Here is a 55,223-nt window from a genome sequence, read left to right as displayed (position 1 = left end):
AGCATGTACCCATCAAAGAAGGGAATAAAAAAAGGGACCCATACTGAAAACAAGCGGCAGGGAAGCCTGCCGCTTGTTTTATTCGGAAGAACGGGATTCACTCTACATACCTCAACTGCGATACCCACCCCGGTTCCCCATCAACCGGCCGTTCACCGGCCGGTTTTTTCCCTCAAAATATCTCCGGGGAAAGGTCATCTGGTGGAAGAATCCTGCAGATAGACTTCCCCGTTTTTGTACATCATCTGCTCCGGATAGCGCAGGTCGGTCACCGAATCCTGGATTTCCTGTGAAGGAGCTGCGGTGGCCTTGGATACGAAATACACCATCAGGGTATTGACGATCACCCCGAAGATTCCGGCTCCGGTGTCGATCACTCCAAACAAGGTGAAACCGGTGTTTTTGGAGATCAGGATATATCCGAGGGTGACCGCCAGGCCCGAGAGCATCCCGGTAATCGCTCCCGCGGTGTTGGCCCGTTTCCACCAGACACCGAGGACCAGGACCGGGAAAAAGGTTCCCGCCGCCAGGGAAAACGCCCACGCCACGATTTGCGTGATCACCCCGGGGGGATCCAGCGCCACCAGACCGGCAGCCACCGTGGCAACGGCGATGGAGATCCGGGCGACGTTCAGACGTTTTTTCTCATCCGCGGTCTTATTGATGAGACGGTAATAGATGTCATGTGCGAAGGAAGAGGAGATGGCGATCAACAATCCGCCGGCAGTGGAGAGAGCGGCGGCCATCGCTCCCGCGGCGACGAGGCCGATGACGAAAATCCCCAGATTGGCGATCTCCGGTGTCGCCATGACGACAATGTCATTGCTGATGGTCAGCTCCGGCCATTGCAGGATACCGTCCCCGTTTTTGTCCGCCAGTTGCAATCCCCCGGTATCCACCCACGTTTTCGTCCATGCCGGCAGGCTGTCCAGGGGCTGTCCGGCGATTTGGGTCATCAGGTAAAAACGGGAGAAGGCGGCATAGGCGGGAGCCGACAGGTACAACAAACCGATGAACACAAGCGCCCAGGCTCCGCTCCAGCGGGCCGCCCGCATCGTGGTGACCGTGTAGAAGCGGACAATCACGTGGGGAAGCGCCGCCGTGCCGGCCATCAGACAGAACAGCAGTGCCAGGAATTGCACCTTGTTCTGTTGCTGGAAGGGGGCGAAGTATTCGCTCACCCCCAGCTCCCGGTCGAGTTCACCGAGCTTGGTGACGATCTCTCCGTAAGACATCCAGGGCAGCGGATTGCCCGTCAGTTGAAGGGACATGAATATCACGGGGATCAGATAGGCCGTGATCAGGACGATGTACTGGGCCACCTGGGTCCAGGTGATCCCCTTCATCCCGCCGAAGGTGGCATAAACGGCGATCACCGCCACCCCGATCAAGGTGCCGATCGTGGTGTTGATCTCGAACAAACGGCCGATCACCACACCCGACCCGGACAGCTGACCGATAATATAGACAAAGCTGACGATCATCGTCCCGACAGCTGCGATCAGCCGGGCCGTGTGGCTGTCAAAACGGTCCCCGATAAACTCGGGAACGGTGTACCGGCCCGATTTCCTTAACTGGGGCGCCAAAAGGAAGGTCAGAAGGAGATATCCCCCGGTCCAGCCCATGATGTAGGCCAGTCCGTCATATCCGAGCACCATCACCGTTCCCGCCATTCCGATGAAGGAAGCGGCACTCATCCAGTCAGCGGCGATGGCCATGCCGTTCCAGACAGGCGGAACCCCGCGGGAGGCAACGTAAAAGTCCGAGGTTTGTCTGGACCGGTTGTATACGGCGATCCCGATGTAGAGGGCGAAGGATGCCAGAATCAAGGCCAGCGATACGAAAAATTGGGTGTCCATGTCATTCCTCCCGTCTTATTGATCCAGCGTTTTGCCCACACTGATGCGCCGGTTGGTTTCCTCATCCACCCCGAACTCCCGGTCCAGTCGATCACTGATTACCGCATTGACAAACAGGAGAATGACAAAAATGGAAGCAGCTCCCTGCGCCCCCATGAAATAATGAAACGGCATCCCGTTCATTGTGAACCCACTCAGGAATTCCGCAAACATCACCACGCCAAAAGAAGCCAAAAAGCCGATGAACAGAAAAAGAAAGGTATACCGGACCTTTTTACGAAAATACAAATCGGCCACGGATTTGTCGATTTTCTTCACACACAACACCCACCTTTTCCGTGAAATTTAACGGAGACTGAAGATAAATCGGACCGTTTCCATGAAATCCAGGGGCACCATCACGATCTGCACGATCATGTATCCGAACAAGGTCAAAAACGGAATGGTCAGCATCCACGGCTTCCGGTAACGGAAAGTCGCGTACAGACAGCCGATGGTCACCGCCAGGAAAACAAACAACATCGAAGCTCCCCCTTCCCCTGAGCACGATTATACGGAATGCAAACAATTATGTAAAGATACGAAAAATTTGACCACTTTCAGTCCGTATGATATGAAGAGCTGGTTTCCGCAAAAGAAGACGAATCACTTACCGGCGGCCCAAAAAAACGACTCCCCCTTTCGGGGAGTTCTTGTGATTGTTTTCAAGCTGTTTGCTTATTTTCATTCCATTCCGCTCGAATCGAGACAGAAGAGTTCGTCAACGTAATGAGTGTGACAAACAACGCCATCAATAAACAAAACAGCGTTAAACCCAACAGTCCCAACGTATAAAGTGTATTAAAAGCAAGGATGTTCATCAACAGAAGACCTGCAAGGGTCACAAGACCCAACCAGGCCAGCCCGGATGACGGCCTAGAAAAAGTCAATCGCCTCCCCTGTTCCACTACCGTGATCAACACCATGAAGCTTACGTTGACGCCCATCCCGATCCATACAGGATGGATGTTAAGGAAAAATTCATCTGGCGACCAGTTACCCCAGTAATACCACAAGAGCCCCGAGGAAAACCCACCCGTCATCGAAATAAGGACACCTCTTTTACTGACGAGCGGCCAGAACAGCGCACCCAAAACCGGGGCAAACGTTGCCGAGTTACGGACAGTCCATGCTAAAATGTTCCACCATGCGGACTGCTCCGTCCTCAGTGTCCCGAAGAAAATCATCAGCCCGGTTAGAAGCAGTAATGACCACTTGGTGTACCGGATAAGTTGTTCATTCGTCGCTTTGGGGTTAAGAGCGCTCCCGACATCACGCCCCAAACTCGTGGAACCGGAAAATTGACAGGGAGCTCCCCAACTGAGTGCACACGACCAAATACCGAGAAAAAACAGACCGGCGAGCGGGGCCGGCAGCACTTGCATGATGTACTCCGAAATCCCCAGCAACCCTGCCCCGGCATCGGGTACAACAATTGCTGCGGACATCCCGAACAGAACACCGAGAACGATAAACGGAATTCCCATAACGACGGCCATTTTCAACCCCTTTTGTCCTTCTTTCACCGTACGGCAAGACAATGCCATTTGTAAGGCGGCTTGTGCCAGTAAAACGTTAACCAGAAATGTTCCAAACCAAGCCACAATTACTTGTAAGCCGACACTGTCCCAACTGAACATGGCCGGTTGTGTTACTGCCAACTGCTTCAAACCGTCAATACCGGGATTAATGAAAAACGCCACCGTCCCCACGATAAACATAAGGGCAAACATGAGCATATTCACACTTTGGGTAAACGCCACTGACCACATACCGCCTGCCTGAAGGTACACAAATAACAGCAAGGCGGTAATCGCGATCGCGAATGGCAAAGGGATGCCAGTAAAGACATGGATGCCGGAAGCAAACGCGATCGCTGTCGCCACCGACCACATCGGGAACGCAAAAGCGGTGATCGCCCCGCCTAACAGTTTGGCCTCCCGACCGTAGCGATCCCCGATCAGCCCTGAAATCGTCACCAACATCCGGTCGCGAAAAGGTCCAAGTAACACAAATGCGATAATTAAAACCTGAATGGTTTCAGCTACGCCGTACCAGGCGGCCGACATGCCCTGTACGTAGGATAATTCCAATATAGCGATATAGGTCGATCCCGAAAAAAGTCCAGTAATACAAACCGCTACATTCAGTGGAGAAAATTGGCGCCCGCCGATAAAGAAATCCTCACCCCGCGCCGCTTTACGTCTGGCAATATTGCCGGCTACTATTAAAAGCGCCGTATACACGGCTGCCAATCCCAATAACCATCCTCCATAAGCATTCATACATTTCGCCTCTCCTTTACATCTTCTTCGTCTGAAATATGCCAGTTCAGTTGTACGTCGATTCCCGCATCAACCAATAAGTTATACATGGGGCAACGCTTTTGGACTTCCGCCTGCAGATTGTCCAATCGCTCATTCGTCTCCTCCGTCACGAACGTAATATTATTCACCACTTTCTGGAAGTGGGGCAATACATCTGCGATGCCAAGCAGACCGCGCCGGTCTACAGTACCATACGATTCGATGACGACGTCTTTAAATAGGAATTGTTGTTCTTTAGCAACCATTTCAATGACCACTAATAAACAACCGTTAAACGCTCCAATGACATATTCCAGCGGTGTCGGTCCTTCGTTTGTCCCACCCAGCTTTTCCGGTTCATCAACCAGAAAGGTAAAATCCCGAACATATTGACGTGTTTTCATCTTTCCCAACCAGGAAGAACTTGCCTTTACCTTTCTGAGTTGGTTTTCAGATGTTTTGTTCACTAATAACCACCTTTTTTCATAAGTTTAGTTGGGATACAATCGTCAAAAAACCTCTTCCAACAAGGAAGAGGTTTGGTGAACATGCCGCTCTTCCTTATCTTCCAAACTGGAACAGTCTGCTGGAATTGGCACCGTTCTTATTTTTGGAAAAATAAGAGGTTGCCGCGGGATCATCGGACCAGGTTCCTCCCCCGACTCTCGATAAGGAATTGTAATATGCAGTTTTAAATTGGCTTTATCTTAGCTTAAGGCAAAAATACTGTCAAGTAATAAGGCTGTTGTTCGAAAAATCATTTCTACCCTGTCCACCTGCCTGAAGCTGTGCAATAAAAATACGTGTCCGAGCGGTACAAGCCGGACACGTATTTACAATTATCCGAAAACAATCGGTGGGCAAAAAGTGGCAAACCCACTTTTTGCACCCAGAACCCATGTGGCGTAAGCGTTAACCGATACTCCCTTCCATCTCGAACTTGATGAGACGGTTCATTTCCACCGCATATTCCATCGGAAGCTCTTTGGTGAAGGGTTCGATGAAGCCCATCACGATCATCTGGGTGGCTTCCTCTTCGCTGAGCCCGCGGCTCATCAGATAGAAGAGCTGCTCTTCCGACACCTTGGACACGGTGGCTTCGTGCTCCAGGGTAACGTCATCGGTTTTGATTTCGTTATAGGGAATCGTATCGGAGGTGGACTGATCGTCCAGGATCAAGGTGTCACACTCCACCTTGGCTTTGGAGCCGTGAGCGTTCTTGCCGAAGCTGGACAGCCCCCGGTAGGTGACCTTCCCGCCTTGTTTGCTGATGGACTTGGAAACAATTGTGGAGGTGCAGTTGGGAGCCAAGGCGGTCACTTTCGCACCCGCGTCCTGATGTTGGCCTTTGCCGGCCACCGCAATCGAGAGGACGTCGGCTTTGGCTCCTTCCCCCTTCATGATCACCGCGGGATATTTCATGGTCAGCTTGGAGCCGATATTACCGTCCACCCACTCCATGTGGGCCCCTTTTTCGGCGACGGCCCGTTTGGTCACCAAGTTGTAGACGTTGGGAGCCCAGTTCTGGATGGTGGTGTAACGGCAACGGGCGTGATCCTTCACGATGATTTCCACGACCGCGCTGTGGAGCGAATCCGTGCTGTAAATCGGCGCCGTGCAACCTTCCACGTAGTGGACGAAGGATTCTTCGTCGGCGATAATGAGTGTCCGTTCAAACTGCCCCATGTTCTGGGAGTTGATGCGGAAGTAGGCTTGCAGCGGGACTTCGCATTTCACGCCTTTCGGCACGTAAATAAAGCTTCCGCCGCTCCAGACGGCGCTGTTGAGTGCAGCAAATTTATTGTCGCTGGGAGGAACCACGGTGCCGAAATACTCCTTCACCAGTTCGGGATACTCTTTCACCGCGGTGTCGGTGTCACAGAAAATAACCCCTTGCTCCTCCAGCTCCTTCTGCATGTTGTGGTAAACCACTTCGGATTCGTACTGGGCGGAAACCCCCGCCAAAAACTTCTGCTCGGCCTCCGGGATCCCCAGGCGGTCGAAGGTGCGCTTGATCTCCTCGGGGACTTCGTCCCAGGAGCGCCCCTGCCGCTCCGAAGGTTTGACGTAATAGGTGATATCGTCAAAGTTCAGGTCATCCAGTTTGCCGGGGAGAATGGAGAACCATTTGGAATTCCGGGAGTTGGGCATCGGCATCTTGTAAAACTGATCCAGAGCTTTCAGACGGAACTCCAGCATCCAATCCGGTTCTTCCTTCATCCGGGAAATTTCTTCGACGACTTCCCGGGTCAGCCCCCGCTTCGACCGGAAAACCGATACGTCTTTATCATGAAAACCGTACTGGTATTCCGAAGAAATGTCGGGCAAATTCTTGGCCACTTCTCATCCCTCCTGTTGAGGTGGAATCAGCTCTTTTGAACCGATTCCTTCGCCCCTTTTTCCAGGGCTTTCCAAGCCAGTGTGGCGCATTTGATCCGCGCCGGAAACTTGGCGACGCCCTGAAGGGCTTCAATATCTTCCAGCGGGAATTCGTCCGGGTCGACGTCTTCGCCCTGCATCATCCTGGAGAACAGATCCACCAGGCGCAAGGCTTCATCGACCTCGAGCCCTTTGACGGCTTCCGTCATCATCGACGCGGAAGCCAGACTGATGGAACATCCTTCGCCGAGAAACTTGGCTTCTTCGATCTTGCCCTCTTCCACCCGCATCTGAACGGAGATCTTGTCACCGCAGGTCGGGTTATTCAGATCAACGGTGACCGTACCGTCTTCGATCCGGCCCCGGTTTCTGGGTTTTTGGTAATGGTCCATAATCACCCGGCGATAAAGATCATCCAAGGACATTGCCGAAATACTCCTTCGTCTTTTGTAACCCCTTCATCAGGCGGTCGATATCCGCCTCGGAATTGTAGAGGTGAAAGCTCGCGCGGGCCGTCGCAGAAACGCCCAGCCAACGCATCAAGGGCTGGCAGCAGTGGTGACCGGCCCGGACCGCGATCCCTTCCGCATCCAGGACCGTGGCCACATCGTGGGGATGGACGCCTTCGATGTTGAACGTGACCAGCCCCGTCCGGTCCGTGGTCGGACCGTATACGGTGAGGCCCTCGACCTCTTTCATCTTTTCCACGGCATAGGCGGCCAAACGCCGGTCATGAGCGTCCACCTCATCCATGCCCACGGACTCCAGGTAATCGACGGCCGCCCCGAGGCCGATCGCCCCGGCGATATTGGGGGTCCCCCCCTCAAACTTCCAGGGGAGTTCCTTCCAGGTGGACTCATACAGGTCCACATGGTCAATCATCTCACCCCCGAACTCGAAGGGCTCCATCTCTTCGAGGAGGGATTCTTTGCCGTACAGAACCCCGATCCCCGTGGGCCCCATCATTTTATGCCCGGAAAAAGCAAGGAAGTCACAATCCAAGTCCCGGACGTCCACTTTCATGTGAGGGACGCTCTGCGCCCCGTCCACCACCAGTACCCCCTGGTGCCGGTGAACCAGTCTCGCCAGCTCTTTGATGGGGAAAATGGTTCCCAACACGTTGGACACGTGTGCGATGGCCACCAGCTTGGTCCGTTCAGTGATCGTCTCTTCCGCTTTTTTCAGATCGAGGGTTCCGTCCGGCTCCAGGGGAAAGTACTTCAGTTGGGCCCCGGTCGCCCGGGCCACCTGCTGCCACGGAATCAGGTTGCTGTGGTGTTCCGAAGGGGAAATCACGATTTCGTCCCCTTCTTTCAGACGGGGCCGGGCGTAACTGGAGGCAATGATATTAAGGGCTGTCGTGGTCCCCCGTGTATAAACAATCTCCTTCACCGAAGCGGCATTGATGAAGCGGCGCACCTTTTCCCGTGCGCCTTCGTACCCGTCGGTCGCCTTGGTCCCGAGGGTGTGCACGCCCCGGTGGACATTGGAGTTGATCTCTTTGTAATAGCTTTCCACCGCCTCGATCACCTGAAACGGTTTTTGGGAGGTGGCGGCGCTGTCAAGATAAACCAGTGGGTTTCCGTTCACTTCCTGGTTCAGGATCGGAAAGTCTTTCGCATAGTGGCTCATCGAACCCTCTCCATCTTACCCCCTGCCTTGCGGCCAGGAGAAAAGTGTCTGCGGGCGCCATCCCGCGTTGGTTTCATCCTTTCGCACACCCTCCGTTTTCCCGGTGTGAAATTCCCTCACCCGGATCGGAGGGTTTATTTCCTATGCGCCGGCTCACGTTGGAATCACTTGTCTGAAGATGGTGAGATCGGGGAAACATCCCACGGTACTTATCCCAGTTTCCTTTCGATGATCCCGCTGATGCGTTCACGCAGGGATTCGAAGGGTATGGTATCCAACACCGGACCGACGAAGCCGAAAATGATCAGACGTTCCGCTTCCCGGCGGGAAAGCCCACGCGACATCAGGTAAAACATCTGAATCGGATCGATCCGGCCGACACTGGCCGCATGTCCCGCCTGAACGTCGTTTTCGTCGATCAGGAGAATCGGGTTGGCATCCCCCCGGGCTTCCCTGCTCAGCATCAACACCTTTTCGGCCTGAACGCCGTTGGCCTGTTTGGCCCCCTTTTCGATTTTGGTGATCCCGTTCAAAATCGACTGGGCCTGATCCTTCATGACGCCGCGGGCTGTGATGTCGCTTTCGGTCCGGGCTCCCCAGTGCCGAACCGTGGACGTAATGTTGGAGCGCAATTCTCCGGATCCCACGGTGATCGACTTAATCCGGGCATTTCCGCCGGTCCCTTTCATGTGGACCGTGTTATCGGAGATCGTGCGGCCGAAGTTCAGGTCACCCACGATCCATTCCAGGTCGGCGTCCCGGCCCGTCACCGTACGGCGGTACGCCACTTCCGTCGTTCCTTCGCCCTGGGTGTGAAGGGAAGCGATGCGCACCCGGGCATTGTCGCCGACAAAGACTTCCACGGCACCGTTGATGACCGCATCACTCTCCCGGTCGGAGACGAAATTGGCAACAACATTGAACTCGCTGCCGGTCTCCGCCACCACCAAAAGGTGGGGGAACGTACCGACCCCGTTGCCGCCGGCCCAGAAAAGGACCTGGAAGGGGACATCGACGGAGACGTTTTTCGGCACGTACAGGAACAGTCCACCGCTGAAAAGGGCGGCGTGCAGGGCGGCGAGTTTGTGCTCATCCGATCGGATGGCATCGGTCATGAAGTATTTTTTCACCAGCTCCTCGTGTTCCCGGGCGGCAGTGGCCAGGTCGGTGAAAATAACCCCTTTGGATTCAAGCGACTCGGCCAGCCGGCGGAACACCGGACTCGAATTTTTCTGCACAAAGACGGAATCCTCATCCTCCGCGGAGATAAACCGGCGGATGTCCTCCGGCATTTCATCGGTTGAGGCAACCGCCTTCTCTTGCCGGACCGGCTCGAAGTTGGTGAAGTTCCAACGGTCGATCCGCGTTTTTTCCAGTTTGGGCAGGTTCAGTCGGCCCGCCTGCTCAAGGGCGTTCAGCCGGCGTTGGAGCAGCCAATCGGGTTCTTGCTGGGACTGGGAAAGTTGGGTGACGGCTTGACGGTCGAAAAGTTGTTCCGTATCGATCATTCGCGACACCCCCGCCTTACGCCTTGCTCTCGACGGTTTCGTCTTCGATTCCCAACTCTTCTTTGACCCAGTCATACCCTTCGGCTTCGAGGCGTTCAGCCAATTCGGGACCGCCGGATTTGACGATCCGACCCTGCATCACCACGTGGACACGGTCGGGCTTGATGTAGTTCAAAAGCCGCTGATAGTGGGTGATGATCAGGAATCCGGTGTTGGGATTGCGCATGGAGTTGACGCCGTCGGCCACCACTTTGAGAGCGTCAATGTCAAGGCCCGAGTCAATTTCGTCCAGGATGGCGATGCGCGGTTCCAACATCATGAGCTGCAGGATTTCGTTCCGCTTTTTCTCCCCGCCGGAAAAACCTTCGTTCAGGTACCGGTTGGCGAAGGATTCATCCATCCCCAGCTGCGCCATCTTTTTGTCCAGTTGCTTCATGAATTTCATGATCGAAACTTCCTTGCCTTCGGGCTGCTTGGCATTCACCGCGCTGCGCAGGAAGTCGGAGTTGGTGACCCCGCTGATCTCGCTCGGATACTGCATGGCGAGAAAAAGGCCTTTTCTGGCACGTTCATCCACTTCCATCTCCAGCAAGTCTTCCCCGTCCAGGAGCACGCTTCCTCCGGTCACCTCATAACGCGGATGACCCATCAAGGCCTGGGCCAGCGTGCTTTTCCCGGTCCCGTTGGGACCCATGATGGCGTGGATTTCACCACCATTGACTTCAAGGTTAACGCCCTTGAGAATTTCTTTATCCTCAATGGAGACGTTCAGGTCTTTTATCTCGAGTTTGGGTGAGATCGACATCTCTGCATTCCTCCATTATCTCTATTCACCATATATATTGAACAAACAGGGCCCAAACGACCCCGTTTGCAGGTGTCAAGGGATATGTTACGATTACGGAAGACCGGCCGGAAGGTATTTAAAGTGATTCTCAACTGATTCTCATTTTATTCTATATTAGTTCCCCGAGGGATTCAAGGGATCCACTCTTTCTGTCTATTTTATGCAGGAACCGATTTCACCCGTCACGTCACCCATATCCGAGGAGGTTGTTCCCATGCGGCTGAAAGACAAACGAGTGGTCTGTCTCGTCGATCATGAATTTGAAGATCTGGAACTCTGGTACCCGGTGATCCGTCTTCGGGAAGAAGGAGCGGAGGTGGTGCTGGCCGGCCCCGAGGGACAGCGTTCCTATCAGGGAAAATTCGGGGTGCCCGCTGTCTCTGACGTGGCCTACGACGTGCTGAAGCCGGAAGACTTTGACGGCGTCCTGGTTCCGGGAGGGTGGGCTCCTGATAAAATCCGCCGATCGCCGAAGGTGCAGGCCTTTGTACGCGACATGGACGAATCCGGAAAACCCATCGGACAGATTTGCCACGCGGGCTGGGTCCTCATTTCCGCCGGCATCCTGAAAGGACGGAAAGTCACATCCACCCCGGGGATCAAAGACGACATGGCCAACGCCGGGGCCGAGTGGGTGGATGAAGCCGTCGTCGTCGACGGAAACCTCGTCTCCAGCCGCCGCCCGCCGGATCTCGCTCCCTACGCAAAAGCGTTCTGCGACCTTTTGGCGAAACGTTGAACGAAAAACCCATCCGCTGTATCGAATGCTATAAACAACGGCCGGGAGGGCGTTGCGCATTCTGCCCCCTTCACCGGAAAAACCGCCACTTATACCGTCCCGTCGGTAACGGGTGGTATGTGAAAACCGGGCCCGAGGAAAACCAGCCCTTCACCGATCGCGAGCCGGCGGATCCACCATACCCATCACCCCGGAAAAAGGGGTGATTTTTTGTATAAAAACAGAACCTCACCGGTACGTTAAAAGGGACACAAAGCTTGGTACAGAGCTGCCAGGACTCTTCGTTTCAACCGAAGAAACGGATCGGGAGGTTGTATCCATTGGCCGACATCGTCTCCGCCAAACTCGTACGGGAAGAGATCATCGACGACTTCAACTGGAGGGTGAACCGGAAAGAGATTGGTATTATATGGAAATATTCCCTCTGGGAATTCACCGATGCAGACGGAAATAAAAACTGGACGGAAAAAAGCCACGGCACCCTTCACCTTTATTTCATCTCCGTGCCTTTGACCGGGGAGGAGCGGAACCTCCCGTCTTGCCCCGACCCGGCGTAAGGAGATTCAACCGGGCCTCGTTCAACCGAACGGGGCCCGGTTTTAATCGATCCATCACCGTATCACATTCAAAGACCCGGGCCGCACCAAAATGGAGAGCGGGGTTTTTCCGATGATTTCTCCGTCGGCATGAACGACCAGGGGCGGATCCGCATCCACTTCCACCGCAAGTCCCCTTCGGATCTTGACCGAAGGATGGTGAACATGGTTCCCTTTAAAAACGGCCGGGAAAATTTTCAACACCTGCCCCCGCGAAAGTTCACTGACGCAACAGATGTCCAACCGGCCGTCATCCGGAAGAGCTCCGGGACAGATTTTCATTCCTCCGCCGTAGTTGGGAATGTTGCCGACGGCGATCAACCAAACCCGGTCATGTTCAAACCGGCTTCCGTCCAGCGTGAGAGAGACACGGGCCGGCCGATATTGTCTCAAGGCCTGGAAAAAGCCCGACAGATAAGCCAGCCGGCCCAACTTCCGGCTGAGAGCCGACCGATTGACCACTTCCGCCACCTGGCCGTCAAAACCGATGCCCGCAAACCCGATCAGGAAACGTTCACCAATGGACGCCGTGTCGATCCGGTGCACCTCATGCTTTAACACCCGTCGCAAAGCGGATCCGGGTGAGGAAGGGATTCCACAGGCGTGAGCAAAGTCGTTTCCCGTCCCGGCCGGTATATAACCCAGGGGCAGACCGGTCCCCACCAAGGCGTTCCCCGTTTCATGCACCGTCCCGTCCCCGCCCAGCGCCACCAAAGCCCGGACCCCGGATTGCCCCGTCGCCGACCGGGCCAGCTCCGTGGCGTGCCCGGCATGTTTCGTGAAATGAACCTGGTGGGGAATCCGATGCCGGGAGAGCAATCTCTGGATCCGGAACCAAACCTCTTCCCCCCGCCCGTTCCCGGACATCGGATTGACAATGAAAACATGCATCACCGGCTCCCCGCCTTTTCTTTTTCCCATTCCCTGTACAGGTGCCGGGTCAGTCGAAGATACAGGTCAGGAAACCAACGGCGGAACCGCATCGCCCAGCTGAGACTGCCCGGGATCACCTTCAGCCGGGGACGCTCCATCAGCCGGATGGCCTCACGGGCCACCGCTTTCGCATCCAGCAACTCACGGGCCAGCAAAGCCGGGAACAGGCGGGAGGGCTCTTTCCCTTGAAAGAAGGAGGTGCGCACCGGCCCCGGGCATAATACTCCCACCTGGACCACCGGGGCGTACTCCAAGTGGAGGGATTCGGAAAACCCCACCAACGCAAACTTTGAACCCACATACGGGGCCAGATTGGGACTTCCGGAGAGGCCTGCCACCGATGCGATATTGATCACCCGTCCTTTCCCCTGCTGTAGAAAGTGGGGAAGAAGAGCCAGGGTCATCCGGACCGTCCCCAGATAATTGGTCTCCATCATGGACCCGTACTCCTCCACCGGAGTATCCAAAGCCCCGCCGAATTTACCGTAGCCGGCGTTGTTAACAAGAACATCCACCCGGCCGAAGCGCCGAATCACCTCCGTCACCAGCTCTTGTACTGCTTCCCCGTTGGTGACGTCACAGGGAAAGCTCTCTCCCGTGCCCCACTCTTCCTTCATCTCCCGCAACGTTTCCGCGTTTCGGGCCACCATCAGGGGGAAATCTCCTCTGCCGGCCAGCTCTCTGGAGATCTCTTTGCCGATCCCTTTGGAGGCACCCGTAACAAGCACGATTCGTGACATGGTCCAAGCTCCTCTTTACGACATGGGAACCTGGGGCAGGATTTTTCCTTCAATCCGTTCAAAAATATCGTCCAGGTCCCGGCCCGTGATCGTCAGACCGTGGTTTTTCAGTCCGACAACCGTCCGGGAAGGGTCCTCCGCTTTGCGGATCTGTTCGGCCACGGCTTCCGCCAACTCAACCGTGCCACAAGGGTAATTGATCTCCGTGGATGGCACTCCCTCCATCCAGGCATGAACATGAACGATGGCCCCCACTTCGGGATGTTCCGTATAAATCATCCAATGTTCGATCGCATCCACCGACGCCCGCTTCGGTTCAATGTGGGGAGGCACGCTGATCTTCATCGCCGGCGCTTCATGGTCAAAGCCTTTAATTAACAACATATCCCGGCCGATTTCGTGCAAATTGGCCTTGTTGACCCCCCGGGCGCTCATCCAGAACCGGTTCCCTTCCTTGCGGGAACTTAAGTTTCCGTAACTGAGCCCCCCGATCCCGTAAAGACGCTGGATATGGCGGTAGTCCTTTGGAGGCAGCAATTCCTGGATCGGAAAGGGGGCGGGCAACAAGTCCAGCTGATCGAGCTTTTTTCCGGCCCGGTGAATGCTCCGTGTCATCTCATCCCCTTCCCATAAGGATTCCGGAAGGTCGGGATGAAAGATATTGTCAATGACCAACCGGGAGGTCGCCAAGGGACGCAAACGTTCAAACACCCGATCGAAATAAGATTCCTGCTTCGGGGTACCGACGATGGGATACCACCCCTGCTCCAGGGTAACAAAATAAGTTTCCGGCTCACTGCCGGATGAATCCAGGTAGATCATCAGATTCCCCAGGGAACGGATCAGGAGGGGATAAGCGGCGGACTGGACGTTGTCGACCGGACGGTCGTTTTCCGCCACCGTCACTACAAAGGTTCCCTTTCCACTCCGTCGAAAATGACGAGGAGAGGCCGGATCGACAAAGTTGAACACCACTTGGACGTCCGGTTTCACTTCTTCATCCCATGCAAATCCGTGGCTCTCCATTTTCCGTCGGATCCCCGACGCAAAAAGCTCCAACCACGAGGCATTTTGACGATGACCCACAAAGGAAAAGGTACTCATCCATTACCACTCCCCGATTAACAGGTTTGTTCTTATATACTTTCCAAATCGTGGTTTTTTATGATCCTCCCTTATGTTTTTTACCGATGACTACCGAATAACGGTTTTCATGAATGTGCATGATATCTTATGTCATTTTGAAAAGAGGAGGCCATCACATGACCGTCGGAACGAAAATCCAGCAAACCATTGCCAGCGCGGAAGGGGTCGCCGCTAATCTGAAAACCTTCGCACTGGATACAGACAACAAGCAGGCGAAACAAATGTACAATCAACTGGCACAAAATATGGACTCCATTGTGCAGCAGTTGAAAAACCGTGAGCAACAAGTGATGTCGGAAGAACCTCAGTACAAGCAACAATAAGAAAGAATCGTCCCCCTTCCTCTGAAGGAAGGGGGATTCATTTATTTACTGTCACCGCTCCCGGTATCCACGTAAATCTCCGGTTCACATTCCCGGGTCGCTGCATACATCACTTGCCGGATCTCTTCAAACCCCTGTTTTTTCAGCTCCCGCTTGAGCCAGTCGCGATCTTTTCCGATTAACTTCAGATTCTGTTTCTGAATTTTTCCATCCACCACCAGGGAAAGCGCCAGACCCCGATAGGGAACGGGAATGTTTAAATCTTTCGGGGTGGCCGGGTATAAGTCATCTCTTGGCAAAACGCTCAAGGACCCGGTAGGCTCCAGGATGGCATACTGAACTTCCCGCAGATCGGGATAGCCTTCGGATCGAATATTCCCCAACAATTCGGTTAATGACAGTTCACACCGTCGAAGGTTTTTCTGGATGATCTTTCCGTGTTTTACCAGGATGGTGGGCTCCCCTAAGATGAATCGTTTACTCCAGCGGTACAGCGTCAATTTGGCATAAAGGAAATGCATCCCGGCCACCAGTGCAATCGCTCCGATGGTTTTCCAATAATCGTTCACCAAGATCGGGTGGGTGGCCAAGGCGGCGATGACCACGATCGCCATCAAATCGTGAGGGGTCACCTGAGCCAGGGTGGATTTTCCCATCAAGCGCAAGGCTGCGATGGAAAGCGTAAAGAGAGTGACCACTTTCAAGACATACAACATCCGTTCATTCACCTTCTGTTATCCCCGCGGTTTAAACACCAAGGCCGCCATGAAACCGAACACAATGGCCGCGGAAATGCCGGCGCTGGTCACTTCAAAAATGCCCGTGATCACCCCGACCAATCCGTGCTGCTCCGCTTCTGCCATCGCCCCGTGAACGAGGGCGTTGCCGAAACTGGTGATCGGAACGGTCGCTCCGGCTCCGGCAAAGTCAATCAACGGTTCGTATAAACCGAACCCGTCCAAAACGGCTCCCGCCACCACCAGCATACTGGTCGTATGGGCCGGGGTGAGCCTCAATCCGTCCAACATCAACTGGCCGATGACACAGATCAACCCGCCCACGACGAATGCCCACAGGTAGATCATGAAGAGACGCCCCCTTCCAAAGCGACGGCATGAGCGATACAGGGAATGCTTTCATTCTGCTGGTAGCTGAGCGGTGACAGCAGGGCCCCGGTGGCGACGATGAGCACTTTTTTCAGCTCCCCTTTCCGCATCCGGTTCAGTACATGTCCGTACGTGACACAGGCCGAACAGGCACAGCCGCTGGCCCCGGCCTGAACCGGCTGATCTTCCCGGTAGATCATGAGCCCGCAATCTCCAAAACGGTCGTTGGGAAGCTTCAGCCCATGTTTTTCCAACAGATCAGCGGCGGTGGTGTGCCCGATTTTCCCCAGATCCCCCGTCAGGATCAAATCATACTCCGGGTTTTTCAGATCCCGGAAATGGGCTTCGATGGTGTCCACCGCGGCCGGGGCCATCGCCGCCCCCATGTTGAAGGGATCCTGAATGCCCATGTCGACCACACGTCCCACTGTGGCAGAAGTCACCCGGATTCCTTCCTCCCGGTTCGTCAGTACCGCCGCCCCCGCTCCTGTCACCGTCCATTGGGCGGTGGGAGGTTTTTGGGAGCCGTACTCGGTCGGGTAACGAAACTGCTTTTCCGCCGCCGCATTGTGGCTGGCCGTACCGACCAGCACCCGCTCGGCATACCCGCTGTCCACCAGAAGAGACCCCAGGGCGAGGCTTTCCATGGAAGAGGAACACGCTCCGAACAGGCCGAGATAGGGTACGGCCAGTGTACGGGCCGCAAAATTGCTGGAGATCACCTGATTCATCAGATCTCCGGCGAGGAAGAACTGGATGTCTTCCTTTCGCATCCCCGCTTTGTCAATCGCCCGTTCACTGGCTTGCTCCAGTAATTTTTTCTCGGCTTTCTCATAACTGTCCTGACCCAGCCACAAATCTTCATGCAGAAGATCAAAATCATCGGCCAACGGCCCCTTCGCTTCAAAAGGCCCTCCCACGGCTGCGGAAGCGGTGATGGAGGGCGGATTGGCAAATACCCAGGTCCGTCCTTGGATCACGTTAAACCCCTCCCAGTCCCTGAAGAAGGATCACCTTGAGGGTCGCGATGACAAAGGCGGCGAACACCCCGAACACAATCACGGATCCGGCCAGTTTGAACATGTTGCCTCCCACCCCGAGGACAAACCCCTCCGAGCGGTGTTCGATTGCCGCCGAAGCGATGGAATTGGCAAACCCCGTCACCGGAATGGCGGTTCCCGCTCCCGCCCACTGAGCGAGGTGGTCGTAAACGCCCAGTCCGGTAAACAGGACCGCCAAAAAAACCAGGGTGGCCACGGTGGGATCTCCCGCTGTCTGTTCGTTGAAGTCCAAGAACTGCATATAAAACTGGGAGATCAACTGACCGATCAAACAGATGGTTCCACCGACGAGAAACGCCCGGATGCAGTTTTGGAAAAGAGGGCGTTGGGGTTCCCGCTTATTTACGAAGTCCTGGTACTCCTGTTGGACCGGACTCAGTTTTTTCTTCTGTTTATTGGACATGTCGTTCCCCTCCGATGGTTTATTTTAAAAGCGGTCGCACATCATAAAGGATGGATGACACTTCCGTGGCACATTGCCGGTACATTTGTTTCGCCTTCTCGTCATCCGTATCCAAGGAAAATGACTGTAAATCGGCTTTGGCCTTCTCCAGCGTGGTCAAGAGCAGTTGACGGGCCGTCGGCTGCGCCACCTGGATGGCATCGTCAAAGAGGTCGATATACAGCTCGCCCATGGTGTTCACCTGAGCCAGAAAGACGTTTTCCGGCGAAACATCCAACTTGGACAACTCGGTGTTCAGCCATCCCCGGTTCAGGCCCATGGTGGCCAAGGGCTCGTCCAGGATGTTTCCGTCGAGGATAACGGTTTGAACGCCCGTTTCCGGTGCGGTTTCCACTCCCAGTTGTTGGGCGGTCAAGGGTTGCTTGTTTGATTTCATCAGGGCATTGATCTCCCCGTTGGCCTCCATCACGGCAAACTCGACGTCAGCCACGTTGAATATCTGTTTTCCGCGGAGTTGTTGCAAAAGGTCTTCCGGCGTATATCGGACTTGCTTCAACTGATCCTCCATGATTTTCCCGTGTTTAATGACGACGGCTTCTTTTCCGTGGAGGAGATCCCGGACCCATTTGCTTTTCAACGAAAGGAAGCTGTAAGCGAGGCCGGTGAGCCCCCACGTCAACCACGCGATCCATGCCAACAGCGGGGGCTGGATCAGGTTGAGAACCAACACGGCTGCCAATACGCCGAACCCCACCAGGTAAACCCGGTCGAAGGGGGTCATCCGTGCCGCCATCTTCCTCCCCAACAGGCGCATCCAAACCGCCATCAAAACCAGAACCCCCACGGAGCGAATGACGGTCATCAGCCAATCCGGCATGAAACATCCTCCTTTTACGATCCTTTGTACTGCGGTTCTTCGAATTCCATCCGTTGGATCCGTTTGTTCAGCCGCTCCAGGGTGGGTTCCAATTTCCGGGCGGATCGTTCAAAGATTTTCCTTGATTTTTCATCCTGAGTGATCTTGGCGTAGTGTTCCATCGTCGATTGGGCACTCTTCAAATCGATCAGGGTTTGCTTGACTTTGGAATACGTCGTCATATTCAACCTCCGGCAACATGATCTGATGAAAAGGAGAAGATCCCGTTATGAACAAACATCATTGGCTCTTCCTCATCCCGGTTCTTTTGCTGACTGCATGTGCTGAACAGGCCCAACCTCCGAAACCTGAGAAACCTCTTCCCATTGCCCAGTCGGAAACACCGGATGTTCAAAACATGAACCAGGCCAAAAAACTGGCCCAACAGGACGGTCGGGTCGATGAAGCCACGGCTGTGATCCTGAAAGACAACCTTTCCATGGGATTAAAGGTCAGTAATTGGGATCGGCTGTTTCTCCGGGATATCCGGAAAACCGTTTTTCATCGGTTAAGGCAAACCTTTCCCCAATACGAAATCCATGTGACAACGGACAGCAAACTGTTTGAGGAATTGAAGCAACTGGAGACGGAACTCCGGAAAAGTCCGCCTTTAAGCCCCGAGTCCGGCATGAAGAAGCTTCAGAAGATCAATGATGATATGAAAGGGTGAGCCAACTCCGGTTCAGTGCCCACATCGCCTTTATGAACCCTCCCTATACCTTTATTGGTTTTTCGTCACTTTTTTATGCTTGTTTCGATAAAAAAAGACAACAGCCGTTCCCTGGGAACGGCTGTTGTCGCGGTGGGAAGCAAAGGGGTATTGTCAACTCCATGATATGGTCGGATACACCCCTTGGTTCGGATGTTTGCCCCACATTCCCCGAAATCACTTCGTCGATTTTTAGCATTTGTTTTATGAAACTTCGGACTGACGGTGGCTGCCTGATCCCGTGATGTTCACATTTGAGCCGGCTCCTTTATGTCGGGTTTTTTCTTCCCGCTTTCCAACAACTCCAGCACAAAGGGCTTGAAGTCAACGATCCGCCAGTGTTTCGGCCGCCGATCCGTCCCCGCAATCACAACCGGAAACACGGAATCGATCCGGTGGAGAGAACCGTGTCCCGCTCCCCCTTTGTGGGTGGGGGAGTGTTTGTCCGCCAACTCGTATCCCGGTCTTGCGTTCACGATCAGAAAGCGGCCCGGATGGGAGTGAAGGGAAGCCTCAAGCCGGGCCAGTGCGTCGGGAAAATCCCCGTAGCTCAGGCGACCTCCCCTTGGTTGAACAGCAAGGTCCAACACGTCCGGATCCCCATCCAGCTGCCAACGCTGTCCGTAAACATCCGTCCATTCGTCTCCCTTTCGGTACCGCATCTCCTTCTCTCCGAGAGCGGCGTTTCTCACATGGATCCACCCTTCTGGATCGGACCAGGCGATGACATCGATCCTTCGGTCCTTCTGCAGGGATTCCGCCAGCCATTCCAGCCGGATGTCTTCCTTTAATGAATAAACAAAGGCCGAGCGCTCATTCACGGCCAACACCACTTCCGTCTTCTCACCGGGGGTCTTCCCCGCTTCCAGAAGCTCAAAATCCCCCAACAGCCGATCCAACGGTACAACCGGATCCTCGTTAGAGGCAAGAACCGGTGTGGAGCCACTGTCGCCGCTGACGATCCATACGGCGTGTTTAAGCGCCTCTTCCCAGCTCCCGAAGGAGTTCATCAATTCCCCGATCTGCCGGTCCAACTTTTTCAGTTCTTTCATCTCCGATTTTCCCGGTCCCTCGGCATGAATGGGTTTATCCAGGTCCGGAAGATAAACGAACATAAAATCGGGAAGGCGGTTTTTCTTTGCGAGAACTTTTGCAGTTTCGACGGAATAGCGGTTGTTCATCCCGAAGGAGGAGGCAACGCTGTCGGGAAGGGACCGCAACCCTTTCAGAGGGTTGGCAAAGGCACCCAAAGCCAGAAAGTCGGGACCTTTGACATTCATCCGTTCCGGCAGGGCTGTCGTCGCGGAGATCCACTTCTGAAAGGTAAGGGTATGATCGGTGTGACCCCGGTAGATCATCCCATTGACGTTCCCCGTTGTAAAACCCCGTTCCCCCAATTCTTCATACAGGGTTTTGGCTTCCCGGTTCAGGTGCTGTTGGTTCAGGTTGCGGGCGGTGTCCATCAGGGCAGGGTTCACGCCGCCCCGGACCACTTCCATCAACCCGGTCCCGTAGTTGACCAACCGTTGTTCTTTCGTATCGTACCAGATTAAACCGGGGACGCCGTGACGATCCGGGTATTCCCCCGTCAAGAGGGATGCATCGATGGAGACCGACATCGTCGGGAACACATTCACCGCTTCTTTCTGATAGATCCCGTTCCGGATCAAAAAAGAAAGAGCGGGAAGCTCCCCCTTCTTCATCCCCTGATCCATCCCCGGCGCCATCAGGGAATCCACCATCAACCAGATCACCGGACGGCCGGAACGGGCTTCCATGCGATGGAAGTCTTTCTCCGGTTGCTTCGGTTTGTTCCACGAATGATTCAGACAGCCCGTGATGACCACCGCCATCAGCGGAAGGATCAGCATCCTGCGCAACAGTTTTCACACGCCCTTTTATCAGGAATGAAATAATAAGGAAATACAGGGGCTTTATTCGGTACCGACAGAAACCATTGTCAGCGCCGGTTCACCCAATCGATGATGGTGTCGATCGCGGAAGGAGATCGTCCTTCATGGATGAAACAGTGATCGGCATCGGCCAGAAGGTGCCACTCCTTCTCCTCCGTCGGCAGCCGGTCGAAAAAGGATTGGACCGTCTCCCAGTTCACCAGAGGATCTTTCGCCCCGCAGATGCAAAGGGTCGGAAGGGTGAGGTTCGGTATGTATCGGAAAGATTCCCGGACATGAATCAGGATTTCATCGATCCAACGAAAAGAGTAGGAGCGAGGAGCCGGATCCCTGAACTCCTGTCCGAATAATCGGGTGAAATAGGAGAACAACCTCGGATACCGGCGGAGCCGGTTGATGATCGGGAGAGGTTGGATATGCAAAAGCGGCAGCACCCGGCTGAAGAACCGGATGCACTTACCGGCGTACGCCGGGAGGTGAAGGTGCAATCCGAAAGCCGGGGCGGACAAAATGAGGGCGCTCACCCCGCGGGGGCGGTTTTGGGCATACCGGGTCGCGATCAATCCACCCAGGCTGTGGCCCATTAAACAAATGCGCCCCAACCCCGTCACTTCCCTGAAATACTGTACCATCTGGTCGAGATCTTCCACATAATCTTCAAACCGGTCCACATGGCCGGACCGTCCCCCGGAATGTCCGAAACCCCTCAGATCAAACATCAGTCCCGCAATCGCGGACCGGGCCAACCGCACCCCCAGGTGGTGGTACTGTTCCAGGCTCTCACCGGCACCGTGAACCATGATCAAGCCCATACGGGGTTGTTCGGGAAGCCAGGCCCGATATCGAAGGGACAACCCCTTGTTCATCACGAGCCGACCTTCTTGAAAGTCAACGGGAACCATGGTTTCCTCCCGGTGTTTTTTCTGCACCGTTTTTTAAGTATTTGCAGATGGTCAGGTTCCCATTCGTTACCTGCACGAGATCCCGGACGCCGCGGATCGGGCCCGATCTCTTGCATGAACTTTCTTCCAGACGGACTGTGTCATGAGCTTTTTACGAAAAATGATCCGCAACAATCGAAGACAACCTGACTACCGGGAGACGTGAGATATAAACCGGAGAGAAATCCGGGATGAGCTCTGATCCCGGTGACCGTCCTGATCCCATAACCCCATTCCGTCCGGCAACCCATGCGATCCCGATGCAACCGCCGTCCAAACCGGGACCCTGAACCCTCTCGGTGCCAACAGAGAAATCACAACACAGCCTGTCCCGTTTATAGCGGGACAGGCTGTAGTTGTGAAAAAGTGAGTCTCAGCATCTACCCAAAACCGCTCCGGCTACAGAGCACCAGTTACTATTTTGGGTAAACGCTTCCCCTTTTCTCGAAACGAACATGAAATCACAACGCTTGTAGGTCTTACCGGTTCAACATTGTGCCGATTTTGATTTTTGCAAAGGGAACCCGTAGGATAGTCAGGGAAAAATTGTTTATGCCTTCATTCGATCAGGGTTCTGCTCTTCCAGACGGCGGATTTCTTCTTTCATCCGCCCGGTCAACATCAGCCAAAACATGCGGAAGTCAGCCCGTAAGGACCAAAAGGGATGGCCGAAGGTGGCGGGCTTGTTTCCTTCCACGAAAAAGTGGCTGTACCAGGCCAGACCGTAGGCGATCACCGGTGCGAGAAGGATGAACCACCAGCGGATCGTCACCGCCAGCAGGAGACAGACCCACACCATCGACGTTCCGACGAAATGCCAGCGACGGGTTGCCGCTTTGCTGTGCTGGGAAACATAAAAGGGCCAGAATTCCTCATAATTTTTAAATTCCATCATGTAACCTCCCGAATGGGTTGAAGTACGGGGGTGAAGCGAACCGAATGGCGACGATCCAATGACTTTACATAAAATGAATGACGAAACCATCACATTCCGAGGAGGAAGCCCGTTGGCGCGTTTTTACCTGGTGAGACATGGTGAGCCCGACTGGGAAATGACCGAAAAGCGATATATGGTGGGAGTGCAACGGGATCTCGTCCCCTTGTCCGCCCGGGGCCTCCTTCAGGCGGAAAAGTCCGCCCGGGATCCCCGACTGGCCGAAGGCGAATGGATTCTCTCCTCTCCCTATACACGGGCCATGCATACCGCGGCCATCATCAGCCGGATCCGGGACCTGCCCCTCCACGTGGAATATGACCTTCATGAATGGCTCCCGGACCGGACCCTCTCCTACGACTCCTATGAAAAATTGAAAAAGCTGCGGGAAGATTTTCGCCGTCATAAGGGAAGGTACCCCGAAGGGAAAGAGCGTCCCTGGGAGACGATTTCCAGTGTGCGGAAACGGGCTCGAGCCGTCCTCTCCCGTTATAGGCACCATGCCTGCGGGATCGTCGTCTGTCATGAAACGGTGATCCAGGCGATCACCGGGTCGGAGGATCCGGTGGACCCGGCGGGAATCGTGGAATGGGAATTCCATTGATCCTCACCGCCGCATGACCGATCATGGGTAGAAAAGCGGAAGGTCGGCCCGTTTTCCGCTTTCCCACTCCTCCCGAAGCAATCCCATCTTGACCGAGTCGTAATAGCGGCCTTCCACGATCCGGGCTTTCCGGATCCGCCCCTCCTCCACCATGCCGCAACGGTCCGCCAGACGGATCATTCTCTCGTTGCCGGACCAGGTGGAAATGCCCAGACGGACCGTGTCCATCGACAGGAACAGGTAGTCGATCCACATCTGGAACGCCTCGGTTCCACAGCCTCTCGACCAACAGCGGGAATCAAAGATGACCAGTCCGATTTCAAACCAACGGGTCACTGGATCCACCCAATACCGGTTGACTGTCCCCTTCAGTTCCCCGTCAATTTCGATGACCAGATGCCGGCGCGGCCTCAAAGTCCCCACCCGATTCAGTTCCTCCCCCCAGCGGCGGTCGAAATCTTCCCGGGGAGGGGCCTCCATGGAATAATAGGGGCCGTTCCAGCGGTGGTGTTCCCGGTCCTCCGACTCAAACTTCCAATACCAGATCGATTCCGGATCCCCGGGTTCCAGGTCCCTCAACACCACCCGGGAGCCCGGAATGCGGATGTGCATGTCTCCCATCACCTCCCTTCAGGAAACTCCCGTATTTTGATTTCCACAAGGGATTCGGCAAACCCTTCCGGCCCGATTCTGCGATATCCGCCAAATCCCTTTTACCACCATCCCTGCGGTCCATGTAAAATACCGCTGAAAACGAAAAACCGCCCTCTGGGGCGGTCCTTTCCGCGCAAACGCTTTTCATCGATGATCCGTCAGCTCCAAGAAACGGTGGATATCCCCTTTCACCAGGTCGACGGCTTCCTGCCAGAATTCCGGTCGGGTGAGGTCGACACCCAAATGTTTGTGTGCCAGATCCTCCACGGTCATGCGGCCGGTATCCCGGAGCAGGCGACATACTTTTCCGCGAAGGAGGGGCCTTCCTTGAGTGCCCGGCTGTACAGTCCGGTGCTGAAGAGGTAACCGAACGTGTAGGGAAAGTTGTAGAACGGAACCCCCGTGATGTAAAAATGGAGTTTCGATGCCCAGAAATAAGGGTGGTATTCCTCCAGCGCCCCGCAGAAGGATTCCTTTTCCGCTTCCAAAATCAGTTCCCGCAGGCGGTCGGCGCTCACCATCCCTTTTTTCCGTTCCTCGTAAAACCGGGTTTCAAACAGGAATCTGGCGTGGATATCCATAAAGAAGGCGACCGCCCGCTGAATTTTCTCTTCCAGAAGGGCCACCTTTTTTTCCTTCGTGGGAGCATGCCGGATCGAAGCGTCCGCCACGATCGATTCGGCAAAGGTGGAGGCGGTTTCGGCGACACTCATGGAGTAGCGCTGCACCATCTGGGGCAGATCGTTCATCACGTGCTGGTGATAGGCATGCCCAAGTTCGTGTGCCAGGGTGGCCACGTTGTCAGTGGAACCGGAGTACGTCATGAAGATCCGGGACTGGTTGCTGACCGCGAAATTGGTGCAGAAACCTCCGGGACGTTTGTTCGGGCGGTCCTCCGCTTCGATCCAGCGATCCCGGAAGGCCCGTTTGGCAAAGTCGGCCATGTCGGGATCGAATTCCCGGAAATGGTCCATGATAAAATTCGCCGCTCCGTCGTAGGGGATGTGGGACTCTTCCTTGGAAAGGGGCGCGTATACATCATACCAGCTCAATTTATGTAACCCCAAAAGCGACGCTTTTCGTTCGAAGAAACGAAGGATTTCCTCTTTGTTTCGGCTGATGACGTCCCACATCATCGAGAGCGTTGCCTCCGACATCCGGTTGATGTCCAGAGGTTCTTTCAGGACGGAATCCCAGCCCCGGCGGCGGTAGAGGTTCAGCCTGAAGCCGGAGAGGTGGTTCAAGGTGGAAGCCAGTACCTCTTCTTCTCCGGCCCATGCTTCGTTCAGCCGGTGGAACACCGTTCGACGGACCTCCCGGTCGCCGCTGGACAGCTTGTTGGCGGCCTGACCCACGGACAGTTCCCGGGTCTTTCCGTCTTCTTCCACAGAGATTGTCAACCGGCCGACCACGGTATTGTACAGGTCCCCCCAAGCATGGTAACCGTCAACCGACAGGTCCCCCGCCAGACTCTCCATCTCCGGGGGTAACTTATCCGCGGCCCGCCGGCGGCGTTCTTCGAGGGGAAAGGAGAGGGGGCGGATGGCGGGATCCCGCAAGAGTCCCTCCCAAGCCGAATCGGACATCTCCAGCATCAGCCGGTCCAGCCGGGTCATGGCGGAGTTGAAAGCGGCGCCGGTCTGGGAAAGACGACCCCGAAGGATCTTGGCCTGTTCGTCTTTCACGTTTTCTGAAGCAAGGCAGACGACAAAGGCTCCCGCCTCGCTCAACCGGGCCGTCAGATCTTGGATGACACCGAGAATGTTGCGCCAGGTATCCAAATCTTCCGACCTTTCTTTTTCCATCCGCCTGATTCTCTCGTCAAAGGAACGGACATCTTCCTCCAACCGTTCCATGAACCGCCGAAACTCGGGGGATTGGCTTCCCCCCGGGAAAAAGACATCCAGATCCCAGGTATTGCTGTACGTTTCGGACATATACTCACCCTTTTTTCATCATTTGCTTCCTTCCCATTGTATCATTTTTCCGGGAGGTGCCGACAAGACAAAACCGGCGGCCTGCGCCGCCGGTCCTTTTCCTCGTCACACGTTGAGTCATGCTGCTTCCGCAACCAATTGTTTGGCTTTCCGGTATTCCTCCTCACGCTTTCCTTCCACTTCGATCCGTTTGTTCAGATCGTTGGCGTACTCTGCGAACGTGATATTGTGAGAAGTGTACATGGCCCGTTCAATGGTGGCGGAAATTTTTTGGTTCAGGATAAAAAACCTCTCCCTTCGTGATTTACGTTTATGATCGTATCACGATCCCCTTTTATTTCCAAACCGGTTGAGACGGAACCTCATGTCATAAAGCGTTCTTTCGACACCAAGGGAGAAGTGAGTCTCGTTTCCCTCAGCTTTCGGGGTTAAATGCTTTCCCATAGCGGTCGATCTGCACCACTTCGTTGAGAGGCAAGCGTGCGCACCGGGGCAGGTCAAAATCGCCTTCGTATCCGAGGGAGATCAGCATGGCGGGGAACAGGTGTCCGGGCATCTTCACCACCTTCCGGACTTTCTCCGGATCAAAGCCGATCATGGGACAGGTCGCCAACCCCATGTCCTGAGCGGCCACCATCAGACTCATCGCCGCCAGGGAGGCGCTTCGAAGAGCTTCTTCCCGGGCTTTTTGCGGATTTTTGGCGTAAGTGTCATACATCAGCCGGGCCTGGGCTTCCACCTTTTCTTTCCCGTTCGGTCCGTAAAAACCTTTATCGGCAAATTCCTCCGCCACCCGACGGGCCCGCTTGTAGGCGTGCAGGTCCCCGCACACCACGATCGTGACGGAAGCCTGCTCCACTTTTTCCTGTCCCATGGCGGCTTCTCTCAGCCGCTTTTTATATTCCGGATCCCGGACAACGATAAATTGGTAATGTTGAAAATTCCAGGCCGAAGGAGCCAGGGTGGTCAGTTCGAACAGTTCCGCCAACTGTTCGTCGGTCACTTGTCGGTTCGGATCGAATACCTTGACAGAACGCCGTTGGCGCAGGGCATCTTTGGTTTCCATAACGGCCTCCTCTGAAAAAAGAATGTTGTTGGAATCCCTCCAACAACATGGTATCACGATTTTGTCTCTCGGTTTGAAACCTTTCAGTGCTCCAACGTCCGGCCCGGGTCCGCCGCGGCCGTCTGATCCCCGCGGAATTCCTGAAGGGCTTCCTGCACCAGGGTGACCGCCTGGGACATGGCCAGCCCTCCTCCGAAAGCACCGGACACGGCGGCCGCTTCCAATACTTCCTGCTGGTCGGCCCCTTGGTCAAGGGCTCCTTTGGTATGGTAAATAATACAGTACTCATCATTGGTCATCACCCCGAGAGCCAGGGCGATCAGATGCTTTTGTTTAACGGACAGTACCCCTTCTTCAAAGCAGGCTTCCGTGAACTTTCGGTACTGCCGGGCCACTTTGGGGAGATTTTTTTCAAACGTGCCCACTCCCTCTTTGTAATCCTGCAACACTTGTTGTAGCATCGAACCCTCCATGGCGGAGACCTCCTCATACATGGTATCCTCTGTATCTTTTGCCAGGTTCGCGGCAAACATGCAACCTTGCGTGAAGCAAAGGGGCCGGGCGTATTTTTCAGGTGAGAAAAAACGAGATGGATTCGAGGAGGATATCCATGTACAAAGCCCCCGATGCGGAAGGACGGCACGGATCCACTGACGGTCCATATTCCTGCAAACCTGAGGGCATTCGTGGAAGCGAAAAGGATGCCGTTTCCTCCGCCGGACTTTTGGGACCGTTTCTGAAGGAGGAACCGCTCACCACCGTCGGTCCGTTTTTAATCCACTCTCAGGATCACTTTGCCGATGTTCCGGTTTTCTTCCATGTACCGGTGGGCTTCACGGACTTCTTTCCAGGAGAATGTTCGATCGATGACTGGCTTGATCTTGCCTTCGCCGAACAGAGGAAGGACATGGTCCGCAAAGTCACGGGTCAGTTCGATCTTGTAATGAAGGCTCCGGGACCGAAGGGTCGTTCCGATCACCTGAAGACGCTTGGCCAGGAAGGGGACCAGGCTGGCATTTTCCAGCTGGGCGCCCCCAAGGGTGCTGATCAGCACCAGTTTCCCGTCGATCCCCAGGCAATTCAGGTTTTGTTCCCAATAGGGCGCCCCCACGAAGTCCAGAACCAATTGTACTCCGTTTTCTCCGGCAGCGGATCGCACATGGGGTTCGAAGGGACCTTCTTTGTAATTGACAGCCAGATCGGCTCCCAATGAGCGGCAGGCTTCCAGCTTGTCAGAAGAGCCGGCGGTGGTGTAGACCGTGGCTCCGGCGGCTTTGGCCAGTTGAATCGCCGCCGTCCCCACCCCGCTGGCCCCGGCATGGATCAAAACCTTCTCGCCCTGTTTCAGGGAGCCCAGCCAAAACAGAGCTTGATAAGCCGTGAGGAAGACTTCGGCGATCGCCGCCGCTTCCTCGAACCCGTATCCCTCCGGGATCGGCAGCGCCATGTCCCCGGGGATCACCGCATATTCCGCATACCCTCCGCCCGGCAGAAGCCCGAAGACCCGGTCCCCGGGTTTCCACCCTCGGCAGTTTTCTCCCACTTTCTCCACCACACCGGCCATTTCCAATCCCAAGATGGGGCTGGCTCCCTTCGGGGGCGGATAATGTCCCTTTCGTTGCAAAATATCGGCCCGGTTGAGCGCGGTGGCCTTCACCCGGACCAGCAATTCATGGTCGGTGGGCCGGGGCGTGGGATATTCACCCACTTTCAAGTTTTCGGGTCCGCCCGGCTCAGTCACGATCACGGCCTGCACGAAACAACCTCCTTTCCGTATTCATCGTTTCGGCTTTTTAAGGACAGAGAAAGATTTCCCCCGTGCCCCGAAAAATCAAACTCAGCCCGCCTCATAGGTCACCGATTCCTCCATCCGGTGAAAGGCTTTTTCCCAGTCTCCCTTTTCCATCCAGCCTTCGGCTTCGGTCCATCCCTGGTGATCCACCGTGGAAGCAAAGTCCTTCAGGCGGTGGAACGTCTCTGCAGCCCGCTTCCAGTCTCCTTCTTCCCCATGAAAGAGGGCCAGCTGGTGAAGAGCGTAGCAGAGGCCGGGACCCACCAGGTTTCGTCCGTCCTCCTCCCCCAGTTCCCGGAAACGCCCCTCTTCCCGGCGAATGATCTCTTCCAGTTCCCGATGGGCCTCCTCTTTTTTGCCCAGTCGAAAACGGTAATAGGCAAGGTAGACCTCCAAATGGACCCGACTCATCATATACCCCATTGATTCCGGATAATGCTCCAAGGCCCGCTTCATCTTCTCTTCGGCGGATTGAAACGCTTCCCTCTCCGCGTCCATTTCAGCCATTTCCACCAGACTCCTGACAAAAGCGAAATGTCGGTTTTCATTTTCGTCGGGTCCTTCGGCCGCGATCGATTCAAACAGCGGGTAGGCGAGGTCCTTCTCTCCCCGCTGCAACAGGGTGACCGCGATCAGCATGCGGGAGTTCAACTGGTCGAATTCATCAAAAATATGGTTGGGCAAAAGATGGGCCACCCGCTCCCGGGCCGCCTCCTTCAGCTCATCCAGATGTTCCATGGTTTTCCCTCCACCGCATACAACCCCTCTCGGGCTGTAATGAGCTCTTTTTCGTCCATTGTATCAAAAAACCGCCGGCGAATTTCCGGCGGATCACTTGTGGTCGGAGCGGAAGGTTCAGAGTCGCTTGAATTGTTCGCTGTATGAGAGGCGGTTCGGATCTTTCACCCCTTCTTCATGGTCCAGCCGGTCCCGATTTTCCGTCCCTTCATCGGTATTTGCGGAAACTTCGGGCAATGCTTCCGTCGCCTGCTCCAGGGGATCCATATGGGTGCGTCCCCGTTTCCGGTCTTTTCTTTCCATCGGGCATCCCTCCCGGTAATCGTTATTCCTAGGATGCAGCAGGTGTCCGGCTTTTATGCGGGAGGCATGTTTGATCCGGTTCCCTGCTATAAATAATATAAAGGTGGACAGAGGGGATCTCCCGGGCCGTGGACGAAATCATCCCCGTGTGGTACGGTGGAACTCATGAGTTCACGGAAAGGGTGGAAACAAGTCGATGTGGTTTGTCTGGGCCCTTATAAGTTTTGTCACCTTCGGTATGTCCGGCTTTTTGATGAAAACCAGCTCCGTTCAAAAGGGTTCGATGATCCACACCCTGTGGGGGATCTACCTTTCGGGAACACTCGGTTTCGCCCTCTGGACTTTTCTGACCGGCTCCTTCCGCTTCGACCTTCCCGTCCTGCTCGGAGGACTGGCTGTCGGCCTGGGTTCCGCCGCCGGGAATTGGCTGTTCATGATGGCGTTGGCACGGGGGCCTGCCAGTTTGACCTCCCCCTTGGTCAATACGAACATCCTCCTGATCATCGCGTTTTCCGTCGCTTTTTACGGGGAACGTCTCTCCCCGACGGAGTGGACGGGGGTGACGCTTCTGATTTTGGCCGTGTTTCTGATTCCGATCGATCCGGATGAAACATTGGCCATACGCGACCGGATCTGGTACGGACTGGTCACGGCCGCCACGATTGCCTTCACTTTTCGGAACGGCGGCCTGAAAGTAACCGATGAACGGGGGATGGCGGGAGAGATCGTCCTGATGTACGGATATCTCTTCAGCCTGCTGTGGATGAGCGTGGAACTGTGGAGAAAACGGTCCTCACGGGAAACCGCGGAGGCCGTCCGCACCGGGCTCCGATGGGGGATCACCGCCGGTTTCTTTTCCTTTATCGGGATGCAGTTCTACGCGATTGCGCTGATCGATGGACCGGCCAGTATTGTGGCGCCGGTATTCGCGGCCAACAGCCTCGTGGTCGCCCTTCTGTCGATCCTCTTTTTCAAAGAACGTCTCTCCCGTCTCCAAACCATCGCTTTGATCCTGTTAATTGCCGGCCTGATTCTGAGCCGCATCTGACCGGATGTATGGCGAAAAAGTGAGCGGCGGCATTTACCCGAAGCCGCTTCGGTTGCACTCTCACAAAGCACAAGTTCGCCTGGGTCGCTTGCGCTCCCCGGTCTCGCTATGCTGTCGTTAAGGGATGGATGCATTGTCCGCCGGGCAGGACAGCCAAGTCGATGTTTCGGGTAAACGCTTCCCTTCTTCTGAGCCTGACAATCCATCACAACGCTTCCAATATTCGACGCCCTGAACGACAAGGAGGTTGAAACATGACAGGGGAACAAGCCCCCGATTTCTGTCTGCCGACACTGGAGGGGGAGACGGTCTGCCTCAAGGATCTCCGGGGAAAAGTGGTGCTCCTCTCTTTCTGGGTCACCTGGTGTCCCTCCTGCCAAGCAGATCTCCCCGGAAAGGAAGTGTTCGCCCGTTCCCTTGATGCCTCCCGTTTCGCTTTTTTCACCGTCAATGTAACGGGACGGGAGCCGGACCCCGGAAGAGTGAAACCTTTCATCCGGAAACACGGGTACCGTTTTCCCGTCCTCCTGGATGACGGCCGGTCCACCTACGATGCCTTCGGAATCACCTCCGTACCCGCCTCGGTGCTGATCGATCCGGAAGGACGGATCGCCGGACGCTACGGGGAGGGGACCCCTTTTGTGAAAATCGTGGAGGACCTGGGCCGTCTGCTCGATTGAAATACAGCGTCCCGTCTTCGGACCGTGCGGGAGAAGGGGGTTTCTATGGATTGGTTGGAAGCCGCGGTGCTGGGGATCATTCAGGGATTGACCGAATTTCTCCCCATCAGCAGCACCGGACACTTGTACCTGGGCAGGAATCTGTTTGATTTGAAGGACGCGGGTCTCTTTCTGGATACCATCCTCCATCTGGGCACGCTGATCGCCGTTCTCGCCGTCTACCGGCGGGAACTGGCGACGGTCCTCAAAAATCCCTTCGGCCGGTTGGGACGGCTGTTGATGGTGGGCACTCTCCCCACCGCCTTCATCGGCTTGGCATTCAAGGATTTTTTTGAAGAGATCTCGGAAACGGGAGTGACCATCGGATGGGAATTCCTGATCACCGGCGGGGCTCTGTGGCTGGCTGACGGATGGAAACGACGGGCCAACAAATCCTTGGAGCAGATCTCTTATACCGATGCGGCATTTATCGGCACTTTCCAGGGGGCGGCGATTCTTCCGGCGGTTTCCCGGTCGGGAATGACGATCGCCGCCGCTCTGTTCCGGCGGATCGACAAAGCCGACGCCGCCTGGTTTTCCTTTTTCCTGTCCATTCCGGCCATCGCCGGCGCCCTCGTCTTCCAGTTTGACGACCTCTTGTCGGCACGGACCGAAGTGCTTCCGCTCTCTTCCCTGATGATGGCGACGGCCATGTCTGCTCTTTTCGGCTACCTGGCCGTCCGTTGGATGATCCGACTGCTGAAGCAGGGCTCATTGAAACCCTTCGCCGTCTATGTCTGGATCCTCGGAGTAACCGTCCTCCTCTTCCAGTGGACCGGCCGGTTCTGAACAGAAAAGAAAGAGCCTTCTTCCGGTGAAGAGGGCTCTTGTTGCATGGCACTTATGCACCTTCCCGGTCTCACGGGCCATGGGCCCCCGTCCATATGCAGGGGGTTTGTTACGGAGTACTTGCTTAACGTCTCACACTTGTCTGACGATCCGAGGGCCGGAGAGCATCCCGGGAGCCTGTGGTGCGACCGCAGGAAGTGCCCTTGTGTGCGACCGCAGGAAGTGCCCTTGGGGTGCTTCAGCCGCGGGGTTCCTGACTTTCTTACGTTCCTGTTTCAGGATTCCTTTTTTGCGAACAAAGGGTGAATGTACTTTTTGAAAAGCCAGGAAACCAGGAGTGCAACGATCGCAGCCTTGATCACAAAGACACCGAGATCGGCAGCCAAGGGAATGATCAGTTGATTGGTCCAGTCCGGTTGTGGAGGTTCGGCTCCAGGGATAAAAATCACTCCTTCAACAAAATGTGATACGTGAACTCGAATTCAATCGGGACAAACCCCCTCCCTGCCCGGCTTGTCCCCACTGCCGCCGCACATTCAGCGGTTCCCTGAAAGTATGGTGAAAAAGTGAGCGGCAGCATTTACCCAAAGCCGCTCCGGCTGCACTCACAGAGCACAAGTCTCGCCTGAGGTCGCTATGCTCCCGATCTCGCTATGCACTCACAGAGCACAAGTCTCGCCTGAGGTCGCTATGCTCCCGGTCTCGCTATGCACTCACAGAGCACAAGTCTCGCCTGAGATCGCTATGCTCCCGGTCTCGCTATGCACTCACAGAGCACAAGTCTCGCCTGAGATCGCTATGCTCCCGGTCTCGCTATGCACTCACAGAGCACAAGTCTCGCCTGAGATCGCTATGCTCCCGGTCTCGCTATGCACTCACAGAGCACAAGTCTCGCCTGAGATCGCTATGCTCCCGGTCTCGCTATGCACTCACAGAGCACAAGTCTCGCCTGGGTCGGTTGCGTTCCCCGGTCTCGCTATGCTGTCCTGCAGTGATGGTTGCACGGTCCGCTCCGAATCATCCTGCTGCGGGCAGGGGCAAACGCCTGCGGATGCAACACAGAAGAAGATTTTGCCCCTGAACGCCCTTGCTGGCTGATTCTCCGCCGGCTTTTCTGAACCTGACCATCATTCATCACAACGCTTCTGAGGATGGAAGTAATGGGGAATCTACTTTCTTACAACGAATGATCCAACCCTTCCGTTTCTGAAAATGGACAATCGGGTTGGATCCCGGTGGATCACCCGCTCGCAACCGGTGGCCGGCCGGTCCCCCATTTTCTCAAAGCCTGTAAAATACCCTTTCACGCCGCACATCCCCTCTTTCATCGCCGAAAACGAAAACCCTCTCCCGGGGGAGAGGGCGGAAAAGAACATTATCATTCAGAAGGCTGACGCCAACATGGCCATCAACAGAAGTAAGGTGACCGAAAGGCAGATCAGGAGCGGAAAACCCACTCCCGCTTTTTTACCGCCTTTTGCCACATATTCATCGAACAGTTTCTTCTGGTCATAACGGAAATACAGGATCATGCCCAGGTTGAACAACGTAAACAGGGGAGACCATCCGTCCGGTGTTACCGAAGCCAAGATGATAAAAACGATAAATCCGGGAATGACAACCAAGAACCGCTTGTTCTTCTTTTCCGGGTATCCCGCCCGTCCGTAACTGATGGCATTCATCAAGCCGGCAGCCAAAAAGGTGAAGAAAAAACAAAACAGAGCAACCGCCGAGGGACTCCAAATCCCTTTCTCGTCACGGCCGTTTTCCTTTCTCCGTTCCGAGTCCATCCCCTCCCTCCTCTCTTCGACAAACTTATCCCTTATGGAAGTATTTTGTCAACGATTTCTTTTTTCTTCATGACTCCGCCCCGGAACCAACCGGCTTGGTTTCCGGGGCGGATGGGAAAAGAAAACCTGTCAAACCCAAAACACCATGGCCACAATGGCCGTCGCGGCCACGATGCAACCACCGCCCATGAAGATGGAGGCGGTCAGATACCATTTAAAGTCCAGGTGCATGAAGGTAAAGAGTTGCAGTACCACCTGAATGGCCGCCAAGAAAAGAATGGCGGGAAGAAGCAAATGGGACGGCAGAAGATTCATCCCCACCAGTACGAAGGAAACCACGGTCATCAGCAACATCCATAAGAAGGACAGCAGGTACTTTCCGGTGGTTTCTCCATGCGCCTCCCGGGCCATCTCGCTTTTGCCGGTCGCCTTCTCCAATTGCGCCATGGCGTCCACTCCTTCCGTATTTGCATTTCACAGAATTGTAACATTATTATGACTGAAACGGGAGGGCGGTGTCAATCTCCGAAGGAAACCTTTTCCTCCTTCAGTCTCCTTCATTCCCTTAGAGGCGTTATGAAAAAGTGAGCGGCACCCGGCGAAAAAAGGGAAGGAGGGTGAATCCCCACCTTGTCGATTCATTTCGTATTCGAATCCTCCTCCCTCCGTCTGATGCCTCCCTGATATTCCGGGCTGTAAACCACTTCCAACTTCAGACGGAAAGGATCTTCAAAAAAGACCGCGTAGTACTCGATCGATCCGTGAAACTGGCCCGGACTGCCATACAGAAGCGAAATCTTTCTCTTCCGCAGAAAATCCGCGGCCCGGTCCACGGCTTCCCGGCTTCCGGCTTGAAAGGCAATGTGGTTCAGACCCGGCCTCTTCCGATGAAAGCCTCCCTCCGCAAAACCGGGCCCGCACTGGACGATACAGAGCTTCATGTTTCCGTTCCCGTAAAGCACCCAACCTTCTTCTTCGATCTCCTTGGTGAATCCGAGAAACGCCATCAGGGGATTGTAGAAACGGACGGCCCGCTCCAGATCGGACACATTGTAATCCAGATGGGAAAATGTCACGGAGATCATTCCGGTTCCTCCTTGATTGGAAATTCTTACTTTTTCACTTTGGGAGTCATTCATACTTTCTTCTCGTATATGAACAGGGTTGCCTTCATACCTGACCCATTGTTGAAAAAGGAGTATGATCATTCGGAAGCAACGGAGAAGCCGATCCCGTCACTTTGCCACCGGAGGTGGAAAGCGACGCCGTCCCGATCCAGCCCTGACAGCCAAAAAGCCGGCGTCCTTTACCGGACGGCCGGCTTTTCTTTTTTTCGGTTTTCTCTGATGATCGAATGGATCAGGTGGACGGGGGAGAGTTCCCCGTTGGAAAACCAGACCAGCCCCGTCCGCTTTTTCAACAGCCGGGATGCGATTTCCCCGGATCGGGCGCCTTCACGGTGAAGGCGCAGCGTTTCATCCTGCAGCCACTCCAGGAAGTGCAGCTTCTGTTTCAGGGCTTCCGGGCCGTCGGGAATCATTCCGGCATGGGAGCAAAACACAGTCCGGACCGGATACCGGAGCACCCGGCGGATGGATTCGGCCAGCCGGGAAACGGATTCGTTCCGCATCCCGTATGTCAAACGTTTTCCCAGATAAAGATCTCCCGTAAAGGCCCATCCCCGTTCTTCTTCCACCCAGGAAACGTGATCATCGGCATGCCCCGGGGTGGACACGGCGAGAAAACGGAAACGTTCCGTCTCGATCCGCTCCGTCACAATCCCCCGAACCGGCGTGAGCGGCCCCCAGACCACTCTTCTGTACAGCGGAATCCGGGGAGGGTGGGCCAGGATTTCCGCCGTCCGGTCCCCCATGTAAACAGGCGCTCCGTATTTCTCCGCCAGACGGGCGGCATTGCCCGCATGGTCTTCATGGAAATGGCTCAAGGCGATCGAACGGGGAGGAAAATCCTGCGCAAATCGTTCCACTTCCTTTACCGCCCGACGGGGACCGGTTTCCAGCATCAGGCCGTCGACGTGGAAAACCCAGATCCGAAAAACATTTCCCGGAAAATCAAAACGACACCGAAGAGCGGTGACTTCCCCGTGTTTCAAACGTTTCAGCGACGTTCTAACCATCAGACATCGACCATCCATTATCATTGAGTGATTGAGTATTCATTCATTATTGTACCATAAAACCGGAACCGGCTGAAATGATGGATCCCGGCCTTTGAGCCGGAAACGTCGGCCATTTTCCATTTTCTCTCCCGATTGCGGCTTTTGCCTGTTCCGATATTAAAACCAATGGAGGATCGTCATCCGTCACGTCATACGATATATTGGTAGACAGAGATGAAAGATCATGTGGGGGGGCAACAACGTGTTTAAAAATCTGCTGGCTAAAATGGGAAAAGGCGGAGCAAAGGTGGATCTCAAACTGGAAAAAACGGAATTTCTTCCGGGTGACACCGTAAAAGGAGAGCTTGTCATCACCGGGGGCATGGTGGAACAGCGAATCAACGGGGCCGACGTGGAACTTCAGTTGGTGATCCGGGCCAATGGCAAGCCTTTTAGCCACACCATTGAAACCATCCCGATCCGGGAATCCTTTGTCATCCCCCCGGACAACTGGCGTTCCTTTCCCTTTTCCTGTGTGTTGCCCAAGGAACTTCCCGTCTCCGGCAATCCCGTCACGTACAGCTTTGTGACCCGTCTGGACATCGAAGGGGCGGTCGACCATACCGATCACGACTACATAAAGGTGCAACCGCCCGACCGGCTTCAGAAAGTCCTGCAGGCGCTCTCCCGGCTCGGGTTCCGGGAAAAATACGGCTCCCGTTCCTTCAACGGATACACCCAGGAATTTGAGCTGTTTCCGACCCAGTTGCTTCACGGCAAAGTGGAAGAAGTGGAATTCGCAGCCGCAGTGGAAGAAGGCGGCCTCCGGCTGCTCCTGGAAGTGGATGTTCACTCCTGGACGGGAGAGAAGGAGATCAAGAGGGAACTCTTTCTGGAAAACAGCCTCCTGGACGAGGAGGAACAGCTGAAAGAACGGCTGAGTCAGGTTCTGACGGAGATGGCGGAAAATCCTTCCTCCTGGCAATGGTCGATTTCGGGCAAACACAAGCACGGTTCTCTCCATTGGAAAGGAATGATCGGCGGGTTTGCCGCCGGAGTCCTGGGAGCCATGGTGCTGTCGGAACTGACGGAGGAAGCGGTGGAAGGCCTGGAAGAAGCAACGGACCTCGATCTCCCGGAAGGGGATTTCGATTTGGCGGACGGCATGTTCGATGACTGAAGATGGATTCCATCAAAAAGAAGCCCTCTTGTTGAAGGGCTTCCTTTTTTTAGGTTAATTCCAGTAAAAGCGCACCCGGATCGGCGGTATAGGATCCCAGGGTGCGGGTGAACCGGATGGCGTCCGCCCCATCCAGCACCTGGTGGTCGAAAGAGAGGGAAACATTCATTCTCCAGCCGGGAACCAGCTCCCCCTTTTGGACCACGGGACGCTGCTCCACCGGGTGGAGGGCCAGGATGGCCACCTCCGGCGGATTGATGATGGGCGTGGCGAAACGGCCTCCCAGGGAGCCGGCGTTGCTGACGGTAAAGGTGCTTCCGGTCATCTGCTCCGGTGCGAGGCGCCCTTCCCGGGCTGCCGCCGTCAACTCTTTCAATTCCCGATCGATTTGAAGGATGTTTTTTCGATCCACCTCCCGGATGACGGGAACAAGCAACCCCCGGGGCGTGTCGGCCGCCACTCCCAAATGGACGGACCGGTGGCGGCGGACCGTTTTTTTCTCTTCGTCAAAGTGAGTGTTCAACAAGGGGTGATGCTTCAGAGATACCGCCACCGCCTTCAGCAGCACCGAAAGATAGCCGATCTTCGGAACCCCTTCGGACGCTCTCGCTTTCAACCGGTTCCGCCAGGAAACCAACCCTTCCGCGTTCAATTCCTCAAAATGAGTGGCGTGGGGCTTGTTCGTCACAGAGAAGAGAAGGCGTTCAGCGATCACGCGGCGGGTGCGGGAGAGGGGTTCTTCCGTGAAAGCCGAATCCTCCCGGAGTTCATCCCACTTTTCAGACACCTTCTCTGAAACGGGTCCAAAAGCGTTTTGCCGCGCCCGTTGGGCAACCCCTCGACGGATTCCCGAAGCCAGTTCCACCACCCCGCGGGACTCCGCCAACGCAGCAGCGGCCCGTCGAACGTCCTCCTTCCTCACGCGGCCGTCGGGACCCGATCCCTCCACCTCCCGGATGTCCACCCCCAGATCCCGGGCCAGGCGCCGGGTGGAAGGGGCGGCCAAGGTGCGGCGGCGGGCGGGCGGCTTCTCTCCCGGGGTCGATCCTTCCATCTTCTTCCCCTCTCCGGAAGGGACGGAACCTTCGGCGATGGCCGCCTCCTCCGTCCCGCTGCCGGTTGGTTTGCTTTCCATGCCTTCCTCCCTGATCACCAGCAGCACTTCCCCGACCGGTACCGTCTCCCCCTCGTCCCAGCGGATCGCTTGTATCGTCCCCGCAGCAGGGGAGGGGAGTTCCACCACCGCTTTGTCCGTTTGGACTTCGACGACGGGCTGGTCCGATTCCACCCTTTCCCTTTCATTCACCAGCCAGCGGACCACTACCGCCTCGGCCACCCCTTCGCCGACATCGGGCAGTTTAAATTCAAGACCCATGCTCTCCCCTCCTCAGAATGTCATCACCTTGTGAATCGCCCGATCGATCCGTTTCTGACTCGGACGGAAATCGTCCTCCAGCGCGAACATCGGAACGGGAACATCGAACCCCGTGACCCGTTTCACCGGGGATTCCATCCACAGGAAAGCCAGCTCATGGATCCGGGCAGCCAACTCCGCTCCCAAACCTGCGTTTTTCGGAGCCTCATGAATGATCACCGCCCGTCCCGTCTTTTTGACGGAGGTCACGATTGCTTCTTCATCCAGAGGGCAGAGGCTCCGAAGATCGAGCACCTCGCAGGAGACTCCCCGCTCCGACGCCTCCCGGGCCGCCCGTTCCGCCACCGGGACCATCGTACCCCAAGCGATCAGGGTGACATCTTCTCCCTCTCTCACCTTTCGGGCTTTTCCGATGGGCACTTCGAACCATCCCTCGGGAACCTCCTGGCGGAAAGCCCGGTAAATCTTCATCGGTTCCAGGTAAATCACGGGGTCGGGGTCCCGGATCGCCGACAAAAGCAGGCCTTTGGCATCCGAAGGGGTGGAGGGTGCCACCACCTTAAGGCCGGGAGTGTGGACGAAGAGGGCTTCGGTGGAATCCGAGTGAAGTTCCGGAGCCCGGATCCCTCCTCCATAAGGAGCCCGGACCACGAGGGAGGCGGGATGCTGTCCCTGAGTCCGGGTGCGCAGGCGCGCCGCATGGGTGACAATCTGTTCAAATGCGGGATAGATGAACCCCATGAACTGAATCTCCGCCACCGGCCGCATGCCGTTAATCGCCATACCGATGGCCGCTCCGACAATTCCGGCTTCGGCCAAAGGCGTGTCGATGACACGTTCGTCCCCGAATTCCTCCCACAACCCTTCCGTCGCTCGGAAGACACCGCCGTTTTTACCGACATCCTCTCCCAGGACCACCACATCGGAACGCTCTTTAAGCGCCGTCCGCAACCCTTCATTGATCCCTTGGATCAGTGTTTTCTCAGACACACTCTCCCCCCTCTCCCGACAGTTCCGCACGCTGCCGGTTCAGCTCCGGCGGCAACTCTTCGAACACATGGGCGAAGAGGTGATCGGCGGAGGGAGCGGGAGCCGCTTCGGCTTCCTTGACCGCCCGATCCACGAGCGCTTTGCATTGTTCCTCCCACTTCTTCACGTCCTCTTCCGACAACAACCCTTCCGCTTTCAGAAGGGCTTCCATCCGGGAGATCGGATCTTTCTCCCGAACCCAATCCTCCACTTCCGACGGGTCCCGGTAACGCGTCGCATCATCGGCGGTGGTATGGGAACCTTTCCGGTAGGTGACCGCTTCGATCAGGGTGGCCCCGTCCCCCTTTCGCGCCCTTGTCACCGCTTCCTCCATGGCGCTGTGAACCGCCAGCACATCGTTTCCATCCACCCGGATGCCACGAATGTTATAGGCACAAGCCCGTTCCGCCACCGTCGGAACCGCGGACTGACGGGAGAAGGGTACGCTGATGGCATAATGGTTGTTCTGGCAAAAGAAGATCACGGGGAGCTGAAACACTCCGGCAAAATTCAATGCTTCGTGAAAATCCCCTTCCGAGGTGGCACCGTCTCCGAAATAGGCAACCGAAACCGAGCGTTCCCTTTTCAGCTTGGATGCCCAGGCGGCTCCCATCGCTTGCGGCAGTTGGGTGGCGATGGGAACGTAAGGCGGCAACACACGGACTCCTTCGGGAGGCACGTTCCCTTCCACCCGACCCATCCAATAGAGGAGAATTCTCATCAGAGGCATCCCCGCGATCATGGCAACCCCGTGTTCCCGGTAACTGGGGAAGATCCAATCTTCTTTCGAGAGGGCCAGTGCACTGCCCACTTGGGCGGCTTCCTGTCCTTCCAGCGGGGCGTAGGTACCGATCCTTCCCTGTCGCTGAAGAATGACGGAGCGGCGGTCAAAGGAACGAACCTGCACCATCCACCGGTAAAAATCGAGCTTCAACTCCTCCGGTACGGCTTCCCAGCGACTGCGCCCTTCTTCTGTCAACTGGCCGCCGGGCTTCAGATAACAGCGGTCCACCCGGTCCATCTGTCTGAGCAACCTCCATCCCTCCCTCAGCCCCGGCGATCAAAGCCCAGGAAAATCCGTTTCAGATCCGCCACCTGACGGAGACGTTCAAGGACCAGCCGATCCGCCGCACGGCATGTCGGTAAATCTTCCTCTCGGGACAGCTCATAAATTTTGAGAAGCATATCGTGGATCCCGCGGGTTTTTTCCATGACCCGTTCATGGTGGTAACCCTGAAGTTCATCGGCCACTTGGATCAAACCACCGGCATTCACCAGGTAATCGGGAGCGTAGAGAATGCCCCGCTCATGGAGAAGATCCCCGTGCCGGTCCTTCGCCAGCTGGTTATTGGCCGAACCCACCACCGCCCGGCAACGGAGTTCGTCCAGCGTACCGTCGTGGATCACCCCGCCGATCGCACAGGGGGCGAAGATGTCGCACTCCACCCGATGGATCTCTTCCACCCCCGTCACCTCTATATCAGGATTTCGTGCCTTCAGGCTCTCCACCCTGGCCGGTGAGACATCGGCCACGACACAACGGGCTCCTTCCTCCACCAGTTGACCTGCCAGCCGGGCGCCCACTTTGCCCACACCCTGAATGGCAACGGTTCGACCTTCCAGGCTGTCTGTTCCCCACAGGTGCCGGGCGGTGGCGCGGAAACCCTGCATGACGCCGTAAGCGGTGGGAATGGACGTGTCCCCGCTTCCCCCATGACTTTCGGGCAGGCCCACAAAGGAGTCGGATTCGCGGGCGGCGTGAACGAAGTCCTCCGGCATCGTACCCATGTCCGTACCGGTGAAGAAGCGTCCGTTCAACCCCCCCACAAACCGGCCCAGCACACGGAACATTTCCGGGGTTTTGTCCGTTTCGGGATCCCCGATGATCACCGCTTTCCCACCGCCAAAGTCCACATCGGCCAAACCGCATTTGAATGTCATTCCCCTGGAAAGTCGGAGCACGTCTTTCACCGCCTCGTCGGTGGAGGTGTAAGGCACCATCCGGCATCCCCCCAGGGCGGGCCCCATGGTGGTGTCATGAATCGCGATGATCGCCTTCAACCCGGACCCGGGATGACGGCAGAAGGTGACCTCCTCGTGGCCGCCTTCTGCCATCAATTCAAATATGTCATCCATCCGGGAACGTTGTTCGACCTTCTCTTCCGGCAACTTCTTTTTGGAGGACCGATCGTGATTTTGTCCAAGGACTTTCATGGTGATCATCCCTGCCTTCGTGAAGTGGTGTTCCGTTGCCTAACGAGCGACCGCTCGGCTTATGGGCCAAGAGGAACGGGCTGTTTCGTATCCCGATCCCATGATATGCGCCCCGATGGGGGAGAGTTCGGGGGAACCCCGAATCCCTTATTTCCCCCGGAACTCCGGCACCCGCTTTTCTGTGAAAGCTTGTACCCCTTCCTTGAAATCTTCGGTCTTTCCGGCGGTTTCCTGCATCTGGGCCTCATATTCCAAGGCTTCCTCCAATTCCGAATCCACCGCCCTCCAGAGCGCCCGCTTGGTCAGCCCGATCGCCCGGGTGGGAGCTTGGGCCAGTTTCCTTGCAAACTCGAAGCTCTCTTCCTCCAACCGTTCGTGGGACACGAGCCGGTTGGCCAGGCCGATCTTCACCGCTTCCTCCGCCAAGATGTCCCGTCCGGTCATCAAGAGTTCCATCGCACGGCCGAAGCCCACCAGCCGGGGCAGAAAATAGCTGGATCCGCTGTCCGGGACCAGACCGATGCGGATAAAAGCCTCGATGAATTTGGCCTTTTCGGAGACAATACGGATATCACAGGCAAAGGCCAGGCTGCATCCGGCGCCGGCGGCCACTCCGCCCACGGAAGCGATCACCGGTTTCTCCATCCCCGTGATGGCCCGGATCATCGGGTTGTACCGCGTTCGAACGCTGTCGCCGAGGGACAGGTTGCCGACATGGAGGTCGCTCCGGTCATTCAGGTCCTGCCCGGAACAGAAGGCCTTGCCTGCTCCCTGGATCATAACCGCTCTCACGTCCGGATCCTTCGAGGCTTCCTTCAGCGCGGCGGTGAGCTCTTGGGTCATCCTGCCGTTAAAGGCGTTGTACACCTCGGGGCGGTTCAAGGTGAGAATCCCGACCCCGCTTTCTTTCTGGTAGGTAACGGTTTCCGCCATGGTTTTTCCCTCCTCGGTTTTATTTCCCGCGGAATTCGGGGCGGCGCTTCTCCATAAACGCCTGCATTCCTTCTTTCTGGTCTTCGGTGGAAAAAAGGAAATAAAAGAGCTTCTGTTCATAATCCAGGCCCGCCTCCAGACCGATTTCCGCCGCCCGTTGGACCGCCCGTTTGGCCAGACGGAGGGCAACCGGGGGTTTGGAAGCCAGTTCACGGGCCATCTTCATGGCTTCTTCTTCCAACACTTCCGCCGGAACGACCCGGTTGATCAAGCCCGCTGCATAAGCTTCCTTGGCGGTGATCGGCTTTCCGGTCAACACCATTTCCATGGCCCGCGCTTTGCCCACCGCTCTTGTCAAACGCTGGGTTCCGCCCGCGCCCGGCATCACCCCGAGATCGATCTCCGGCTGCCCGAACCGCGCCGTCTCCGAAGCAAAGATAAGATCGCAAGCCATAGCCAGCTCACAACCGCCTCCCAGGGCATACCCGTTCACCGCTGCCACGATCGGTTTGGAAACGCGCCGGATCCGGTCCCAGTCCGCAAAAGGATCCATGGTTAGCATCTCAGCCGCGGTTGCGCCGGCCATTTCGTCGATATCCGCCCCCGCTGCGAAAGCTTTGGGTCCGCCGGTCAACAGGATCGCCCCCACTGTGTCCTCCCGATCAAAGGATTCAAGCATTTCCACGAGCTCCGCCACCATACGGCGGTTAAGTGCGTTCAGCACCTTCGGGCGCCGGAGTTCGATCCGGCCGACTCCCTTCTCTGTCGATACCCTGAGAAATTCCGGATCCATATGCAACACTCCTTCCGTCCACGGGATTAAAGCGCTTACATTTTCACTTGTGTAAATTGCCACTCAATTTCGATTCCGGTTTCTATTTTATCAAATGTTTTGATCCATTGTCAGCAATTTGCTTTACAGGGGTAAAGCAAAAGAAAAAGCCCTCGCGGGCTTCAGGTTTACACCACATGGCTCCTGGTGTCTTCCAGGCAACCTTTGCAGATGATTTTCCCCTTGAAATAAAAGAGTTCCTCCGAAGAATCGCAAAACACGCAGGAGGGGTTGTATTTTTGCAGAACGATGGTGTCGTCGTTCACGAAGATCTCGACCCCGTCATGCGGCTTGATATTCATCGTTTCCCGCAGTTCTTTGGGCAGAACAATCCGGCCGAGATGGTCCACTCTCCGGACGATCCCGATTCCTTGCATCAACGATTCCCCCATTTCCCTCGTGTGGCACGGTTTCGGGAGATGTGGGCCTGCACCCGCCGGGGAATGGGGAACCGCTGAAGGTTGTCCCATACCGGATAAAAAAGAAGAGCGGAGATCAGTATTCACTTCCCCCCGAATCAAGGGCCGGGACCTTGTCGGGCTCCTTGGTTTCGGATGAGCTGTCGCCCGAAGCCTGGGAATCTCCCGTCGATCCCTCCGGATCGGGGTTGGTCGGTTCCGGGTTGGAATCGTCCCCTTCCGTGTCCCCTCCGGACGTGGTTCCATCCGAGGGTGGGGGGTCGTTCGAAGGTTCCTGTCCGGATGGGTCTCCACCGGCATCCTGGCTGTCACCGGATGTGTCGGTGCTTTGGTCTTCCGGTTTCTTTATCGTGTCGGATGGCTCTTCCTTCGGATTGGAATCCGTTTGATCCTTTGGTCTTTCGGGATCCCGCTGTTTGACCGGGTCGTAAGCTGTCATCCACTGGTTCCATTGTTTTTCCGTGGGTGGGTCGTCGGGGTCGAGGGCATCCTTCAATAACTCCAGCAACTCATTGACGGTTTGATCCTGCAGTTCATCCCTCGTCAACTCATGCCCTTCCGAATTGGCAAAAAGCCATAACGCATATCGGGCGGGAGAAACTTCGAGTTTCTTGGCCCGGTCCTTCAGGCGGTCCGGAAGAGGCAGGGTGACCATTTCCAGATGGGCCCCTCTCAGTTTGGGATCCGTATCCACCTTTTTCTTGATTTTATCCAGGGTGTTATGATTCTTTTCTTCCTTGCTTGAAGAAACCTCCTGGTCGGATTCCGTCACTTGGGAAACAATGATTTCGTCCTTCGGATGGAGCCACTTTTTCTCTTTTGCCTGGTTCAGAAAGTCGGCAACAAACTCATCGATGTGAGTCCCTTCGTATTCGAGATTCTCCCGGACCATCCGGGCCATGTATTCACCCGGGGGATTTATCCCATCGACGGAAATGACCTCTCCCTCCCCGTTGACCCCGACTTCCAGGCTGGAATTGGCGTTCTTTTGGTTCAGAGAATGGCCCCTGTTTGCCGAACCGACCGCGGTATGCGTATTGATATCGATATACACATAGGTTTGGGCATTCACATCCATCGGTTTGAACAGCGGCACCAACAATGCAAAGACCAGTATCGCCGCCGCCAATCCTCCCGTAACCCAGGGGTACCGCATAAAGGAGGTGAAAAATCCCGGTTTTTCTTCCGGAGTGAAGTGAACCTCCTCGCCCAACCGGACACTTCCCTGGCCCTGGGGAGGAATTTTCACAAACTCCCCGTCGGAGGTCATCACGACCCAATGCATCTGCTCCTTTTCCATCAAGATCCCCTTACTCACTGTCGCCACCCCCCTTCATGTCTACTGGTAGTTCCAGATAATCCCGAATCGTGGGCAAGTCTTCCACCAGGATCACTACCAACGCGATCAGGTAATTCCGGTGACGCTTCAACGTTCGGCGGTGGCAGCCGACTTGTTCGGCAAACCCCCGCTTGACCCGCTTTTCCTTGTAAAACTGGTCGAGCAGTTCGGCACGCGAAGCGATCTTTTTGGCAATTTCCATCAGGTTCTGCCGGGTGTCCTTATGCTTGGGAGAAACTTTAGCCAGTTTTTCCATGGTGAGATCGAACTTTGCCAAATGCTCCCGGAACTCTTCCACTTCCGACTGGCGGCGTTCCCTCAGTTCCCGGTCCTGGTGGTTTTCAAAGGATTTTTTGACCACTTCCGGATAGATGGGCTCATTATCCTTTGAATCGGAGGGAATCAAGGTCACCTGATGATTCCTGTGTCTCTTTTCGCTCCTGAAATAGTCCGTCAACCTTCTCTTCATCACGGTAAAAGCGAACGAGAGGAAAGTGGAAGACTGATCATGCCGGTAAGCGTTGATGGCCTCATTAAATCCCATCAAAGCCACCGAGTATTCATCATCTTGAATTGTGATGTTTCGCCTGCAGATTTTGGAGGCCATTTTCCTCACGTACAGTTGGTTCTCGGCGATCAGCTCATCCCGGATCCGGGCTGTCGGATCCTTCTGAGCTTCCCGTACGCGCGTTTCCATCTCAAGCTCCTGCAGGTTGTGATCACCATCCCCCGGACCATGCAACGCCGACACCTCTCCCTACTCTATATATTCGGAGCTCTGCACCGTTTTCTGTCCGTTTCGGACGTTGTTTCTCTATTTTTTCACATCACTATGTACCGGGACCGGCGGATAAAAAGCCTGGAAACGGGAATTCTTCACACAAAGGAGGAGGGTAAAAATGAAAAGGAAAAGACCGCTCTCCAAAAAACACAAAGCAAAACCCCGGTTCGCTCCGGGAATAACGGGCGATCAGCTTCAGAAAGACGCCACTCCCGATGAAGTTCGCCGCGGAGACTACACTCAGACGGTTCGGCTGGAAGAAGAACCACCCCCGCAATAAGCTCCTTACACTCCCCGGGAGCCTTGGGGGAGGATCCGTACAACGGGCCCACCTGTCATTGTTTCGGGCCCCGATTTTTATTATAAACTCCAAAAACGTCAACCGAAAGGTAATTCTCAGAAAAAAAGGGCCGCATCGGGCCCTTCTGTGTCGATGATTCAGTTCGCTGAGGATTGTTGCACCGCCTCCACCGCCCCGGGGTTTTCCAGAGAAGAAAGATCTCCGGCATCCTTGCCGGTGTACGCCGCTTTGATCGCCCGCCTCAGAATCTTTCCGTTCCGGGTTTTGGGCAGATCGCTTACAAAATGGATCTCTTTCGGTTTTAACGCTTTTCCCATCTTTTCCGCGACGGAGGTCACCAGTTCCCGTTTCAGGTTTTCGTCCCCTGCCACCCCCGGCTTCAGGACGGTGAAGCAGACGGCTGCTTCCCCTTTGTCCGGGTCCGGCACCCCGATGGTGGCTGCCTCCACCACCGAGGGATGATCGACCAGGATTGATTCCACCTCAGCCGGCCCCAACCGCTTTCCGGCGATTTTCAGCGTGTCATCCGACCGTCCGGTAATGAACCAATAACCCTCATCGTCCACCTGCACCCAGTCTCCGTGAACCCAGAGGTTGGGCCAGCGACTCCAGTAGGTGTTTTCGTACCGCCCGGGGTCTTCCCAGAAGCCGCGGGTCATGCCCACCCAAGGTTGGCGCACCACCAGCTCTCCCACTTCGCCGCGGACCGGATGGCCTTCTTCATCGACCACATCCGCATCCATACCCGGCATCGGACCGTTAAAGGAACAGGGAACGATCGGTTTCATCAGGTTGGAGGAAAGGATCCCCCCCGAGATTTCCGTTCCGCCGGAGTAATTCCAGATGGGAACCTTCTTTTTGCCCACTTTCTCAAACAGCCAGCTCCATGGCTCCGGATTCCAGGGTTCCCCCGTGGAACCGAACACCCTCAACGTGTCCAGATCGTGACCTTCCAACCAGCGATCCCCGAATTTCATCAATGCCCGGATGGCCGTGGGGGAGACTCCCAGATGGGTCACCCCATGGGTGTCAACGATCATCCACACCCGGTCCGGCTCCGGATAATCCGGCGTCCCTTCGAAGAGCACCATGGTGGCTCCGTTCATCAACGAACCGAACACCATCCACGGGCCCATCATCCAGCCCATGTCCGTCATCCAGAAGAGAGTGTCCCCCACACCAACGTCCATGCTGTAACCGGCATCGAAGGCCGCTTTGACGGGAAAACCGGAGTGAATGTGAACGGTTCCCTTGGGCCGGCCCGTGGTTCCCGACGTATAGATGATCATGAAGGGGGTATCCGCATCGGTCGCTTCCGCAGAAAGCGCTTTCCTGTTCGACATCAAAACATCCCAGTCGATGTCCCGTTCCTCGTTCAGCGGACAATCCTTCCGGTTCAGACGACGGACCACCACCACCTTCTCCACACACGGGGAGAGGTCGGCGGCTTTGTCCGCCTCTTCTTTCATGGGGATGGTTTTGCCCCGCCGCAGGAAGCCGTCAGCGGTCACCAGTACCTTGGCTTTACAGTCCTTCAGGCGGGTGGCCACCGCTTCCGCTCCGTAACCGGAAAAGCACGGGGTAAAGATGGCACCGATTCGGGCCGCCGCCAGCATGGCCACCACGTTTTCCACCACCATCGGCAGATAGATGGCAATCCGGTCTCCCCGGCCGACACCCAGTTGCTTAAGGCCCCGGGCGAAGGCGTTGACCTCGGTCCAAAGTTCCCGGTATGTCCGCTTCCGGACCTCCCCGTCATCCCCTTCCCAGATCACGGCCAACCGGTTTCGTGCCCGGGGGTCTTTCACAAACCGGTCCAGGCAGTTATGGGCCGCGTTGATCTTGCCCTCCACAAACCACTTGGGCCAGGGGGCCCCGTCGGAACGGTCCAGAACCTGGCGGTAAGGCCGAAACCATTCCAATCCCAGATCTTTGGTCACTTCTTCCCAGAACCAAGCCGCATCCCCGACGGAACGTTGGAAAAATTCATCATAGTCGGCAATTCCGTTTTTCTCCATCAGCCGGTACATCTTCATGTTTCGGATCTGTTCCCTGTCAGGAGACCAAACTGCTTCTCTCACGTTACGGCTCACCCCGTTTCCTGTCGGTTCAATTATATTCTAAACAGTTCCAAGGTTTTGGTCAAAGCACTCCCCTTGATTTCCCGGGCCGCAGTCTGTAAAGTTGGGGTACGGTCACAAGGAACTGGAAAGAAGGATTGAGTGGTGTTGTCATTGGACAAGCGATATCTGAAACGGACGATCCGGAAAGCGGAAATCAAGAGCACCCACTTGGGCGAAACAAGGAACATTCAGGTCTACCTTCCTCCCGAACACGATGAAAGTGAACGCTACCCGGTCATCTACCTCCAGGACGGAGACGATTATTTCAATATGGGACGCCTGGCCACCCAGGCCAACCAACTGATCCTGGACGGAGAAACCCACCCCTTTGCAGCGGTGGCCATCCCCGTGAAGAAGGAAAATCGCAACGCGGAGTATTCTCCCCAAGGGGAGCGCCACCGTTCTTATCTCCGCTTCTTTGCGGAAGAGTTGGTCCCCATGGTGGAACGGGATTTCCCCGTTTCCGACCGGGCCGGGGACCGGGTCTTGGGCGGTTCTTCCCTGGGCGGAACCGTTTCCCTTCATTTGGCTCTGGAGTATCCCGACCTTTTCCACCGCGTCCTCTCCCAGTCCGGTGCCTTCCTCGAACCCACCCTCGAAGCGATCGGCCGGAGGAACTCCCTCTCCGGCTTGAAGATCTACCAGACCATCGGAAAGTCGGAGACCGCGGTGCCCACTCACTTCGGCAACCTGGACCTGTTGGCGAGAAACCGGGAGGTTCACCGGGCGCTTCAGGAAAAAGAAGCCGAGGTGGTCTATTCCGAACAGGAAGGCAACCATACCTGGGGATTCTGGCAAAAAGACCTTCCCCGAGCATTGAAGACGTTCTTCGGAAAAGAGTGACAAGCGGCCACCCTGGAGGTGGCCGCCTCACTTTTTTCAGCGGGAGTGATCCCCCGCCGATTCACCGTTTGGTCTCACCCCGGTTACTCTTCCTTGCCGAAGGAATACAGTTCCGCCGGTTGGATCAAGACCCGCCCCGAACCGGTGAAGTTGAGCTGAACCGTCTCCCCCGAAGACTTCCCGAAAAGTGTCTTCAGGTTGATGTCTGTCTTCAGCCGGGGGGAAACACCGGAGGTCCAGCCAATCACTGCATTGGGGTCCACCGCCACGGGAGCTTCCAAGGCGATCGGTTCCCCGTGGGAGCTGATGGCCACAAACCCGTGTCCGGAGAGTCGGCAGGTGAACAATCCGCCGGAAGCCACTCCGGCGCCCCGGATCACCGAGATGTCCCAGTCGACGGTTTTCTCAAAAGCCAGGAGGTGGCGTCCTTCCACGAAGAGGGTTTCCCCCTTCAGGTGAAGGATGGTCACTTCCGCCGCGTCATCGGCGAGGAACAGATCCCCCGAGCCGGTGGCTTTCATCAGCGGAAATCCTTCCCCGCTGATTTTCTTCTTGATCCATTTGCCGATGCCGCCGGAAGTGCTTTCAAACTTGATCTTCCCCTGGTAAGCGATCATACTCCCCGCCCGGCAATAAACCGTATCCGTCACACGGATTTTCAACGCCTTGCTGTTCTGTTTGACAAAGGCTTCTTCCGCTTGGACTTCTTCCGCTTGATCCAGCAAGCGATCCAACGATTCCGCCACGTTTGTTCCTCCTTTCCTACATCCACCACAAAGGGATCTGCCGGTCAAAAACGTTTTAAAAAACGCCACCTGTTATCTGCTGAGTGAGCAAACAAAAGGCGGCGTGGATTCTGGATGGAGACTCCGGTTTATCCGCAGTATTTGTCATAGGCGGCGGTCAGGTTGGCGGAGATCTCTTCCAGGCTTCGATCTTCAATTTCATGGCGTTGAACCATGTGCACGATTTTCCCGTCTTTCATCAGGGCAAAGGACGGGGAGGAAGGCGGATATCCTTCGAAGTATTCCCGCGCTTTGGCGGTCGCTTCCTTGTCCTGGCCGGCAAACACCGTAAACAGGTGATCCGGTTTCGGATCGTGCTTCAGGGAATGAGCCACGGCCGGACGGGCCAATCCGGCCGCGCAGCCGCAGACCGAGTTGACAACCACCAATGCCGTCCCTTTCGCCCCCTTGTTTTCCAGAGCTTCCACAACTTCTTCCGGCGTACGCAATTCTTCAAAACCGATCCGTGTCAGTTCGTCACGCATGGGTTGAACCATTGCCTGCATTTGTTGGATGTAGAAATCTTGCGCCATCCGAATTCCTCCTTCCGGTCATGATTGTATCCCAATGACCCCCGGTGAGTCTGTGACACACCCCACGGCTAAACGCGTTGTGAAAAAGTGAGCGGCAGCATTTACCCAAAGCCGCTCCGGCTGCACGGGCGTACCACAGGTGACCGAAGGAAAGGCCTGTGGTGCACTCCTTTACAGTCGCACCCCAAGGGCACTTCTTCGGACGCCGGGGGCTTCTCGGCTCATCGGGGCTGGTAACCCAGTATCCCTCACCGACGGCTCCGTCCGAGCCAATGAACGGGCACTGAAGCTGAGACAACGACAGGCCTTTCCGAGGCCTGAACGGTTCCTCGACTCGTTTAACGGCTTTTCGGCCGTACCTTAAAGATACCAAAAATTTGTCGCACTTGCGAGAGGGGAAAGCCCTCCCTCGTCCAACGCGCCTTATATCACAACGCTACAAGGATTGTGAAAAAGTGAGCGGCAGCATTTACCCAAAGCCGTTCATCCTGCTGCGGGCAGGGGCAAACGCCTTCGGATGCAACACAGAGAAGCTTTTGCCCCTGAACGCCCTTGCAGGCTGATTCTCCGCTGGGCAGGACAGCAAAGTCGCTGTTTTGGGTAAACGCTTCCCCTTTTCTCGAAACGAATTTTCAATCACAACGCTAAAGCCAGAGACTGTACGTCGCGATCTGATAAAGAGGGTGGAGAGCCTCCCCTTTCCTCCTGTATGATATGGGGGAAGGAGGGATTCCCGTGGATGTGGAGGCGTACTTGGCCCGAATCGGCCTCGGTTTTGTCGGAAAACCCGACTTGGAAACGCTCCGTCTCCTGACGGAACAGCATTTGATCCACGTCCCTTTTGAAAATCTGGATATCCACCATCATCGCTGGATCCGCCTTCATTGCGGGGAGATTCTAAACAAAATCGTGCGTGAACGACGGGGCGGTTTTTGTTATGAATTGAACAGCGCCTTCGGGGCTCTTCTTCGAAAAATGGGATACCGGGTTTCCATGGTATCCGGCCGTGTCCGCTCTGCGGCGGGCGGGTTCGGTCCCGAATACGACCACATGGCGTTGATCGTTCATCTGGAGGAACCCTGGCTCGTCGATGTGGGCTTTGGAAACTCCACCAGACAACCGCTGCCCCTGAACGGCTGCAGATACAACGATATCAGCGGGGGATACCGGGTGAAAAAAGTACCGCAAACGGAGGGTGTCTACGCATTGGAAAAAAAAGATAAGTGGCGATGGATCCCTGAGTACCGGTTCTCCACCGTTCCCCGGCGTCTAAAGGATTTCACCGTCATGTGCGAACACCAGCAGACCTCCCCCACCTCGGTCTTCCGACAGAAACTGATCGTCACCCGGGCCACGCCTCAAGGCCGCATCAGCCTGTCCAACCGCCACTTGACGATCTCCGGCCGCGGCAACCACACGAAAACCCCGATCCGGGACATCCATGAACGGAACCGGCTGATCCGGGAACATTTCGGCATCGATCCCGACACCATCCAGCCCACCCGCAACCACCCTCTTTTCGCTTCGGAATAATCCCGGCCTGTTCGGTGCATCCTCCTCTAATGAACAAACCCCGATCAAAGGCGGGATCCCGATGACCCGAACCGATCACAACGAAAACACGCGTCCCCGCGAAACCACATCTCTGCACCTCAAATCATTCGGCTGGATGCTCCTGTTCACGGCGATCGCCTTCGCCCTGGTGGGGGGCGGATACTTCCCGGCTCCGGTCACCTTCACCGTCCTCCTCTTCCTCGCTTTCGTCCAGCTCATCCTCCAACTGACCACTTTCATGCACCTGGATCGTCGAAGTCAACTCCCCATCTTGTTCATAGTCAGCGGAGTCGGCTTCAGCGTCATCATCGCCGTCGCCCTGTGGATCATGAAAGGTTGACGGCTGATATTTTGTCCCCGCCATCGCCAACGGATCAAACACCTCATGCGGCCTGTTGAAAAACAGGCCTTTTTCATTGAATCTTTCAGAAAATCATGTTTTCTTACCCTGCCGGTCATCGGGGATGATGACCGGCACATAAAGAAACCCGGGGAAGCCAATTAGAACGGAAAAGCATAAGTTGCTTCGCCTGCTGGATAATATTTCATAAAAAGAAACTTTTATATATCTCTGTTTTTTCATCTATAATGGACACAAACGGGAAAACAAAATTTCATGGATTTTTATCGAGGTGATCCCTTTGACTGTACTGGAAATTCACGAAATCGGGGAAGTAATCCGCAAAGTAAGAAAAGAACGGGGGCTCCGTCTGGAGGACCTGGCTGACGATAACATCTCCCCCGCCACGATCAGCAACATTGAACGTGGGGTTCCCCATGTCAATATGGAGAAAACCAAATACCTTCTGTCGAAACTGAACCTGGAATTGGACAATCTTCCCAACCTGATGGTCAGTGAACAACAGGAGTTAGAAGAGACGAGATTTGAGTTATTCAAAGCGGAAACCTTGTTAACGATTGGAGATGTTGAGGCCGCAGCAGAGAAGTTGGATCGACTGGATCTGGAAGACAGTCATCCTTACGCATCGCTTGCTTACTATTTAAAAGGGAAGCTGTTCCGAACCAAGCAAAATTGGAAGCGAGCGGAACGATCCTTATTCAATGCCATTCGATTAACGAATCAAAGCAAACAAAACAACATTGAAGCGGCATCTTACAATGAGTTAAGTTTATGCAGTTTTAATCAAAATGACATTAACCAAGCCTTAAAATATGTGGAGAGCGGCTTGGATTCCTATATTGAAAACGGAGAAAGACCGATTTTTAAATACCTCTTAAGACGTAATAAAGCCATTTATTTGGAAAAGTTGGGCCGCCTCGGTGAGGCCATGCAAATTGTTCAAGAAGTGTGGGACTCTCTTTGGGAAATTGAACAAATTGAGACCATTCTCAGTTTTTATTGGTTGCGGGCCGACCTTTTACGAAGAAGCGGGATGCTGGAAGACTCCATTCACTATGCCAAGGAAGGTTTGGAACTGGCACGGCTCAACAGGCAATATCATTCGATGTTTGATTTGTGGACGGTATTGGGAAGCGTGTATATGCAACAACAACATTGGAATCAAGCCGAATCTTCTTTTAACATGGCTCTAAAACTGACGGGCAAATTTGAAGATGAGCATAAATTCACCACCACTTACGCCAGACTGGGCATCCTGTACATGCATAAACGCAAGTGGGATTTAGCCAAGGAAGTGATTCAAAAAGCGATTCGCATAGGGGAAAGAAAAGATGTAGCCCCTCGATTAACTTACGCTTTGCAAGTGATGGGTGACTTTTACCGAAAGCAGGAACATTACGAGGATGCCATTCATTTCTATCAGAAAGCGCTGGATATAGCCAAAAAGCATTCTTACACAAAAAAGGAGTACCAAATTCTTTTCCGCCTGTCACAGTGTTATGAAAAAATTGACGAGCAGGAATTCCATAAATGCCTGCAAAATATGTATAAAGTACAACAGGATTTACAGGGGGAGGAGGGGATAAGCATTGAAGAAGAATAAACTGCTGTTATTTATGACATCGATCTTGCTGTTTGGCGGGATTCTTTTTGTGGACTCTTTAAGTGATGACAATGCAAGGGCCTCCCATGATTCAACGGGTGCTGTCCTTCAAAGTGATGATCCTGGCAGTGACTGATCTCGTCCTGAAAGCGGTGTGAAAAAGTGAGCGGCAGCCGCTCCGGTTGCACTCACAGAGTACAAGTCTCGCTTGGGGTCGCTTCTCTCCCCGGTCTCGCTATGCACTCACAGAGCACAAGTCTCGCCTGGGGTCGCTTTACTCCCCGGTCTCGCTATGCACTCACAGAGCACAAGTCTCGCCTGGGTCGCTTTACTCCCCGGTCTCGCTATGCACTCACAGAGCACAAGTCTCGCCTGGGTCGCTTCTCTCCCCGGTCTCGCTATGCACTCACAGAGCACAAGTCTCGCCTG

At 55.4% G+C, this 55,223-nt stretch carries 61 protein-coding genes, 1 pseudogene and 1 riboswitch (1 of these 63 running past the window's edge); of the genes and pseudogenes, 16 read left to right on the top strand and 46 right to left on the bottom strand.

The window, feature by feature from the left end:
- Window positions 1-47, top strand: the end of a protein-coding gene (locus C8P63_RS02940; RefSeq protein WP_108021851.1) for a GbsR/MarR family transcriptional regulator. The gene continues 532 nt to the left of window position 1, outside the view; 47 of the gene's 579 nt are visible here — the last part of the coding sequence; the start codon falls outside the window, past its left edge; its stop codon occupies window positions 45-47.
- 147 nt (window positions 48-194) lie between these two features.
- On the opposite strand, the gene C8P63_RS02935 is transcribed toward C8P63_RS02940, so the two are convergent.
- The 10 genes from C8P63_RS02935 to sufC all read right to left on the bottom strand — a co-directional run bounded on the left by C8P63_RS02935 (window position 195) and on the right by sufC (window position 10,528).
- Window positions 195-1,859, bottom strand: coding sequence for a sodium:solute symporter family protein (locus tag C8P63_RS02935; RefSeq protein WP_108021850.1), 1,665 nt, complete (start codon window positions 1,857-1,859; stop codon window positions 195-197).
- 15 nt (window positions 1,860-1,874) lie between these two features.
- Window positions 1,875-2,177, bottom strand: a complete 303-nt coding sequence (locus C8P63_RS02930; RefSeq protein ID WP_108021849.1) for a DUF4212 domain-containing protein — start codon at window positions 2,175-2,177, stop codon at window positions 1,875-1,877.
- Window positions 2,178-2,204: 27 nt separating this feature from the next.
- The gene (locus C8P63_RS18920) at window positions 2,205-2,381 is read right to left on the bottom strand and encodes a hypothetical protein (protein WP_170109460.1); all 177 of its coding nucleotides are present in this window, start codon (window positions 2,379-2,381) and stop codon (window positions 2,205-2,207) included.
- A 182-nt stretch (window positions 2,382-2,563) separates the two neighbouring features.
- Window positions 2,564-4,183: a sodium:solute symporter family protein gene (locus C8P63_RS02925; RefSeq protein ID WP_108021848.1), complete on the bottom strand. Its 1,620-nt coding sequence runs from the start codon at window positions 4,181-4,183 to the stop codon at window positions 2,564-2,566.
- Window positions 4,180-4,671 (bottom strand): OsmC family protein, encoded by a 492-nt coding sequence (locus tag C8P63_RS02920; protein ID WP_245920642.1) that lies wholly within the window; start codon window positions 4,669-4,671, stop codon window positions 4,180-4,182. Before C8P63_RS02920 ends, C8P63_RS02925 begins: the two co-directional genes overlap by 4 nt.
- Before the next feature lie 91 nt (window positions 4,672-4,762).
- Window positions 4,763-4,879, bottom strand: a riboswitch (SAM riboswitch).
- A 237-nt stretch (window positions 4,880-5,116) separates the two neighbouring features.
- A complete protein-coding gene (sufB, locus tag C8P63_RS02915; protein WP_108021847.1) occupies window positions 5,117-6,544 on the bottom strand; it encodes a Fe-S cluster assembly protein SufB in 1,428 nt (475 codons plus the stop codon).
- 26 nt (window positions 6,545-6,570) lie between these two features.
- Window positions 6,571-7,008: a Fe-S cluster assembly sulfur transfer protein SufU gene (gene sufU / locus C8P63_RS02910; protein ID WP_108021846.1), complete on the bottom strand. Its 438-nt coding sequence runs from the start codon at window positions 7,006-7,008 to the stop codon at window positions 6,571-6,573.
- Window positions 6,995-8,215, bottom strand: a complete 1,221-nt coding sequence (locus C8P63_RS02905; RefSeq protein WP_108021845.1) for a cysteine desulfurase — start codon at window positions 8,213-8,215, stop codon at window positions 6,995-6,997. The genes sufU and C8P63_RS02905 overlap by 14 nt, the downstream gene beginning before the upstream one ends.
- Window positions 8,216-8,424: 209 nt before the next feature.
- Window positions 8,425-9,723, bottom strand: coding sequence for a Fe-S cluster assembly protein SufD (sufD, locus tag C8P63_RS02900; protein WP_108021844.1), 1,299 nt, complete (start codon window positions 9,721-9,723; stop codon window positions 8,425-8,427).
- A 16-nt stretch (window positions 9,724-9,739) separates the two neighbouring features.
- Window positions 9,740-10,528, bottom strand: a complete 789-nt coding sequence (gene sufC, locus C8P63_RS02895; protein WP_108021843.1) for a Fe-S cluster assembly ATPase SufC — start codon at window positions 10,526-10,528, stop codon at window positions 9,740-9,742.
- A 256-nt stretch (window positions 10,529-10,784) separates the two neighbouring features.
- On the opposite strand from sufC, the gene C8P63_RS02890 reads away from it, so the two are divergent.
- Window positions 10,785-11,309 carry a type 1 glutamine amidotransferase domain-containing protein gene (locus C8P63_RS02890; RefSeq protein WP_108021842.1) on the top strand — a complete coding sequence of 175 codons (525 nt, stop codon included), beginning with the start codon at window positions 10,785-10,787 and terminating at the stop codon, window positions 11,307-11,309.
- A 320-nt stretch (window positions 11,310-11,629) separates the two neighbouring features.
- Entirely contained in the window at window positions 11,630-11,866 is a 237-nt protein-coding gene (locus tag C8P63_RS02885; protein ID WP_108021841.1) for a hypothetical protein, read from the top strand.
- A gap of 54 nt (window positions 11,867-11,920) precedes the next feature.
- On the opposite strand, the gene C8P63_RS02880 is transcribed toward C8P63_RS02885, so the two are convergent.
- Genes C8P63_RS02880 through C8P63_RS02870 form a run of 3 tightly spaced genes read right to left on the bottom strand, consistent with a single transcriptional unit; the run spans window position 11,921 to window position 14,682 of the window.
- Window positions 11,921-12,796, bottom strand: coding sequence for a diacylglycerol/lipid kinase family protein (locus C8P63_RS02880; protein WP_170109459.1), 876 nt, complete (start codon window positions 12,794-12,796; stop codon window positions 11,921-11,923).
- The gene (locus tag C8P63_RS02875) at window positions 12,796-13,578 is read right to left on the bottom strand and encodes an SDR family NAD(P)-dependent oxidoreductase (protein WP_108021839.1); all 783 of its coding nucleotides are present in this window, start codon (window positions 13,576-13,578) and stop codon (window positions 12,796-12,798) included. Before C8P63_RS02875 ends, C8P63_RS02880 begins: the two co-directional genes overlap by 1 nt.
- A gap of 15 nt (window positions 13,579-13,593) precedes the next feature.
- On the bottom strand, window positions 13,594-14,682 hold the full coding sequence (locus C8P63_RS02870; RefSeq protein ID WP_108021838.1) for a class II aldolase/adducin family protein: 1,089 nt from the start codon (window positions 14,680-14,682) through the stop codon (window positions 13,594-13,596).
- Window positions 14,683-14,840: 158 nt separating this feature from the next.
- Here C8P63_RS02870 and C8P63_RS02865 point away from each other — a divergent pair, with 158 nt between their 5' ends.
- Window positions 14,841-15,047, top strand: coding sequence for a DUF1657 domain-containing protein (locus C8P63_RS02865; protein ID WP_108021837.1), 207 nt, complete (start codon window positions 14,841-14,843; stop codon window positions 15,045-15,047).
- Between the two features lie 41 nt (window positions 15,048-15,088).
- Here C8P63_RS02865 and C8P63_RS02860 read toward each other — a convergent pair whose 3' ends face one another.
- The 6 genes from C8P63_RS02860 to C8P63_RS02835 are packed head-to-tail and all read right to left on the bottom strand — an operon-like array spanning window position 15,089 to window position 18,715.
- Window positions 15,089-15,763 (bottom strand): DUF421 domain-containing protein, encoded by a 675-nt coding sequence (locus tag C8P63_RS02860; RefSeq protein WP_108021836.1) that lies wholly within the window; start codon window positions 15,761-15,763, stop codon window positions 15,089-15,091.
- Between the two features lie 18 nt (window positions 15,764-15,781).
- Entirely contained in the window at window positions 15,782-16,132 is a 351-nt protein-coding gene (gene spoVAE / locus C8P63_RS02855; RefSeq protein WP_108021835.1) for a stage V sporulation protein AE, read from the bottom strand.
- Entirely contained in the window at window positions 16,129-17,133 is a 1,005-nt protein-coding gene (spoVAD, locus tag C8P63_RS02850; protein WP_108021834.1) for a stage V sporulation protein AD, read from the bottom strand. The genes spoVAE and spoVAD overlap by 4 nt, the downstream gene beginning before the upstream one ends.
- Before the next feature lies 1 nt (window position 17,134).
- A complete protein-coding gene (spoVAC, locus tag C8P63_RS02845; protein ID WP_108021833.1) occupies window positions 17,135-17,617 on the bottom strand; it encodes a stage V sporulation protein AC in 483 nt (160 codons plus the stop codon).
- A gap of 19 nt (window positions 17,618-17,636) precedes the next feature.
- Entirely contained in the window at window positions 17,637-18,494 is an 858-nt protein-coding gene (locus C8P63_RS02840) for a DUF421 domain-containing protein (protein WP_108021832.1), read from the bottom strand.
- A gap of 14 nt (window positions 18,495-18,508) precedes the next feature.
- Complete coding sequence (locus C8P63_RS02835; protein ID WP_108021831.1) at window positions 18,509-18,715, bottom strand: DUF1657 domain-containing protein; 207 nt, start codon at window positions 18,713-18,715, stop codon at window positions 18,509-18,511.
- 47 nt (window positions 18,716-18,762) lie between these two features.
- On the opposite strand from C8P63_RS02835, the gene C8P63_RS02830 reads away from it, so the two are divergent.
- Window positions 18,763-19,203 carry a hypothetical protein gene (locus tag C8P63_RS02830; protein ID WP_108021830.1) on the top strand — a complete coding sequence of 147 codons (441 nt, stop codon included), beginning with the start codon at window positions 18,763-18,765 and terminating at the stop codon, window positions 19,201-19,203.
- Between the two features lie 287 nt (window positions 19,204-19,490).
- On the opposite strand, the gene C8P63_RS02825 is transcribed toward C8P63_RS02830, so the two are convergent.
- From C8P63_RS02825 to C8P63_RS02815, 3 genes are all read right to left on the bottom strand, one after another.
- Window positions 19,491-21,113 carry an alkaline phosphatase family protein gene (locus tag C8P63_RS02825; protein ID WP_245920659.1) on the bottom strand — a complete coding sequence of 541 codons (1,623 nt, stop codon included), beginning with the start codon at window positions 21,111-21,113 and terminating at the stop codon, window positions 19,491-19,493.
- Window positions 21,114-21,202: 89 nt separating this feature from the next.
- On the bottom strand, window positions 21,203-22,057 hold the full coding sequence (locus C8P63_RS02820; RefSeq protein WP_108021829.1) for an alpha/beta hydrolase: 855 nt from the start codon (window positions 22,055-22,057) through the stop codon (window positions 21,203-21,205).
- Between the two features lie 589 nt (window positions 22,058-22,646).
- The gene (locus C8P63_RS02815; protein WP_108021828.1) at window positions 22,647-22,988 is read right to left on the bottom strand and encodes an Mpo1-like protein; all 342 of its coding nucleotides are present in this window, start codon (window positions 22,986-22,988) and stop codon (window positions 22,647-22,649) included.
- Between the two features lie 115 nt (window positions 22,989-23,103).
- Between C8P63_RS02815 and C8P63_RS02810 the strand changes: the two genes are divergently transcribed.
- Entirely contained in the window at window positions 23,104-23,634 is a 531-nt protein-coding gene (locus C8P63_RS02810) for a histidine phosphatase family protein (protein ID WP_170109458.1), read from the top strand.
- A gap of 21 nt (window positions 23,635-23,655) precedes the next feature.
- Here C8P63_RS02810 and C8P63_RS02805 read toward each other — a convergent pair whose 3' ends face one another.
- The 8 genes and pseudogenes from C8P63_RS02805 to C8P63_RS02775 all read right to left on the bottom strand — a co-directional run bounded on the left by C8P63_RS02805 (window position 23,656) and on the right by C8P63_RS02775 (window position 30,124).
- Window positions 23,656-24,246 carry a GNAT family N-acetyltransferase gene (locus tag C8P63_RS02805; protein WP_108021826.1) on the bottom strand — a complete coding sequence of 197 codons (591 nt, stop codon included), beginning with the start codon at window positions 24,244-24,246 and terminating at the stop codon, window positions 23,656-23,658.
- Window positions 24,247-24,432: 186 nt separating this feature from the next.
- Window positions 24,433-26,225: pseudogene (locus tag C8P63_RS02800) on the bottom strand (M3 family oligoendopeptidase).
- Window positions 26,226-26,342: 117 nt separating this feature from the next.
- On the bottom strand, window positions 26,343-26,468 hold the full coding sequence (locus C8P63_RS19690; protein WP_281258664.1) for a YuzK family famiily protein: 126 nt from the start codon (window positions 26,466-26,468) through the stop codon (window positions 26,343-26,345).
- A gap of 172 nt (window positions 26,469-26,640) precedes the next feature.
- Window positions 26,641-27,291 carry a nitroreductase family protein gene (locus C8P63_RS02795; RefSeq protein WP_108021825.1) on the bottom strand — a complete coding sequence of 217 codons (651 nt, stop codon included), beginning with the start codon at window positions 27,289-27,291 and terminating at the stop codon, window positions 26,641-26,643.
- A gap of 83 nt (window positions 27,292-27,374) precedes the next feature.
- Window positions 27,375-27,764 (bottom strand): carboxymuconolactone decarboxylase family protein, encoded by a 390-nt coding sequence (locus C8P63_RS02790; RefSeq protein WP_108021824.1) that lies wholly within the window; start codon window positions 27,762-27,764, stop codon window positions 27,375-27,377.
- A 299-nt stretch (window positions 27,765-28,063) separates the two neighbouring features.
- Window positions 28,064-29,047, bottom strand: a complete 984-nt coding sequence (locus tag C8P63_RS02785) for an NAD(P)H-quinone oxidoreductase (protein WP_108021823.1) — start codon at window positions 29,045-29,047, stop codon at window positions 28,064-28,066.
- A gap of 81 nt (window positions 29,048-29,128) precedes the next feature.
- Window positions 29,129-29,821: a tetratricopeptide repeat protein gene (locus C8P63_RS02780; protein ID WP_108021822.1), complete on the bottom strand. Its 693-nt coding sequence runs from the start codon at window positions 29,819-29,821 to the stop codon at window positions 29,129-29,131.
- Between the two features lie 117 nt (window positions 29,822-29,938).
- The gene (locus C8P63_RS02775) at window positions 29,939-30,124 is read right to left on the bottom strand and encodes a hypothetical protein (protein WP_108021821.1); all 186 of its coding nucleotides are present in this window, start codon (window positions 30,122-30,124) and stop codon (window positions 29,939-29,941) included.
- A gap of 196 nt (window positions 30,125-30,320) precedes the next feature.
- On the opposite strand from C8P63_RS02775, the gene C8P63_RS02770 reads away from it, so the two are divergent.
- From C8P63_RS02770 to C8P63_RS02760, 3 genes are all read left to right on the top strand, one after another.
- The gene (locus tag C8P63_RS02770) at window positions 30,321-31,172 is read left to right on the top strand and encodes an EamA family transporter (RefSeq protein ID WP_108021820.1); all 852 of its coding nucleotides are present in this window, start codon (window positions 30,321-30,323) and stop codon (window positions 31,170-31,172) included.
- A 254-nt stretch (window positions 31,173-31,426) separates the two neighbouring features.
- Complete coding sequence (locus tag C8P63_RS02765) at window positions 31,427-31,852, top strand: TlpA family protein disulfide reductase (protein ID WP_108021819.1); 426 nt, start codon at window positions 31,427-31,429, stop codon at window positions 31,850-31,852.
- Between the two features lie 45 nt (window positions 31,853-31,897).
- Entirely contained in the window at window positions 31,898-32,680 is a 783-nt protein-coding gene (locus tag C8P63_RS02760; RefSeq protein ID WP_108021818.1) for an undecaprenyl-diphosphate phosphatase, read from the top strand.
- Between the two features lie 1,382 nt (window positions 32,681-34,062).
- Here C8P63_RS02760 and C8P63_RS02750 read toward each other — a convergent pair.
- The 4 genes from C8P63_RS02750 to C8P63_RS02735 all read right to left on the bottom strand — a co-directional run bounded on the left by C8P63_RS02750 (window position 34,063) and on the right by C8P63_RS02735 (window position 36,607).
- Window positions 34,063-34,470 (bottom strand): hypothetical protein, encoded by a 408-nt coding sequence (locus tag C8P63_RS02750; RefSeq protein WP_108021816.1) that lies wholly within the window; start codon window positions 34,468-34,470, stop codon window positions 34,063-34,065.
- Between the two features lie 129 nt (window positions 34,471-34,599).
- Window positions 34,600-34,917, bottom strand: a complete 318-nt coding sequence (locus C8P63_RS02745; protein ID WP_108021815.1) for a cytochrome C oxidase subunit IV family protein — start codon at window positions 34,915-34,917, stop codon at window positions 34,600-34,602.
- 191 nt (window positions 34,918-35,108) lie between these two features.
- Window positions 35,109-35,555: a VOC family protein gene (locus C8P63_RS02740; protein ID WP_170109457.1), complete on the bottom strand. Its 447-nt coding sequence runs from the start codon at window positions 35,553-35,555 to the stop codon at window positions 35,109-35,111.
- Window positions 35,556-35,776: 221 nt separating this feature from the next.
- On the bottom strand, window positions 35,777-36,607 hold the full coding sequence (locus tag C8P63_RS02735; RefSeq protein ID WP_170109456.1) for an MBL fold metallo-hydrolase: 831 nt from the start codon (window positions 36,605-36,607) through the stop codon (window positions 35,777-35,779).
- A 244-nt stretch (window positions 36,608-36,851) separates the two neighbouring features.
- Here C8P63_RS02735 and C8P63_RS02730 point away from each other — a divergent pair, with 244 nt between their 5' ends.
- Window positions 36,852-37,769 (top strand): sporulation protein, encoded by a 918-nt coding sequence (locus C8P63_RS02730; protein ID WP_170109455.1) that lies wholly within the window; start codon window positions 36,852-36,854, stop codon window positions 37,767-37,769.
- Window positions 37,770-37,818: 49 nt separating this feature from the next.
- On the opposite strand, the gene C8P63_RS02725 is transcribed toward C8P63_RS02730, so the two are convergent.
- The 9 genes from C8P63_RS02725 to C8P63_RS02685 all read right to left on the bottom strand — a co-directional run bounded on the left by C8P63_RS02725 (window position 37,819) and on the right by C8P63_RS02685 (window position 46,607).
- The gene (locus C8P63_RS02725) at window positions 37,819-39,144 is read right to left on the bottom strand and encodes a dihydrolipoamide acetyltransferase family protein (protein ID WP_108021811.1); all 1,326 of its coding nucleotides are present in this window, start codon (window positions 39,142-39,144) and stop codon (window positions 37,819-37,821) included.
- A 12-nt stretch (window positions 39,145-39,156) separates the two neighbouring features.
- Window positions 39,157-40,134, bottom strand: a complete 978-nt coding sequence (locus C8P63_RS02720; protein ID WP_108021810.1) for an alpha-ketoacid dehydrogenase subunit beta — start codon at window positions 40,132-40,134, stop codon at window positions 39,157-39,159.
- Entirely contained in the window at window positions 40,127-41,206 is a 1,080-nt protein-coding gene (gene pdhA / locus C8P63_RS02715; protein ID WP_245920641.1) for a pyruvate dehydrogenase (acetyl-transferring) E1 component subunit alpha, read from the bottom strand. Before pdhA ends, C8P63_RS02720 begins: the two co-directional genes overlap by 8 nt.
- Before the next feature lie 14 nt (window positions 41,207-41,220).
- Window positions 41,221-42,387 carry a Leu/Phe/Val dehydrogenase gene (locus C8P63_RS02710; protein ID WP_245920640.1) on the bottom strand — a complete coding sequence of 389 codons (1,167 nt, stop codon included), beginning with the start codon at window positions 42,385-42,387 and terminating at the stop codon, window positions 41,221-41,223.
- A gap of 147 nt (window positions 42,388-42,534) precedes the next feature.
- Window positions 42,535-43,320: an enoyl-CoA hydratase-related protein gene (locus tag C8P63_RS02705; RefSeq protein ID WP_108021808.1), complete on the bottom strand. Its 786-nt coding sequence runs from the start codon at window positions 43,318-43,320 to the stop codon at window positions 42,535-42,537.
- Between the two features lie 19 nt (window positions 43,321-43,339).
- A complete protein-coding gene (locus C8P63_RS02700; RefSeq protein WP_108021807.1) occupies window positions 43,340-44,113 on the bottom strand; it encodes an enoyl-CoA hydratase-related protein in 774 nt (257 codons plus the stop codon).
- Window positions 44,114-44,280: 167 nt separating this feature from the next.
- The gene (locus tag C8P63_RS02695) at window positions 44,281-44,532 is read right to left on the bottom strand and encodes an AbrB/MazE/SpoVT family DNA-binding domain-containing protein (protein ID WP_211308231.1); all 252 of its coding nucleotides are present in this window, start codon (window positions 44,530-44,532) and stop codon (window positions 44,281-44,283) included.
- A 115-nt stretch (window positions 44,533-44,647) separates the two neighbouring features.
- Window positions 44,648-45,889 (bottom strand): anti-sigma factor domain-containing protein, encoded by a 1,242-nt coding sequence (locus C8P63_RS02690; RefSeq protein ID WP_108021805.1) that lies wholly within the window; start codon window positions 45,887-45,889, stop codon window positions 44,648-44,650.
- Window positions 45,882-46,607, bottom strand: coding sequence for a sigma-70 family RNA polymerase sigma factor (locus tag C8P63_RS02685; RefSeq protein ID WP_146172095.1), 726 nt, complete (start codon window positions 46,605-46,607; stop codon window positions 45,882-45,884). Before C8P63_RS02685 ends, C8P63_RS02690 begins: the two co-directional genes overlap by 8 nt.
- A gap of 202 nt (window positions 46,608-46,809) precedes the next feature.
- On the opposite strand from C8P63_RS02685, the gene C8P63_RS18915 reads away from it, so the two are divergent.
- Window positions 46,810-46,971: a hypothetical protein gene (locus C8P63_RS18915; RefSeq protein ID WP_170109454.1), complete on the top strand. Its 162-nt coding sequence runs from the start codon at window positions 46,810-46,812 to the stop codon at window positions 46,969-46,971.
- 158 nt (window positions 46,972-47,129) lie between these two features.
- Here the strand turns inward: C8P63_RS18915 and C8P63_RS02680 are convergent, their stop codons facing one another.
- Window positions 47,130-49,028 (bottom strand): acetate--CoA ligase, encoded by a 1,899-nt coding sequence (locus C8P63_RS02680; RefSeq protein WP_211308238.1) that lies wholly within the window; start codon window positions 49,026-49,028, stop codon window positions 47,130-47,132.
- A gap of 189 nt (window positions 49,029-49,217) precedes the next feature.
- Here C8P63_RS02680 and C8P63_RS02675 point away from each other — a divergent pair, with 189 nt between their 5' ends.
- Window positions 49,218-49,958 (top strand): alpha/beta hydrolase, encoded by a 741-nt coding sequence (locus tag C8P63_RS02675; RefSeq protein WP_245920639.1) that lies wholly within the window; start codon window positions 49,218-49,220, stop codon window positions 49,956-49,958.
- An 83-nt stretch (window positions 49,959-50,041) separates the two neighbouring features.
- On the opposite strand, the gene C8P63_RS02670 is transcribed toward C8P63_RS02675, so the two are convergent.
- Both C8P63_RS02670 and C8P63_RS02665 read right to left on the bottom strand, forming a co-directional pair.
- Window positions 50,042-50,704 carry an AIM24 family protein gene (locus tag C8P63_RS02670; protein ID WP_211308230.1) on the bottom strand — a complete coding sequence of 221 codons (663 nt, stop codon included), beginning with the start codon at window positions 50,702-50,704 and terminating at the stop codon, window positions 50,042-50,044.
- A gap of 128 nt (window positions 50,705-50,832) precedes the next feature.
- Window positions 50,833-51,276: a BrxA/BrxB family bacilliredoxin gene (locus C8P63_RS02665; protein WP_108021802.1), complete on the bottom strand. Its 444-nt coding sequence runs from the start codon at window positions 51,274-51,276 to the stop codon at window positions 50,833-50,835.
- A gap of 735 nt (window positions 51,277-52,011) precedes the next feature.
- Between C8P63_RS02665 and C8P63_RS02660 the strand changes: the two genes are divergently transcribed.
- The 4 genes from C8P63_RS02660 (at window position 52,012) to C8P63_RS18910 (ending at window position 54,930) form a co-directional block, all read left to right on the top strand.
- Window positions 52,012-52,809: an arylamine N-acetyltransferase family protein gene (locus C8P63_RS02660; protein WP_108021990.1), complete on the top strand. Its 798-nt coding sequence runs from the start codon at window positions 52,012-52,014 to the stop codon at window positions 52,807-52,809.
- A gap of 61 nt (window positions 52,810-52,870) precedes the next feature.
- A complete protein-coding gene (locus tag C8P63_RS02655; RefSeq protein WP_108021801.1) occupies window positions 52,871-53,170 on the top strand; it encodes a cytochrome C oxidase subunit IV family protein in 300 nt (99 codons plus the stop codon).
- A gap of 292 nt (window positions 53,171-53,462) precedes the next feature.
- The gene (locus tag C8P63_RS02650) at window positions 53,463-54,794 is read left to right on the top strand and encodes a helix-turn-helix domain-containing protein (protein ID WP_245920638.1); all 1,332 of its coding nucleotides are present in this window, start codon (window positions 53,463-53,465) and stop codon (window positions 54,792-54,794) included.
- Window positions 54,781-54,930: a hypothetical protein gene (locus C8P63_RS18910; protein WP_170109453.1), complete on the top strand. Its 150-nt coding sequence runs from the start codon at window positions 54,781-54,783 to the stop codon at window positions 54,928-54,930. The genes C8P63_RS02650 and C8P63_RS18910 overlap by 14 nt, the downstream gene beginning before the upstream one ends.
- The last annotated feature ends 293 nt before the right edge of the window (window positions 54,931-55,223 follow it).

It is taken from the genome of Melghirimyces profundicolus, from assembly GCF_003054245.1.
Classification (GTDB): domain Bacteria; phylum Bacillota; class Bacilli; order Thermoactinomycetales; family DSM-45169; genus Melghirimyces; species Melghirimyces profundicolus.
The sequence above is the reverse complement of the archived record's forward strand: the minus strand, read 5'-3'. Positions and strand labels throughout refer to the sequence as shown.

What these genes read in the sequence shown, in the direction of transcription:
- C8P63_RS02820 (WP_108021829.1), bottom strand. Translation starts at nt 22,057, where the DNA reads ATGGTTCCCGTTGACTTTCAAGAAGGTCGGCTCGTGATGAACAAGGGG.
- C8P63_RS02835 (WP_108021831.1), bottom strand. Translation starts at nt 18,715, where the DNA reads ATGACGACGTATTCCAAAGTCAAGCAAACCCTGATCGATTTGAAGAGT.
- C8P63_RS02740 (WP_170109457.1), bottom strand. Translation starts at nt 35,555, where the DNA reads ATGATCTCCGTGACATTTTCCCATCTGGATTACAATGTGTCCGATCTG.
- C8P63_RS02655 (WP_108021801.1), top strand. Translation starts at nt 52,871, where the DNA reads ATGACCCGAACCGATCACAACGAAAACACGCGTCCCCGCGAAACCACA.
- C8P63_RS19690 (WP_281258664.1), bottom strand. Translation starts at nt 26,468, where the DNA reads ATGTACACTTCTCACAATATCACGTTCGCAGAGTACGCCAACGATCTG.
- C8P63_RS02775 (WP_108021821.1), bottom strand. Translation starts at nt 30,124, where the DNA reads ATGGAAAGAAAAGACCGGAAACGGGGACGCACCCATATGGATCCCCTG.
- sufU (WP_108021846.1), bottom strand. Translation starts at nt 7,008, where the DNA reads ATGTCCTTGGATGATCTTTATCGCCGGGTGATTATGGACCATTACCAA.
- C8P63_RS02865 (WP_108021837.1), top strand. Translation starts at nt 14,841, where the DNA reads ATGACCGTCGGAACGAAAATCCAGCAAACCATTGCCAGCGCGGAAGGG.
- spoVAE (WP_108021835.1), bottom strand. Translation starts at nt 16,132, where the DNA reads ATGATCTACCTGTGGGCATTCGTCGTGGGCGGGTTGATCTGTGTCATC.
- C8P63_RS02840 (WP_108021832.1), bottom strand. Translation starts at nt 18,494, where the DNA reads ATGCCGGATTGGCTGATGACCGTCATTCGCTCCGTGGGGGTTCTGGTT.
- C8P63_RS02705 (WP_108021808.1), bottom strand. Translation starts at nt 43,320, where the DNA reads ATGGCGGAAACCGTTACCTACCAGAAAGAAAGCGGGGTCGGGATTCTC.
- C8P63_RS02925 (WP_108021848.1), bottom strand. Translation starts at nt 4,183, where the DNA reads ATGAATGCTTATGGAGGATGGTTATTGGGATTGGCAGCCGTGTATACG.
- C8P63_RS18920 (WP_170109460.1), bottom strand. Translation starts at nt 2,381, where the DNA reads ATGTTGTTTGTTTTCCTGGCGGTGACCATCGGCTGTCTGTACGCGACT.
- C8P63_RS02680 (WP_211308238.1), bottom strand. Translation starts at nt 49,028, where the DNA reads ATGAAGATGTACCGGCTGATGGAGAAAAACGGAATTGCCGACTATGAT.
- sufD (WP_108021844.1), bottom strand. Translation starts at nt 9,723, where the DNA reads ATGATCGATACGGAACAACTTTTCGACCGTCAAGCCGTCACCCAACTT.
- C8P63_RS02890 (WP_108021842.1), top strand. Translation starts at nt 10,785, where the DNA reads ATGCGGCTGAAAGACAAACGAGTGGTCTGTCTCGTCGATCATGAATTT.
- C8P63_RS02745 (WP_108021815.1), bottom strand. Translation starts at nt 34,917, where the DNA reads ATGGCGCAATTGGAGAAGGCGACCGGCAAAAGCGAGATGGCCCGGGAG.
- C8P63_RS02700 (WP_108021807.1), bottom strand. Translation starts at nt 44,113, where the DNA reads ATGGATCCGGAATTTCTCAGGGTATCGACAGAGAAGGGAGTCGGCCGG.
- spoVAC (WP_108021833.1), bottom strand. Translation starts at nt 17,617, where the DNA reads ATGTCCAATAAACAGAAGAAAAAACTGAGTCCGGTCCAACAGGAGTAC.
- C8P63_RS18915 (WP_170109454.1), top strand. Translation starts at nt 46,810, where the DNA reads ATGAAAAGGAAAAGACCGCTCTCCAAAAAACACAAAGCAAAACCCCGG.
- C8P63_RS02870 (WP_108021838.1), bottom strand. Translation starts at nt 14,682, where the DNA reads ATGAGTACCTTTTCCTTTGTGGGTCATCGTCAAAATGCCTCGTGGTTG.
- C8P63_RS02825 (WP_245920659.1), bottom strand. Translation starts at nt 21,113, where the DNA reads ATGCTGATCCTTCCGCTGATGGCGGTGGTCATCACGGGCTGTCTGAAT.
- C8P63_RS02875 (WP_108021839.1), bottom strand. Translation starts at nt 13,578, where the DNA reads ATGTCACGAATCGTGCTTGTTACGGGTGCCTCCAAAGGGATCGGCAAA.
- C8P63_RS02860 (WP_108021836.1), bottom strand. Translation starts at nt 15,763, where the DNA reads ATGTTGTATGTCTTGAAAGTGGTCACTCTCTTTACGCTTTCCATCGCA.
- C8P63_RS02790 (WP_108021824.1), bottom strand. Translation starts at nt 27,764, where the DNA reads ATGGAGGGTTCGATGCTACAACAAGTGTTGCAGGATTACAAAGAGGGA.
- C8P63_RS02795 (WP_108021825.1), bottom strand. Translation starts at nt 27,291, where the DNA reads ATGGAAACCAAAGATGCCCTGCGCCAACGGCGTTCTGTCAAGGTATTC.
- C8P63_RS02880 (WP_170109459.1), bottom strand. Translation starts at nt 12,796, where the DNA reads ATGCATGTTTTCATTGTCAATCCGATGTCCGGGAACGGGCGGGGGGAA.
- C8P63_RS02665 (WP_108021802.1), bottom strand. Translation starts at nt 51,276, where the DNA reads ATGGCGCAAGATTTCTACATCCAACAAATGCAGGCAATGGTTCAACCC.
- C8P63_RS02935 (WP_108021850.1), bottom strand. Translation starts at nt 1,859, where the DNA reads ATGGACACCCAATTTTTCGTATCGCTGGCCTTGATTCTGGCATCCTTC.
- C8P63_RS02815 (WP_108021828.1), bottom strand. Translation starts at nt 22,988, where the DNA reads ATGGAATTTAAAAATTATGAGGAATTCTGGCCCTTTTATGTTTCCCAG.
- C8P63_RS02750 (WP_108021816.1), bottom strand. Translation starts at nt 34,470, where the DNA reads ATGGACTCGGAACGGAGAAAGGAAAACGGCCGTGACGAGAAAGGGATT.
- C8P63_RS02760 (WP_108021818.1), top strand. Translation starts at nt 31,898, where the DNA reads ATGGATTGGTTGGAAGCCGCGGTGCTGGGGATCATTCAGGGATTGACC.
- C8P63_RS02770 (WP_108021820.1), top strand. Translation starts at nt 30,321, where the DNA reads ATGTGGTTTGTCTGGGCCCTTATAAGTTTTGTCACCTTCGGTATGTCC.
- C8P63_RS02780 (WP_108021822.1), bottom strand. Translation starts at nt 29,821, where the DNA reads ATGGAACATCTGGATGAGCTGAAGGAGGCGGCCCGGGAGCGGGTGGCC.
- C8P63_RS02735 (WP_170109456.1), bottom strand. Translation starts at nt 36,607, where the DNA reads ATGGTTAGAACGTCGCTGAAACGTTTGAAACACGGGGAAGTCACCGCT.
- C8P63_RS02805 (WP_108021826.1), bottom strand. Translation starts at nt 24,246, where the DNA reads ATGCACATCCGCATTCCGGGCTCCCGGGTGGTGTTGAGGGACCTGGAA.
- sufC (WP_108021843.1), bottom strand. Translation starts at nt 10,528, where the DNA reads ATGTCGATCTCACCCAAACTCGAGATAAAAGACCTGAACGTCTCCATT.
- C8P63_RS02905 (WP_108021845.1), bottom strand. Translation starts at nt 8,215, where the DNA reads ATGAGCCACTATGCGAAAGACTTTCCGATCCTGAACCAGGAAGTGAAC.
- C8P63_RS02830 (WP_108021830.1), top strand. Translation starts at nt 18,763, where the DNA reads ATGAACAAACATCATTGGCTCTTCCTCATCCCGGTTCTTTTGCTGACT.
- C8P63_RS02765 (WP_108021819.1), top strand. Translation starts at nt 31,427, where the DNA reads ATGACAGGGGAACAAGCCCCCGATTTCTGTCTGCCGACACTGGAGGGG.
- C8P63_RS02710 (WP_245920640.1), bottom strand. Translation starts at nt 42,387, where the DNA reads ATGAAAGTCCTTGGACAAAATCACGATCGGTCCTCCAAAAAGAAGTTG.
- C8P63_RS02725 (WP_108021811.1), bottom strand. Translation starts at nt 39,144, where the DNA reads ATGGGTCTTGAATTTAAACTGCCCGATGTCGGCGAAGGGGTGGCCGAG.
- C8P63_RS02685 (WP_146172095.1), bottom strand. Translation starts at nt 46,607, where the DNA reads ATGGAAACGCGCGTACGGGAAGCTCAGAAGGATCCGACAGCCCGGATC.